The sequence below is a fragment of the Mesorhizobium sp. M0060 genome (assembly GCF_040323155.1).
Taxonomy (GTDB): Bacteria; Pseudomonadota; Alphaproteobacteria; order Rhizobiales; family Rhizobiaceae; genus Mesorhizobium.
The window spans coordinates 115,344-173,014 of the sequence record NZ_JAMYUP010000008.1 but is presented as its reverse complement, the minus strand read 5'-3'; the positions used below and the strand labels follow the sequence as shown (position 1 = coordinate 173,014).

At 61.8% G+C, this 57,671-nt stretch carries 46 protein-coding genes (2 of these 46 cut by a window edge); 22 read left to right on the top strand and 24 right to left on the bottom strand.

From position 1 onward, the window contains the following. Positions 1-795 carry the 5' portion of a MocR-like ectoine utilization transcription factor EhuR gene (gene ehuR, locus NKJ94_RS11005; RefSeq protein ID WP_352524910.1) on the bottom strand. It extends 591 nt beyond the left edge of the window, so only the first 795 of its 1,386 coding nucleotides appear in the window; the start codon lies at positions 793-795; its stop codon lies off the left edge, out of view. 82 nt (positions 796-877) lie between these two features. On the opposite strand from ehuR, the gene NKJ94_RS11000 reads away from it, so the two are divergent. The 4 genes from NKJ94_RS11000 to NKJ94_RS10985 all read left to right on the top strand — a co-directional run bounded on the left by NKJ94_RS11000 (position 878) and on the right by NKJ94_RS10985 (position 5,529). After that, positions 878-1,369, top strand: coding sequence for an Lrp/AsnC family transcriptional regulator (locus NKJ94_RS11000; protein ID WP_352524909.1), 492 nt, complete (start codon positions 878-880; stop codon positions 1,367-1,369). Positions 1,370-1,514: 145 nt separating this feature from the next. Further along, entirely contained in the window at positions 1,515-3,008 is a 1,494-nt protein-coding gene (locus tag NKJ94_RS10995; protein ID WP_352524975.1) for an NAD-dependent succinate-semialdehyde dehydrogenase, read from the top strand. Positions 3,009-3,039: 31 nt separating this feature from the next. Continuing rightward, on the top strand, positions 3,040-4,419 hold the full coding sequence (locus NKJ94_RS10990) for an aspartate aminotransferase family protein (protein WP_352524908.1): 1,380 nt from the start codon (positions 3,040-3,042) through the stop codon (positions 4,417-4,419). Positions 4,420-4,428: 9 nt separating this feature from the next. Further along, entirely contained in the window at positions 4,429-5,529 is a 1,101-nt protein-coding gene (locus tag NKJ94_RS10985; protein WP_352524907.1) for an alcohol dehydrogenase family protein, read from the top strand. 12 nt (positions 5,530-5,541) lie between these two features. Here NKJ94_RS10985 and NKJ94_RS10980 read toward each other — a convergent pair whose 3' ends face one another. Continuing rightward, positions 5,542-6,915, bottom strand: coding sequence for an aspartate aminotransferase family protein (locus NKJ94_RS10980; RefSeq protein WP_352524906.1), 1,374 nt, complete (start codon positions 6,913-6,915; stop codon positions 5,542-5,544). A gap of 166 nt (positions 6,916-7,081) precedes the next feature. Here NKJ94_RS10980 and NKJ94_RS10975 point away from each other — a divergent pair, with 166 nt between their 5' ends. Then, complete coding sequence (locus NKJ94_RS10975) at positions 7,082-8,200, top strand: NAD(P)/FAD-dependent oxidoreductase (RefSeq protein ID WP_352524905.1); 1,119 nt, start codon at positions 7,082-7,084, stop codon at positions 8,198-8,200. Positions 8,201-8,437: 237 nt separating this feature from the next. Then, positions 8,438-9,445 carry a cell division protein FtsZ gene (gene ftsZ / locus NKJ94_RS10970; protein WP_352524904.1) on the top strand — a complete coding sequence of 336 codons (1,008 nt, stop codon included), beginning with the start codon at positions 8,438-8,440 and terminating at the stop codon, positions 9,443-9,445. A 6-nt stretch (positions 9,446-9,451) separates the two neighbouring features. Here ftsZ and NKJ94_RS10965 read toward each other — a convergent pair whose 3' ends face one another. The 7 genes from NKJ94_RS10965 to NKJ94_RS10935 form a co-directional block, all read right to left on the bottom strand. Then, entirely contained in the window at positions 9,452-10,507 is a 1,056-nt protein-coding gene (locus tag NKJ94_RS10965; RefSeq protein WP_352524903.1) for a phosphotransferase family protein, read from the bottom strand. 6 nt (positions 10,508-10,513) lie between these two features. Next, positions 10,514-11,755 (bottom strand): acyl-CoA dehydrogenase family protein, encoded by a 1,242-nt coding sequence (locus tag NKJ94_RS10960; protein ID WP_352524973.1) that lies wholly within the window; start codon positions 11,753-11,755, stop codon positions 10,514-10,516. Positions 11,756-11,948: 193 nt separating this feature from the next. Then, entirely contained in the window at positions 11,949-14,090 is a 2,142-nt protein-coding gene (locus tag NKJ94_RS10955) for a beta-galactosidase (protein ID WP_352524901.1), read from the bottom strand. An 18-nt stretch (positions 14,091-14,108) separates the two neighbouring features. Beyond that, positions 14,109-15,248, bottom strand: coding sequence for an ABC transporter ATP-binding protein (locus NKJ94_RS10950; protein ID WP_352524900.1), 1,140 nt, complete (start codon positions 15,246-15,248; stop codon positions 14,109-14,111). A 57-nt stretch (positions 15,249-15,305) separates the two neighbouring features. Further along, positions 15,306-16,157, bottom strand: a complete 852-nt coding sequence (locus tag NKJ94_RS10945) for a carbohydrate ABC transporter permease (protein WP_352524899.1) — start codon at positions 16,155-16,157, stop codon at positions 15,306-15,308. After that, entirely contained in the window at positions 16,157-17,041 is an 885-nt protein-coding gene (locus tag NKJ94_RS10940) for a carbohydrate ABC transporter permease (RefSeq protein ID WP_352524898.1), read from the bottom strand. Before NKJ94_RS10940 ends, NKJ94_RS10945 begins: the two co-directional genes overlap by 1 nt. 71 nt (positions 17,042-17,112) lie before the next feature. Next, on the bottom strand, positions 17,113-18,384 hold the full coding sequence (locus NKJ94_RS10935) for an ABC transporter substrate-binding protein (RefSeq protein WP_352524897.1): 1,272 nt from the start codon (positions 18,382-18,384) through the stop codon (positions 17,113-17,115). A 263-nt stretch (positions 18,385-18,647) separates the two neighbouring features. Here NKJ94_RS10935 and NKJ94_RS10930 point away from each other — a divergent pair, with 263 nt between their 5' ends. Next, complete coding sequence (locus NKJ94_RS10930; RefSeq protein WP_352524896.1) at positions 18,648-19,850, top strand: ROK family transcriptional regulator; 1,203 nt, start codon at positions 18,648-18,650, stop codon at positions 19,848-19,850. Between the two features lie 61 nt (positions 19,851-19,911). Here the strand turns inward: NKJ94_RS10930 and NKJ94_RS10925 are convergent, their stop codons facing one another. From NKJ94_RS10925 to NKJ94_RS10900, 6 genes are all read right to left on the bottom strand, one after another. Then, on the bottom strand, positions 19,912-21,282 hold the full coding sequence (locus tag NKJ94_RS10925; protein ID WP_352524895.1) for an alpha-glucosidase/alpha-galactosidase: 1,371 nt from the start codon (positions 21,280-21,282) through the stop codon (positions 19,912-19,914). 21 nt (positions 21,283-21,303) lie between these two features. Further along, positions 21,304-22,971, bottom strand: a complete 1,668-nt coding sequence (locus NKJ94_RS10920; protein WP_352524971.1) for an ABC transporter ATP-binding protein — start codon at positions 22,969-22,971, stop codon at positions 21,304-21,306. Positions 22,972-22,980: 9 nt separating this feature from the next. Then, entirely contained in the window at positions 22,981-24,114 is a 1,134-nt protein-coding gene (locus NKJ94_RS10915) for an ABC transporter permease (RefSeq protein WP_352524894.1), read from the bottom strand. A 1-nt stretch (position 24,115) separates the two neighbouring features. Then, positions 24,116-25,123: an ABC transporter permease gene (locus tag NKJ94_RS10910; protein WP_352524893.1), complete on the bottom strand. Its 1,008-nt coding sequence runs from the start codon at positions 25,121-25,123 to the stop codon at positions 24,116-24,118. A 106-nt stretch (positions 25,124-25,229) separates the two neighbouring features. Then, positions 25,230-27,314: an ABC transporter substrate-binding protein gene (locus tag NKJ94_RS10905; protein ID WP_352524892.1), complete on the bottom strand. Its 2,085-nt coding sequence runs from the start codon at positions 27,312-27,314 to the stop codon at positions 25,230-25,232. Positions 27,315-27,432: 118 nt separating this feature from the next. Further along, positions 27,433-28,899: an alpha-glucosidase/alpha-galactosidase gene (locus NKJ94_RS10900; protein WP_352524891.1), complete on the bottom strand. Its 1,467-nt coding sequence runs from the start codon at positions 28,897-28,899 to the stop codon at positions 27,433-27,435. A 277-nt stretch (positions 28,900-29,176) separates the two neighbouring features. Between NKJ94_RS10900 and NKJ94_RS10895 the strand changes: the two genes are divergently transcribed. The 6 genes from NKJ94_RS10895 (at position 29,177) to rhaM (ending at position 34,968) form a co-directional block, all read left to right on the top strand. Next, positions 29,177-29,974, top strand: coding sequence for an AraC family transcriptional regulator (locus tag NKJ94_RS10895; RefSeq protein WP_352524969.1), 798 nt, complete (start codon positions 29,177-29,179; stop codon positions 29,972-29,974). Positions 29,975-30,501: 527 nt separating this feature from the next. Beyond that, positions 30,502-30,939, top strand: coding sequence for a CBS domain-containing protein (locus NKJ94_RS10890; RefSeq protein WP_352524889.1), 438 nt, complete (start codon positions 30,502-30,504; stop codon positions 30,937-30,939). Positions 30,940-31,084: 145 nt separating this feature from the next. Further along, positions 31,085-32,011, top strand: a complete 927-nt coding sequence (locus NKJ94_RS10885) for an NADP-dependent oxidoreductase (protein WP_352524888.1) — start codon at positions 31,085-31,087, stop codon at positions 32,009-32,011. Between the two features lie 384 nt (positions 32,012-32,395). Next, positions 32,396-34,087: an FAD-dependent oxidoreductase gene (locus NKJ94_RS10880; protein ID WP_352524887.1), complete on the top strand. Its 1,692-nt coding sequence runs from the start codon at positions 32,396-32,398 to the stop codon at positions 34,085-34,087. Then, positions 34,084-34,395: a UBP-type zinc finger domain-containing protein gene (locus NKJ94_RS10875; protein WP_352524886.1), complete on the top strand. Its 312-nt coding sequence runs from the start codon at positions 34,084-34,086 to the stop codon at positions 34,393-34,395. The genes NKJ94_RS10880 and NKJ94_RS10875 overlap by 4 nt, the downstream gene beginning before the upstream one ends. 255 nt (positions 34,396-34,650) lie before the next feature. Continuing rightward, positions 34,651-34,968 (top strand): L-rhamnose mutarotase, encoded by a 318-nt coding sequence (gene rhaM / locus NKJ94_RS10870; protein ID WP_352524885.1) that lies wholly within the window; start codon positions 34,651-34,653, stop codon positions 34,966-34,968. Positions 34,969-35,001: 33 nt separating this feature from the next. Here the strand turns inward: rhaM and NKJ94_RS10865 are convergent, their stop codons facing one another. The 3 genes from NKJ94_RS10865 to NKJ94_RS10855 all read right to left on the bottom strand — a co-directional run bounded on the left by NKJ94_RS10865 (position 35,002) and on the right by NKJ94_RS10855 (position 39,329). After that, the gene (locus tag NKJ94_RS10865) at positions 35,002-35,835 is read right to left on the bottom strand and encodes a GNAT family N-acetyltransferase (RefSeq protein WP_352524884.1); all 834 of its coding nucleotides are present in this window, start codon (positions 35,833-35,835) and stop codon (positions 35,002-35,004) included. Between the two features lie 332 nt (positions 35,836-36,167). Further along, on the bottom strand, positions 36,168-37,163 hold the full coding sequence (locus NKJ94_RS10860) for a sterol desaturase family protein (RefSeq protein WP_352524883.1): 996 nt from the start codon (positions 37,161-37,163) through the stop codon (positions 36,168-36,170). A 237-nt stretch (positions 37,164-37,400) separates the two neighbouring features. Then, positions 37,401-39,329, bottom strand: a complete 1,929-nt coding sequence (locus NKJ94_RS10855; protein WP_352524882.1) for a heparinase II/III family protein — start codon at positions 39,327-39,329, stop codon at positions 37,401-37,403. A 116-nt stretch (positions 39,330-39,445) separates the two neighbouring features. Between NKJ94_RS10855 and NKJ94_RS10850 the strand changes: the two genes are divergently transcribed. Together NKJ94_RS10850 and asnB are read left to right on the top strand one after the other, a co-directional pair. Then, complete coding sequence (locus NKJ94_RS10850) at positions 39,446-40,687, top strand: glycoside hydrolase family 5 protein (RefSeq protein ID WP_352524881.1); 1,242 nt, start codon at positions 39,446-39,448, stop codon at positions 40,685-40,687. Between the two features lie 174 nt (positions 40,688-40,861). Continuing rightward, the gene (gene asnB / locus NKJ94_RS10845; RefSeq protein ID WP_352524880.1) at positions 40,862-42,787 is read left to right on the top strand and encodes an asparagine synthase (glutamine-hydrolyzing); all 1,926 of its coding nucleotides are present in this window, start codon (positions 40,862-40,864) and stop codon (positions 42,785-42,787) included. Here the strand turns inward: asnB and NKJ94_RS10840 are convergent. Beyond that, positions 42,761-43,879 carry a glycosyltransferase family 4 protein gene (locus tag NKJ94_RS10840; protein WP_352524879.1) on the bottom strand — a complete coding sequence of 373 codons (1,119 nt, stop codon included), beginning with the start codon at positions 43,877-43,879 and terminating at the stop codon, positions 42,761-42,763. The genes asnB and NKJ94_RS10840 overlap by 27 nt on opposite strands. A gap of 169 nt (positions 43,880-44,048) precedes the next feature. Here NKJ94_RS10840 and NKJ94_RS10835 point away from each other — a divergent pair, with 169 nt between their 5' ends. Together NKJ94_RS10835 and NKJ94_RS10830 are read left to right on the top strand one after the other, a co-directional pair. Beyond that, positions 44,049-45,488, top strand: coding sequence for a lipopolysaccharide biosynthesis protein (locus NKJ94_RS10835; protein WP_352524878.1), 1,440 nt, complete (start codon positions 44,049-44,051; stop codon positions 45,486-45,488). A gap of 269 nt (positions 45,489-45,757) precedes the next feature. Continuing rightward, positions 45,758-46,576 carry an isocitrate lyase/PEP mutase family protein gene (locus NKJ94_RS10830; protein WP_352524877.1) on the top strand — a complete coding sequence of 273 codons (819 nt, stop codon included), beginning with the start codon at positions 45,758-45,760 and terminating at the stop codon, positions 46,574-46,576. 71 nt (positions 46,577-46,647) lie between these two features. Here NKJ94_RS10830 and NKJ94_RS10825 read toward each other — a convergent pair whose 3' ends face one another. From NKJ94_RS10825 to wecB, 3 genes are read right to left on the bottom strand one after another with little or no spacing between them, the layout of a single operon-like run. Continuing rightward, a complete protein-coding gene (locus NKJ94_RS10825) occupies positions 46,648-47,451 on the bottom strand; it encodes a WecB/TagA/CpsF family glycosyltransferase (protein ID WP_352524875.1) in 804 nt (267 codons plus the stop codon). Further along, entirely contained in the window at positions 47,448-48,779 is a 1,332-nt protein-coding gene (wecC, locus tag NKJ94_RS10820) for a UDP-N-acetyl-D-mannosamine dehydrogenase (RefSeq protein WP_352524873.1), read from the bottom strand. The genes NKJ94_RS10825 and wecC overlap by 4 nt, the downstream gene beginning before the upstream one ends. Continuing rightward, a complete protein-coding gene (gene wecB, locus NKJ94_RS10815) occupies positions 48,772-49,926 on the bottom strand; it encodes a non-hydrolyzing UDP-N-acetylglucosamine 2-epimerase (RefSeq protein WP_352524871.1) in 1,155 nt (384 codons plus the stop codon). The genes wecC and wecB overlap by 8 nt, the downstream gene beginning before the upstream one ends. A 201-nt stretch (positions 49,927-50,127) precedes the next feature. Here wecB and NKJ94_RS10810 point away from each other — a divergent pair, with 201 nt between their 5' ends. Continuing rightward, positions 50,128-51,570, top strand: coding sequence for a glucosamine inositolphosphorylceramide transferase family protein (locus NKJ94_RS10810; protein WP_352524869.1), 1,443 nt, complete (start codon positions 50,128-50,130; stop codon positions 51,568-51,570). Between the two features lie 18 nt (positions 51,571-51,588). Here the strand turns inward: NKJ94_RS10810 and NKJ94_RS10805 are convergent, their stop codons facing one another. Next, positions 51,589-52,902, bottom strand: coding sequence for a VpsF family polysaccharide biosynthesis protein (locus NKJ94_RS10805; protein WP_352524867.1), 1,314 nt, complete (start codon positions 52,900-52,902; stop codon positions 51,589-51,591). A gap of 167 nt (positions 52,903-53,069) precedes the next feature. On the opposite strand from NKJ94_RS10805, the gene NKJ94_RS10800 reads away from it, so the two are divergent. Then, a complete protein-coding gene (locus NKJ94_RS10800) occupies positions 53,070-54,629 on the top strand; it encodes a GumC family protein (RefSeq protein WP_352524865.1) in 1,560 nt (519 codons plus the stop codon). A gap of 8 nt (positions 54,630-54,637) precedes the next feature. After that, positions 54,638-55,744: a glycosyltransferase gene (locus NKJ94_RS10795; protein WP_352524864.1), complete on the top strand. Its 1,107-nt coding sequence runs from the start codon at positions 54,638-54,640 to the stop codon at positions 55,742-55,744. A 133-nt stretch (positions 55,745-55,877) separates the two neighbouring features. Here NKJ94_RS10795 and NKJ94_RS10790 read toward each other — a convergent pair whose 3' ends face one another. Then, on the bottom strand, positions 55,878-55,955 hold the full coding sequence (locus NKJ94_RS10790; RefSeq protein ID WP_352524967.1) for a hypothetical protein: 78 nt from the start codon (positions 55,953-55,955) through the stop codon (positions 55,878-55,880). A gap of 218 nt (positions 55,956-56,173) precedes the next feature. Here NKJ94_RS10790 and NKJ94_RS10785 point away from each other — a divergent pair, with 218 nt between their 5' ends. Further along, on the top strand, positions 56,174-57,172 hold the full coding sequence (locus tag NKJ94_RS10785; RefSeq protein WP_352524965.1) for a LacI family DNA-binding transcriptional regulator: 999 nt from the start codon (positions 56,174-56,176) through the stop codon (positions 57,170-57,172). Continuing rightward, a protein-coding gene (locus NKJ94_RS10780; protein ID WP_352524863.1) for a sugar ABC transporter ATP-binding protein crosses the window boundary here: on the top strand, positions 57,169-57,671 show its 5' end (the start). The gene runs 1,015 nt beyond the window's last position; only the first 503 of its 1,518 coding nucleotides appear in the window; its start codon is at positions 57,169-57,171; the stop codon falls past the right edge of the window. Before NKJ94_RS10785 ends, NKJ94_RS10780 begins: the two co-directional genes overlap by 4 nt.

The following is a 57,671-nucleotide window of genomic DNA, read 5'->3' as shown; positions in this document are numbered from 1 at the left end:
GTCATGCCTGCGCGCCACGGCGGCAATCTGTTCGCGCCGGGCGGCGTCCATCAGCGTCGCCGTCGGGTTGATTACCGAGGGCTGCACGAACACCGCGCGGATGTCGGAAAGCCGGCAGGCCTCGTCCAGCGCTTCCGGGATCAGGCCATTGTCGTCGATCGGCAAACCCTCGAGGTTGAAGCCGAGATAGCGGGCGAGCGGGATCAGCGTGTGATGGCCGATCGCTTCGGTGGCGACCGTCGAACCGGGCGGCGCTACGCTCATCAGCGCCACCGTCATCCCGGCCGTGGCGCCGTTGGTCAGGCTGATGTTCTGCGACGACACGTCGAGGCCGCAGAGCCGCAGCCATTCGACACCCACCACGCGGTGGCGCGGGAACACCATGTTCGGCCTGAACGACAGCGCCGAGCTCGACGGCAGGTTTTCGGCGAGCCAGCCCAGCGCCTGCCTCAGCCGCTCCAGATGCATCGGTTCGCAGACCGGCTTCAGGATGGAGAGGTCGATGAGCTCGCCCAGCCGCTCCGGCAGATAGGGTGGCTCCGGCTCCCGGCGCTGCGTCTGCACGAAGCTGCCGCGGCCGACCTCGCCGGACACCAGCCCGCGGCGGATCAGCTCCTCGTAGGCACGGCTGACCGTCTGCACGGAAAGTTTCAGATCGTCGGCCAGCTGCCGGTGCGTCGGCAACCGCACGCCATTGGCCAGGCGCCCGTCATGGATGGCGCGCGCGAACTGGTCGGCGAGCGATTGATAGGCCGGCCGCCGGATAAGAGCGGGATCTGGTCGCCAAAATGTCATGACTTATTAGAGATCGAAATCAGTGCAATTGACAATCGAAATAATGCGCCGTCATGGTGTCCGGAACTAGAAGTGGACGATCATGGCTGCAGCGAAACTCGATCCGATCGATCTGAAAATCCTCGACGCTATCCAGCGCGACGGCCGCATCACCAAGCTGGCGCTGGCCGAGAAAGTCGGCCTGTCGCCGACGCCTTGCTGGACGCGGCTGCGCAAGCTGGAAAAGGCCGGCATTGTCTCCGGCTATCACGCCAGGATCGCCATGCGTGCCATTGCTCCAGTCGCCACCGTGCTGATGGAAGTGACGCTGGCCAGCCACCGCCAGGCCGATTTCGACCGTTTCGAGCGGGTCATCCGCGATGTTCCCGAGATCGTCGCCTGCTGGTCTGTCGGCGGCGGTGTCGACTACCTGCTGAAGGTGATGGCGCGCGACATCGACGCCTATCAGCGGTTGGTCGACACTCTGCTCGAACGCGAGATCGGCATCGACCGCTATTTCACCTACATCGTCACCAAGACGGTGAAGGAGGAGAGTGCCCTGCCGGTCGCCGATCTGCTGCCGGCGTCTTCCTGATACCGAAGCGTCCTCCTGATACCGGAGAGATCGTCTGGCTGGGCAGGGCGATAGAGACAATCTCTCTACGTGCAGGCGCCGAAACAGCCTCTCTGTTTGCGGCGCAGAGCTAGTCTTGCGGCATCACCCGAACCGGGAGCCGATGATGTCCGCACATTTTGCCCGCTCGCAGCGCCATGAAGCGCTTGATCGCCTCGCCGACCGACGGCTGCTGCGTGAGCTCGCCTATGTCGATGGCCACTGGACGGCGAGCGAGACCGCTGAGAGTTTCGAGGTGACCGATCCGGCCACCGGATCCACCGTCGCTTTCGTTGCCGCGCTCGACGTCCGGCAGACGACATCGGCGATTGATGCGGCATCGCGCGCCTTTCCCGCCTGGCGCTCATTGCTGCCGCAGGAACGGTCGAAAATATTGCGCAAATGGTTCGATCTGATTGTCGCCGCCAAAAATGACCTAGCCCTGCTGATGACGCTCGAACAGGGCAAGCCGCTGAAGGAATCACTAGGCGAAATCGACTACGCCGCTTCCTTCGTCGAGTGGTATGCCGAGGAGGCCAAACGCCTCAACGCCGAAAGCGTCACCAGCCATTTGCCGGGCGCCGAGATGATGGTGCGGCGCGAACCGCTCGGCGTCGTCGGCGTCGTCACGCCGTGGAATTTTCCCGCGGCCATGCTGACCCGCAAGGCGGCGGCCGCGCTTGCAGCGGGCTGCACCATCGTCGCGCATCCTTCCTCGGAAACGCCGCTCTCGGCACTGGCGCTGGCCGAACTCGGCGAACGTGCCGGCCTTCCGTCAGGCGTGTTCAACGTCCTCACCGGCAAGGCTTCGAGCATCGTCGGGCGGATGTGCGAAGACCCGCGCGTCCGCGCCATGAGCTTCACCGGCTCGACCGAGATCGGCAGGCTGATTGCCGCGCAGAGTGCGCCGACGATGAAGCGTCTGGTGATGGAGCTTGGCGGCCATGCGCCGCTGATCGTCTTTGCCGATGCCGACCTCGACAAGGCTGTGACCATAGCCATTGACGCCAAATTCGCCACTTCCGGCCAGGACTGTCTCGCCGCCAACCGCATCTATGTCCAGCGCCCGATATATGATCGGTTCTGTGCCGCTTTCGCCAAACGCATCGAGGCGCTGCGGACAGGCAATGGCCTGGTTGATGAAACCGACATCGGACCCTTGATGCACGAACGCGCCGTCAAGAAGGTTGAGGAGCAGGTCGCCGATGCGCTTGCCAAAGGCGCGCGCTGCCTGACAGGCGGCAAGCGCCATTCTACCGGGCCGCTGTTCTATCAGCCGACCCTGCTTGCCGACGTTGGAGACGACGCCCTGATCATGCGTGAGGAAACCTTTGGTCCGGTCGCCGCGGTGACGCCTTTCGACGGCGAAGACGAAGTCGCCGCCCGCGCCAATGCCACCGAATACGGCCTCGTCGCCTATGTCGTGACTGAGAATGGCGGCCGCCAATTGCGCATGGGCCGCGCGCTCGACTACGGCATGGTCGCCATCAACCGCGTCAAGATCACCGGCGCGCCGATCCCCTTCGGCGGCGTCAAGCAGTCCGGCATCGGCCGCGAGGGCTCGCGTCACGGGCTCGAAGCCTTTACCGATCTCAAATATCTCTGCCTCGACGTGGCGTGACGCGCCCGACCTTTTCCTTAGGAGTAAAAAAATGCTCGACCAGTCCAACGAACTCGCCGCCTGGGATCGCGATCACTTCTTCCATCCCTCGACCCATATGGGCACCCACGCGCGGGGTGAATCACCGACCCGCGTGATCGCCGGTGGCGAAGGCGTCACCATCTGGGACAGTAATGGGCGCAAGAGCATCGATGCTTTCGCCGGCCTCTATTGCGTCAATGTCGGCTATGGCCGCCAGAAGATCGCTGACGCCATCGCCGCGCAGGCCAAGAACCTCGCCTATTATCACGCCTATGTCGGGCACGGCACCGAGGCGTCGATCACGCTTTCCAAGATGATCATCGACCGCGCCCCGCAAGGCATGTCGAGGGTTTATTTCGGCCTCTCCGGTTCCGACGCCAACGAAACCAACATCAAGCTGATCTGGTACTACAACAACGTGCTTGGCCGGCCGGAGAAGAAGAAGATCATCTCGCGCTGGCGCGGCTATCACGGCTCCGGCATCATGACCGGATCGCTGACCGGCCTCGACCTGTTCCACAACGCCTTCGACCTGCCGCGTGCGCCGGTCCTGCACACCGAGGCACCTTACCATTTCCGCCGCGCCGACCGCTCGCTGAGCGAAGAGCAGTTTTCGCAATACTGCGCCGACAAGCTCGAGGAGATGATCCTCGCCGAAGGGCCGGAAACGGTCGCCGCCTTCATCGGCGAGCCGATCCTCGGCACCGGCGGCATCGTGCCGCCGCCGGCCGGCTACTGGGAAAAGATCCAGGCGGTGCTGAAGAAATACGACGTGCTGCTGGTCGCCGACGAGGTCGTCACCGGCTTTGGCCGGCTTGGCACTATGTTCGGCTCCGACCATTACGGCATCAGGCCCGACCTGATCACGATCGCCAAGGGCTTGACCTCGGCCTATGCGCCGCTGTCGGGCGTCATCGTCTCCGACAAGGTCTGGCAGGTGCTGGTGCAGGGTTCAGACAAGCTCGGCTCGCTCGGCCATGGCTGGACCTATTCGGCGCATCCGATCTGCGTGGCCGCCGGCGTCGCCAACCTGGAACTGATCGACGAGATGGACCTGGTGCGGAACGCCGGCGAGACCGGCGCCTATTTCCGCGCCGAGCTGACGAAAGCCGTCGGTGGTCACAAAAATGTCGGCGAGGTGCGCGGCGACGGCATGCTGGCGGCAATCGAGTTCGTAGCCGACAAGGACGACCGCGTGTTCTTCGACGCCTCGCAAAAGATCGGACCGCAGATCGCAACCGCCCTTGCGGCAAGCGGCGTCATCGGCCGGGCCATGCCGCAGGGCGACATTCTCGGTTTCGCGCCGCCGCTCTGCCTGACGCGGGAAGAGGCCGATATCGTCGTGTCGAAGACGGCCGACGCGGTGAAGAGCGTGTTTGCAAACATCTGAAGAACCGACATGAATGCCATGACCAAAACCCTCCCCGCCACCATGGCCGCCGTGCTGCTGACCGGCCATGGCGGACCGGAAAAGCTCGTCTACCGCACCGACGTCAAAGTACCCTCGCCCGCCCCGGGCGAAGTGCTGGTCAAGGTCACCGCTTGCGGCATGAACAACACCGACGTCTGGGTGCGCCAGGGCGCCTATGGCACGGAGGAAGATGCCGCCGCGGTGTCGACCTGGCGTCGTCAGGGCAACACGCTGACTTTCCCACGCATCCAGGGTACCGACACGGTCGGCAACATCGTTGCCGTCGGCGACGGCGTTTCGCCGGCTCGCATCGGCGAGCGGGTGATGGTCGACTTCTCTATCTACAACCGCGACGACGATTCACTCGCCGACATCGACTATATGGGCCACGGCCGTGACGGCGGCTATGCCGAATACCAAACCGTGCCGACGGAGAACGCCCATTTCGTCGACACCGATCTGAGCGACGTCGAACTCGCCACCTTCTGCTGCGCCTATCTCACCGGTGAACAGATGCTGGAACGCGCCGCATTGAAAGCCGGCGAGCGGGTGCTGGTCACCGGCGCCTCGGGCGGCGTCGGCTCCGGCATCGTGCAACTGGCGCGGGCGCGCGGCGCCATTCCCTATGCGGTCGTCGGCAAGGGGAAGGAACAGGCCGTGCGAGACATCGGCGCCGAGGCGGTGATCACCCGTGGCGTTGCCGATCTGCCGGCCGCAGTCAACCAGGCGACCGGCGGCCAGCCGATCGACGTCGTCGCCGACCTCGTCGGCGGCGCGATCTTCAACGACCTGCTGCGCATCTTGAGGCCCGAAGGCCGCTACACAACGGCCGGCGCGATTGCCGGCCCGGTCGTGCAGCTCGATCTGCGCACGATGTACCTCAAGCAGTTGCAGCTGCATGGGTCCAGCCAGGGAACGCGGGCGGACTTCCGCCGCATCGTGCGCTACATCGAGGAGCAAAAGATCCGGCCGCTGGTCGGCGGCGTCTACAAGCTCTCCGATTTCCATCGCGCCCAAGCGGATTTCATCGCCAAGGACTTCGTCGGCAAGCTGGTTGTCGTGCCGGATTCGGTAGAGATCGCTGAATAGCCGTTGACCTGATCAGCTCTGTGATCGGACCTGCTTGGCGGCGGCCTCGAGCGATCGTTCAAATGCGTCGATCATTTGGTCGACCTGCGGCTCGGTGATGATCAGCGGCGGGCAGAAAGCCAGCGCGTCGCCCATGTTGCGCGAGATGACGCCGTTCTGCTGCATGAAGGCGTTGACGAGCCCGCCCAGCGCCCCGGCCGTCCCCGGCGCCTTGCTCGCCTTGTCGCCGACCAGTTCGACCGCTGCGACCAGGCCGACACCACGCACCTCGCCGACAAGCGGGTGCGACGCGAGCGTGCGCAGCCGCTTCTGCATATGCGCACCGACCGTGCGCGCGTTGCCGACAAGGTCGCGCTCCTCGATCAGCTTCAGGTTCTCGAGCGCGACCGCTGCCGCAACGGGATGACCGCCGCCGGTGAAGCCGTGGCCGAAGGTGCCGATACGATTGCTTTCGTCGGCGATCGGCTCGAATACCTTCTCGTTGATCAGCAAGGCCGAGATCGGCAAATAGGACGAAGAAATCTGCTTCGACAGCACCATGATGTCGGGCCTGATGCCGAAGGTCTGCGAGCCGAACATCTCACCTGTTCTGCCAAAGCCGCAGATCACCTCGTCGGCGACGAGCAGGATATCGTATTTCGACAGCACCGCCTGGATCTTCTCCCAGTAGCCGGAAGGCGGAACAATGACGCCGCCAGCACCCATGATTGGTTCGCCGAAGAAGGCGGCGATGGTTTCCGGTCCTTCGGCGAGGATCAGCTTTTCCAGCTCGTCGGCAAGCCGCGTCGAAAACAGCTCTTCGCTTTCACCCGGCAGCGCCTCGCGCCAATGGTGCGGCGTCGAGGTGTGCAGCACATTGGCAATCGGCAGGTCAAAGGAAGTGTGGTTGTTGGGCAGTCCGGTCAGGCTTGCCGAGGCGATGGTGACGCCGTGATAGCCCTTCTTGCGGCTGATGATCTTCTTGCGCGCCGGCTGGCCGAGCGCATTCGACCGGTACCAGATCATCTTCATGGCCGTATCGTTGGCCTCGGAGCCGGAATTGGTGAAATACGCCTTGCTCATCGGCACCGGCGCCATCTGCACCAGTCTCTCGGCGAGATCGATCAGCGGCGAATGCGATTTGGAGCCGAAATCGTGATAGTAAGGCAGCTTCGACATTTGCCGTACTGCCGCATCGACCAGCCGCTTCTCCGAAAAACCGACCGCAACGCTCCAGAGCCCCGCCATCGCCTCGATATAGCGGTTGCCGGCACGGTCCTCGACATAGATGCCGTCGCCCTTCTCGATGACGAGCGGCCCCGACTCCTGATGCTTGCGCGCATTCGTATAGCCATGCATGTGAAAGCTTATGTCGCGGGCTTCGGGTGAATTCGGTCTTGCGTCCATGACGGCTCCTGTGCTGCACGCGGAACAGTCCTGCCGCCGGTCCGGCTCAGCAGGTCCCCGTGCGTTATGCCGTTTGATGCATCTTTCTCGAACGGTATAGTGTCAAGCGCTTTCGACAGGGCCAGCGGATGGATGGACGCATGCAGAACTTCGGCTTGACCTAACCGTGGACCATGTCGACTGCATTGTCGCCGGCGCCGGCGTTGTTGGCCTGGCGATCGCGCGAGAGATGGCGCAGCGCGGCATCGACACGCTGGTCCTGGAAGCCGAGAGCGCCATCGGCACCGGAACGAGTTCGCGCAATTCCGAGGTCATCCATGCCGGCATCCACTATCCAGTTGGATCGCTGAAGACCCGGTTCTGCGTGGCCGGCCGGGAAAAGCTCTATCGCTACTGCGACGAGCGGGCGATTCCGCATTCGCGCTGCGGCAAGCTCATCGTCGCCACGAATGCCGAACAGGAGCCGGTGCTCGCCTCAATCCGGGCCAATGCACGCGCTTGCGGCGCCGGCGACCTGGTGCGCTTGCGCGAAGCCGAGGCGCATGCGCTGGAGCCCAGCCTTAAGTGCACGGCGGCGCTGCTGTCGCCCGCCACCGGGATCATCGACAGCCACGCTCTGATGCTCGCCTTGCTGGCTGATGCCGAAGCGCACGGGGCGGGACTCAGCCTCAACACCCGCGTCGCCTCCGGACGCATCGAAGCGGGCCGCGTCGTGCTCGACACGGTGGACGCTACCGGCGGCGAGCGCTTCGAGATCGCCACCACGCGCTTCGTCAATGCCGCCGGGCTTGGCGCCACCGCACTTGCCCGCTCGCTTGAAGGGCTAGATCAGCAATTCGTGCCAAGGCTGCGTTACGCCAAGGGCAACTATTTTTCCGTGGCTGGCCAGGCGCCTTTTTCGCGGTTGGTCTATCCGGTGCCCGAACCCGGCGGGCTCGGTGTTCATCTGACGCTCGACCTCGATGGCGTCACCCGCTTCGGGCCGGACGTCGAATGGACCGATCAACTCGACTATCGCGTCGATCCAGCTCGTGGCGAGCGGTTCTATAGCGAGATCCGCAAATACTGGCCGGATCTGGCCGATGACAGCCTGCAGCCCGCCTATAGCGGTATCCGGCCAAAGCTGTCCGGTCCGGGCGAAGCCAATGCCGACTTCGTCATTCAGGACGTGGCGGTGCACGGCGTGGATAGCCTGGTCAATTTGTTCGGCATCGAAAGCCCCGGCCTGACCTCCTGCCTGGCGATTGCCGATCATGTCGCGCAGCGCCTCGCGCCGAAGTTGTAGCGCGTGCCGGCGACACGCGCCATACGGCAACGATCTGCATTAACGAGTATCAAGACGCATTGCGTGAACTTTCAGGCGCAAGTCGCCTATGAGGCACATCGCGCACTTGCAGCCCGCTCCGCGCTCTGATTCCCTGCATTCTGGGCTGTCCTGATTCGCACTGCCCGGTTCAAAGTTTTCGCAGTGCGCCCGGGACAAGCTTCCAGCGACCACTCGGCGTATCCAGGGAGAACGGCAATGAACACCGCGACGAAGCCGGTAATCTCGGAGATGAGGCCCAAGATCACCGTCGTTGGGGTCGGCGGCGGCGGCGGCAACGCCGTCAACAACATGATCGCCGAAGGCCTGCAGGGCGCGGAGTTCATCGTCGCCAACACCGATGCCCAGGCCCTTGCCATGTCGAAGGCAACGAGGCTGATCCAGTTGGGCGCTCATATCACCGAAGGTCTGGGCGCCGGCTCCCTGCCCGAGGTCGGCCGTGCCGCGGCCGTGGAATCCATCGACGAGATCATGGACCACCTTGCTGGAACGCATATGTGCTTCGTGACCGCCGGCATGGGAGGTGGAACCGGAACAGGTGCCGCGCCGGTCATAGCGCAGGCAGCGCGGGCCGCCGGAATACTGACTGTCGCCGTTGTCACCAAGCCATTCGTCTTCGAAGGCAGGCGCCGCATGTACGCTGCCGATGAGGGCATCGAGCGCCTGCGCGAAAGCGCCGATACCGTCATCGTCATTCCCAACCAGAACCTGTTCAGGATCGCCGACGCCAGAACCACGTTCGCCGACGCCTTCGCCATGGCCGACCGGGTCCTCTATGCGGGTGTCGGCTGCATCACCGATCTGATCGTCAAGGAAGGCCTGATCAATCTCGACTTCGCCGATGTAAAGTCGGTGATGCGCGACATGGGCCGCGCCATGATGGGGACCGGCGAGGCCGCCGGAGAAGGCCGCGCCAAGAAGGCGGCGGAAGCGGCAATCGCCAACCCGCTGCTCGACGAAGCTTCGATGATGGGCGCCAAGGGCGTCCTTGTCTCGATATCGGGCGGCATGGACATGACGCTGTTCGAGGTCGACGAGGCGGCTACCCGCATCCGCGAGGAGGTCGACAGCGATGCCGACATCATCGTCGGCGCCATCTTCGACAAGGCACTCGCCGGAAAATTCAGGGTGTCGGTCGTGGCGACCGGCTTGCGGCGTGGCCTAGAGATTCCACTGCTCGCGGAACCGGAAGTTCGCATGAACTAAACCGCGTTATCGCTGCAACTCGCTCGGCTGATTGCCAGCCTCGCGCCACCACGGCCGCGCGCCGTCGATGACTTCCATGGCGCGTGCAGCAAAACGGCGGGCGAGAGGCGCCACATCTGCCGCATTGGTCGCAACCGCGCTGCCGGCCAGCACCCGGTCGGCAATGCCGACGAAAATCACGGCAAAGCGGAACATGGCAAACACCAGATGGAAGCGCTGCAGCGGCGCCGTGGGAACGGCGTGGGCGAAGTAGTGATCGAGGAATTCGCGCTGTGTCGGAATCCCGAGCGCTGCCTGATCGAGACCGAGGATGCCGCCATATTCATCTGCTGAGGAGTGCCAGGGCATCGAGCAGAAGCCGAGATCGGCAAGCGGATGGCCGAGCGTCGACAATTCCCAGTCGAGTATGCCGATTACCTCGGGCCGCTCGGGATGAAAGATGAGATTGCCGAGACGGAAGTCGCCATGCGCGATCGAGACGCGGCCGTCGTCTGGGGGAAGATTTCGCGGCAGCCATTCGGCTACGGCTTCGAGCGCGGCGATGCGGTCGCTCGGCGATTCCCGCAACTGCCTGGTCCAGCGCGCGATCTGCCGTTCAAAATAGTTCCCGGGACGGCCATAGTCGCCCAGCCCGATCTCTTCCGGCCGGACGGCGTGCAGTTTTGCCAGCGCCTCGGCCATGCCGAAATAGATGCCGCGCCGCTCGTCCCGCGCCAGTCCCGGCAACGCGCCATCGTGGAACACCCTGCCGTCGAGCCGCTGCATCAGATAGAACGGCGTGCCGAGCGGCTCGTCGCCGTCATGAAAGAGCACCGGCCGCGGCACCGGCACGTCTGTCGCCGCTAGCGCTTCGATCACCCGGTATTCGCGATCGATGGCATGAGCGCCGCGCAGGATCGGTCCCGAAGGTTTCTTGCGCAGCACCATGCGGCGGCCGCCGTAGTCGACGAAGTAGGTCGGGTTGGATTGGCCGCCGACGATCCGCTCAAGCGCCATCTGACCATCGCCAAAATGCGCTCTCAGAAAATCCTCCAGGCGCGTTGGATCGAAATCCGTTCTCATGCCGGCTCAGCCGTTCTCGCCGCGACCTGTTTCGTCTTGCGTGCCGGCTTCGACATGCCAGCGCCAGAAGCCTGCACCTTCCTCGTTGAGGAAGCGGTTGAGTACCATCTTGTGGACCTCGTCGGCGCCGTCGACCAGGCGAGCCTGGCGGGCATAGCGGTAGATCCATTCAAGCACCGTGTCTTTCGAATAGCCGCGGGCGCCATTGATCTGGATCGCCACGTCGGCGGCATCGTGCAGCACATTGGCGACCTGGATCTTGGCCATCGAAACCTCCTTGCGGGCAAAGCCGCCGCGATCGAGTTCCCAGGCCGCCTTCATCACCAGCAAGCGGCCGATCTCGATGCGCATGGCAAGGTCGCCGAGCATCAGCTGGATGCTCTCCCTGTCGGCCAGAAGCTGCCCGAAACCGGTGCGCTCGGCGGCATAGGCGCGCGCGATCTCGATACAGCGCTTGGCAAGTCCGAGCCAACGCATGCAATGGGTGAGCCGCGCCGGACCGAGCCGGACTTGGGTAACCCTGAGGCCGCTGCCTTCGCCGGCAAGCACGTCCTCGACCGGGACTTCCAGGCCGTCGAATTCCAGCTCGCAATGGCCGCCATGTTCTTCCGGTCCCATGATCTCGATACGCCGCAGGATCCGCCAGCCCGGCTGGTCCTTGTGAAACAGCAAGGCCGAAAGCCCGCGACGCGGATCGTCCGAGGTGCGCGCAACGAGGATGAAATGGCTCGCCTCTTCCGCCCCGGTGATGAACCATTTGCGGCCTTTGACGACATATTTGTCGCCGCGCCGCTCGGCTCTGGTCACGATCATCGACGGATCCGAGCCGCCGCCCGGATGCGGTTCCGTCATTGCGAATGCCGAGCGCACCTTGCCCTCGACGATCGGCTTCAGCCATCTTTGTTTCTGCTCCGGCGTCCCCAGCCTTTCCAGCACCATCATGTTGCCGTCGTCGGGGGCCGCGGAATTGAACACGACCGGACCGAAGATCGAGCGGTTCATCTCTTCGTAGCAGACGGCCATATCCATCTTGGAAAGCCCGGCCCCGCCGGTCTCGGCTTTCAGCTGCAGGCACCACAGGCCGGCCGCTTTCGCCTTGCCCCGCAGCGTTTCGAGCAGCGGCAGCGCGATGTTGCCATGGCCATCATAGGAAGCCTTGTCTGCTTCGAGCGGCAGGATTTCGCGCTCGATGAAGTCGGCGATCCGGCTGCGAAAGGCCTCGGTGCGGACGGGAATGTCGAAATTCATGGCGCTCACAAGGATGAAACGGGGGCCATCGGCTCCGATGGTCAAACCAGCAGTGTAGCCGCCGGCATCGGATGCGAGCAACAGCAGCGCGTCGAACCGTGTCTAGCGCGGTCCAAAGCGCCCGGTTCGATATGGATCGATCCCGGCCGGCGTGCTGCCGATGCCGGTCGAATTGCTACGTCCGCGACAATGCTCAGATCAATTCGATGATAGCGCAACCATAGCCGTCCAGCGTCAGCACTCCGGAGACAGGCCTTTCGCCGTCGAGCAGGTTGCCGCCCGCGGGAACGCCAGTTACCGCAACCGGCGTGTCCTTGATGTTTTGCACGAACAGCAGCCGGCGCTCGTCATTCTCGCGCATCGTGACCTCGACGCCGTCCGGCAGATCCGGAACCAGAGGCTCCACATTCGCGTCCGCGAAAGTGCGGGTCGCGAGCTGAGCTGTCAGTTCCGGAGTCAAGTAGGTGCCGACATAGAGCACACGGCCCTTGCCGACCGCGCGGGAGGTAATTGCAGGCATTCCCTCCGCGTAGCGGTTCGACCAAACCCCGATAATTTCGACATCCGGTTCGACTGCGAGGTTCTCATAGAAATAACCGGCATCGAACTCGTGATTGCCGACGGAAAAACGACGGATACGGCGGCTGGATTCGGCCGGTCTGTCGGGGGGAATGACGAGCCCCCCGGAGCGCGACATGGTGTTGAACAGGCCGTTGGCCCCAGGTGCCGCCAAACGTCCGAAATCCTCGACGCGAACGCCGGTCAGCTTCGACAACGACCGACCTGGCGCCGTTTCGCGGATGACGTGGTTGTTTTCGTCGCGGGTTCCGGTGCGCGCGCCGATGATGACGGTGCCACCATTTTCGGCAAAGACTTGCAGCCGCTCGGTCCAGCGGTCCTTCCAGATCACCCAGTGCGGCACGTAGAACACCCTGAGCTTCGACAGATCGTCTTCCGGGTGGATGAAGCCGCAGGCGATGCCGCGGTCATAGCAATACTGATGCAGTAAGGTTGCGTCGTCCTGCGGACTCGGCAGGCCGATGGGGAAGGTCTTGTGGGCTTCCTGATTATCGAAGTCCGAGCCGGCGATGCCGACATCCATCCGCACATAGGTGCCCAGGATCTTGTCTTTCAGCGCCGTCATCTCGGTGGCGAACTGCCTGGCTTCGTCATAGCGCTGGCGAGCGACATCATCGTGGTCGATGATGCCCATCCAGTATATCTCGGCGCCGAAATGCGCGGGACGCCAGCGGAAGAACATGATGCCATCGGCGCCACGCGCAACCGACGACATCGCCATGCGTCGCATTTCGCCCGGCTCCGGCGTCAGCGTGCAGAAGCCCGGCTGGGCGCCAAAACCCGACTGTTGTTCCGGCACTATGTAGTTGCCGGAAAATCCCCGGCAGATGTCGAGATGCAGCGCCTGGATCTTGGCGTGATTGCCGAGGCGAAAGAACTCGTCATAGAGGAACGGATAGATGTCGTAGCCGACGAAGTCGAGATCGGTGGAGAATTGGCCGCGAAAGTCGATGTCGCGCAATCCGCCAAGATTGTGGAAGATGAACCAACCGGCATTCGCGGCTCTCAGGATCTCGACCTGGTCGTGCTGGAACCGTGCCGTCGAGAAGGCGAGAAAACGGTGGTAGTCCTGGAGGTGACCGGGACCCGGAAAGGACGGTGAGAATTCCAGCGGGAAGACAATTTCGCTGAAATCGCCGTAAGCCGTTGCCCAGAAGTCGCCACCCCAGACGAAGTTCAGCCTTTCTATCGTCTTGTAAGTTTCTCGCAGATAAGCCTGGAATTCCTTCAATGCCGACGGCGAATAGGATTCCGGCATGCTGGTGTTGAGTTCGTTGTCGGTCTGCCAGCCAATGACATTTGCATTGTCGCGGTAGTGGTCCGCCATCGCCTTGGTGATCTTGCGGCTATAGTCGCGAAACACCGGGCTGCTGGTGTCGGCATACTGGCGCGAGCCGTGGCTCATCGACCGGCCATTTCCATCAAGTCGCAGGATTTCCGGGTGCTTTGCGGTCAGCCAGCGCGGCGGGGTGGCGGTCGGCGTGCACAAGATCGTCTTGACGCCGTGACGCGCGAGGCCCTCGATTGCCCGGTCGAACAGGTCGAAATCGAAGGTGCCTTCACGCGGTTCGAAAATGTGCCAGGCGAATTCGCCGAGGCGGGCGACGTTGAAGCCGGCCTCGGCCATGCGCCTGGCGTCATTGTCCCAGTAACTCTCGTCCACATGCTCGGGGTAATGCGGCACGCCGACCAGAAAACGGTCGGTCTGGATCGTGCGCCAGACCGATAGGGGGCGGCCGTTTGAAGTCTTGTTCACGAAGGATGCTCCTGCAGATCAGTCGGCGATGGTGGGTTTGCGGGCGCTGATGGCCCGCTCATCGACAGAGGAAAAGAGATAGACGTCACGCGGCTCGACCTTGAAGCCGACGCTCGCATCGGCAGAGACGGCGCTCGCATGGCCGATCTGGACGGTGACGTTGCCGCTGCCGCTTTCGGAACTGACGCATTGCAGCGGGCCGGCGTCGGCATAGAGGATGGTCTCGCGGCCGAGATGCTCGACCAGCCGCACCCGTCCTGCAAAGCTCGCTGTCTCTTTCGTGACCAAACTGATGCTCTCCGGCCGGATCCCCATCGTCACCCTGTCGCCGACTTGTACGGATGCCGCTTCCGTCAGTTCGACAGTCAAGGGAGAGAGACCGGCGGTCGACAGCGTGGCGCCGCCGCTGGAGACAGCGGCGACGGTCACTTCGAAAAAATTCATCCGGGGTGCGCCGAGGAAGCCCGCGACGAAAAGATTGGCCGGATTGCGGTAGAGTTCGAGCGGAGCGCCCACCTGCTCGACCGAGCCGCGATTGAGCACGACGATACGGCTCGCCATTGTCATCGCCTCGGTCTGATCGTGCGTGACATAGACCATGGTGGCGCCGAGCCTGGCGTGAAGATCGGAAAGCTCGACGCGCATCTGCGTGCGCAGCGCGGCGTCGAGATTGGAAAGTGGTTCGTCGAACAGGAACACGTCGGGCGAGCGGGTGATGGCGCGGCCGATGGCGACACGCTGACGCTGGCCGCCGGAAAGCTGTTTCGGCCGCTTGTCGAGTTGGTCGGTGATGCGAAGGATCTTGGCGGCTCGCAGCACGGCGGCGTCGATCTCGGCCTTGGGGCGATGCGCCATGCGCAGCCCGAAACCCATGTTCTCGGCGACCGTCATATGCGGATAAAGCGCATAGGACTGGAAGACCATGGCAATGCCGCGCTCACCCGGCTCGGTGCAGGTGACATCGCGGCCGTTGATGAGAATTTCACCGGACGAGACGGTTTCAAGCCCGGCAATGATCTTCAACAGCGTTGACTTGCCACAGCCGGAGGGCCCGACGGTGACGATGAACTCGCCCTGTTCGACACTGAGATCGATGCGGCGCAGCGCGTGATAGGTTCCATAGTTCTTTTGTATCTGCCGGAGTTCAAGACTGGTCATGGAGCCCTGCTTGCGAAATCGGTTTCAGATCGGGCGATGCCCTAAAGCCATGGCTGTTCATCCCTTGACCGCTCCCATGGTGAGGCCGGTGATGAAGTGCTTCTGCATGAGGAAGAACATGACGACCGGTGGCAAAGCCACGACGATGGTTCCAGCCGAGATCAGGTTCCAGGCCGAGACCCATTCGCCGCGCAGATTGGCGAGGCCGGCGGTGACCGGCTTGACGGTATCGCTGATGGTGAGCACCACCGCCCAGAAATAATCGTTCCAGATGAAGGTGAAGAGCAGGATGGCCAGCGCCGCGAGAGCCGGCCGCACCAGCGGGACCACGACATGTACTAATGTCTGAAACGGTGTCGCACCTTCCGCCCTGGCGGCCTGAAACAGTTCTCCCGGCAGGGCAGCAATGAAGTTGCGCATGAACAGTGTCGCAAACCCGGTCTGGAAGGCGATGTGGAAGATGATCAGGGCCGCCATCGTGTCATAGAGATTGAGCCGCACCATGAGATCGCGAACCGGGATCATCATGATCTGGTGCGGCAGGAAGTTTCCGCCGACGAACAGGGCGAAGACGAGCATGTTGCCGCGAAATCGGTAGCGGGCGAGCACGAAGCCGGCGAGCGTGCTCAAGATGAGAACGCCGATCACCGAGGGGATGGTGATGGTCAGGCTGTTAAGGAAGTAGCGGGCCATCGGCGTCTGGGTGAAGACCGCTGTATAGTTGTCGACCAGGCCGAATTGCGTCGGCCAGCCCCACAGATTGCCGCCCATGACATCCTGCGTAGAGCGGAACGAGGTGAGAATGATGGCAAAAAGCGGTGCCAACCAGACAATCAGGATGCCGATCACCAGCACGACATAGAGGCGACGCTGCCAAATAGCAGTTTCGGGAATCGGGCGAGGAAACATCAGCCGCCCCTTTCATCGGCACGGATCATCCGCGTCAGGTACCAGGCGATGAAGGCTGCCATGATCACGAACAGCACCGAGGCAATGGCCGCGCCATAGCCGAAGCGGTAGGAAAAGATCGATTGCTCGAACATCTGGTAGGCAAGCACCTCGGACGAACCGAAGGGGCCGCCGCTGGTCATCACCGAGACCATGTCGAAGGAACGCAGTGCGCCGACGACGGTGACGGCGATGGCGATAAAGGTGACCTGCGTCAGCTGCGGCAACACGATGTGGCGCAGCATGTTCCAGCCCCTGGCGCCGTCGACCCGCCCGGCGCCGATCAGGTCTTCGCTGAGATTGTTGAGGCCGGCGAGATAGAGCACCATGCAGAAGGCGATCTGCGGCCATAACGCTGCGATCACGACGGCGAAGGTGACGAAATTTTCATCCGACAGCACTGCCGGGGCGGTCGCGCCGAAGGTACGGAAGATCAGGGCGAGAAGCCCGAATTCCGGCGTATAGACCCAGGTGAAGACAACGCCGACGGCAACCGAAGCCAGCACCAACGGAATGAAGAACAGCGATTTGAGGAGGCGCATGCCGCGGATTTTCTGGTTGACGAGCAGCGCGATGGCGAGGCCGAGCGGCGGCGCCAGCATGAACATCACCAACCAGATCAGATTGTTCTTCAGCGAAACATAGAACTGTGGATCGGCGAACAATTCGCGGTAGTTGCCAAGGCCGATCCAGACCATCGGGCTGAAGCCGTCCCATTCGTGCAGACTGATCCATAGGCTCTCGACCGCAGAGGCCAGAATGACGACGGAAAACAGCACAGCGGCTGGCAGTATCAGAAGTGTCGGTGTCAGCCACCAGCGATGGCGGCGCCAAAGCTTCGTCATTTTGGGAGACCTCATTCACCGGAAGCATCGGGGAGCGGGGGCACGAACCCCGCTCCCCTCCGCTGGGAGCGCTAGATCTTGAAGATCCGGCGACGAGTTCCCTCGAGACGCTGAAGAATGGCATCCCGGCGCTCCGGCTTGGCCATGAATTCCTGGAAACCGACCAGACCCGCCTGGGCCATGTCGGGATCGGTATCGCGGTCGTAATATTGCGACGTGCCGGCCACCGTCTTCAGGCTTTCCACAGCCGCGTTGACCAGCGGGTCCTTGCTGGCTGGAAGGTCGTTGCGCGGCGGAACGTTGCCGCCAGGTTCCAGATAGAGGCCGAAATTTTCCGGCTGGTAGAAGAAGGCGAGGAACTCGCGGGCACCCGCCTTGTTCTTGGCGTTGGCCGGGATGTGGACCGAATTGACCGAGAATTCTTCGTAGCGGTCGAGGGCGCCGTCAATTTTCGGGAAAGGGGCGAATGTCAGCTGCTCGAGATCCTGCTCAGGGAAAGTAGCCTTCACGAAGGCGCCGAGGTTCATCATGCCGGCCTTCTTCTGGGCGAGGAAGGCGCCGGCCTCCTGCCAGCCGAACGACGTTTGATCCGGCGTGAAGAAACCCTGCTTGATCAGCTCTTCCCAGTGGTCGAAAACAGGCTTCAGCGCCGGGTCGGTATAGGCCATCTTGCCGTTCATCAAGGCAAAGTGCTTGTCGAGACCATTGATACGCAGGTTCATCTGGTCGAACCATCCGGCCGCCGGCCAGAGTTCCTTGGTGCCGATGCTGACGGGGATTAGGCCTGCGGCCTTGGACTTCTGGCCGTAAGCCAGGAATTCGTCCCAGGTCGCCGGTACCGTAAGTCCGTGCTCGGCAAAGACGTCCTTGCGATAGAACATGCCCCACATCGTGCCGCCGGTCGGCAGTCCATACTGCTTGCCGTCGACCGTGACGGCACCGGTGGTAGCACCCAGCACGTCCTTGTACTTTTCCTTCTCGAACAGATCCGAAATGTCGTCGAACAGGCCGCGGTTGACGAAGGCACGCATGCGGTTTCCGGAGAACCAGAAGCAGACATCCGGCGCGCCGGCCACAAGGTAGTTGCGGATCGCGGTCTTGTGGGCCTCGTGATCCATGTTGTTGATCACAACCTTAGTGCCGGACTGCTTCTCGAAATCGGCCGCGATGCGCCGCAGAATCTGCAGCGCATCGGCATTGTTTTCGTCTGAAATGATGGTGACTTCGCTCGACTGGCTGAGTGCCGGCATCGGGAAGTCCGCAAGCGCTGCGGCAGAAATGCCGCCGGCTCCCTTCAGGAAATTGCGCCGCGTCGACGGCTTTTCAATCCACTTGAACGTCATTGTCACTCCTCCCTTTTGTCAATTCTCGGCCGGCACTCCGGCAGGCGCGGTCGTTCTCCTCAACGGCGCTTTGCGAACCCGACAACTCATCTCCCGGGCAAGACAACATGCTTGCCCGCTCCTTCAGAGCGCGATGACGTTGCCGGGGTATGAACCGGATTAATTTCGCTGACCCCGGTTCGGGTGTTGAACAGTTGGGCAAAGTTATGCATATGTTTGATCGAGAGGCAATAATTAATTTACAAAATTAAGAAAGCAAATTTGTGAAGCTCAAGGGTGACCCGAGCACGACCCGGGCGATGAACCGCAGACTGATCCTCAATCTCTTGCGGCAGGAGGGTGCGCGCAGCCGGGCCGACATAGCGTCCGTTACCGGCCTCAGTCCGGCGGCCGTTACCTTCGTCGTGGCGGACCTCATCGAGGAAGGCCTGTTGATCGAGGGCAAGACAGTCGTGGGCTCGGCCGGGCGCCGCCCTATCCCGGTGGATATCAACTATGCCAACGGCCTCGCCATAGGCTTCAAGCTGATGGTCGGGTCGGTCGAATGCGTGGTCACCGATCTTGCGACCAATCCGCTGGGCTCCATGCGCGTCAAGCTCTCGGACAGCGATCCAGACCATATCATAAAGACCTTGGCCAAGGCGGTGCCGGAGCTGATTTCGATTGTCGATCGGCCCGGCGCCAAGCTTGCCGGGATCGGCGTTTCAATGCCTGGCGTCATAGACAACCAGAAGGCCGTGTGTGTCCGCAGCAATCGCTACAACTGGGACAACGTCCCCCTTGGCCCGATGCTGGCCGAACGAGTGGACGTCCCCGTGTGGCTTGAGGACGACACCAACGCCTATGCCATTGCCCAGCAACTCTTCGGCCTCGGACGCCAGCACCGCAACATGGCGGTGCTGGCGATCGGCGTCGGGATAGGCTGCGCGCTCGTGTTCGAAGGCAAACTCTATCGCGGCGCGAACGGTGCCGCCGGCAAGTTCGGCCACACCTCCTATGAGGAAAACGGCCGCCTTTGCGAGTGCGGAAAACGCGGCTGCCTGATGGCCTATTACGCCGAGCCGGCGATCCTGCGCACCTGGCGCGAAGCCACCGGGCACGGCGAAGCGGATAGCAAAGCCACCCTTATGGCAGCCTTGGCAAGCCGCGAACCGCGAGCCGTCGCCATTCTCGAAGAAGCCGGACATGGGATCGGCCGGCATCTCGCTAATCTTGTCAACATCACCGACCCGGAGGTCATTGTCGTCGGCGGTGAAGCGGTGTCGTTTGGCGATGCGCTGTTTGGCCCGATGCGGGTGACGCTCGGAAAAAACACCTTTCGCCAAGCGCCGCCAATGCTGCTGGACTGGGAGGACAATTCCTGGGCAAGAGGAGCGGCTGCACTCGTGACGCAGAAGCTCTTTGATTTCGAAACATCGGCCGGCAACGCCGCGCCGCTTTCAAAGCAGGCTCTATGGTCAGCATAGAGCGATGAACTGGGCAGCCCTGCTCCTGCTCGACAATGAACAGCCAAGTGGAATTGGCGCCTCAGGCCGCCCGAACGCTGCGCGCTCCGCGCGCCCAGGCCGGCAGCCAATCGCTATGCGCAACCAGCAAATCATCGACCAGCGACCATATCTGGTCGAGGTCGAGTTCAGCCGCCGTATGCGGGTCCATCATCGCCGCGTGATAGATGTGCTCGCGGTTCTCGGTCATCAGCGCCTGAACCGTCAGTTCCTGCACGTTGATATTGGTGCGGATCAATGCGGTGAGTTGCACCGGCAGGTCGCCGATGAAGGTGGGCTGAATGCCGGAGGCGTCGACGAGGCATGGCACCTCGGCCGCACAATTATACGGCAATGACATAATGCAGCCATTGTTGCGGACGTTGCCGTAGATCACCGAAGGTTCCCCGGTCCAGACCGAGTTCATGATCGAGGAGGCATATTCCTTCGACTGCTCGACCTCGATCTTGTCAGCCGAGCGATAGGCTTCCGCTTGCCCTTTCCAGCGTTCGATCTGCTCGATGCAGCGCTTCGGGTATTCGTCCAGCGGGATACCGAATTTCTCGATCAGATCCTCGCGCCCTTCCTTGATGAAATAGGGCGTGTATTCCGCGAAATGCTCCGAACTCTCGGTGACGAAATAACCGAGGCGCTTCAGCATCTCGTAGCGGACCTTGTTCGGGCAGCGCGGGTTCCATCCCGGCTTCGGCGCCCGCCCTTCGCTGTAGGCGCGCAGCAGATCCGGATAGAGGTTGCGGTAGGAGCCATCCGGCTGGCGATGCTCGAAGCTGAGATAGAAGGCCATGTGGTTGATGCCGGCCGAGCGGTAGCGAATCTCCTCGTAGGGAAGGTCGAGATCATGCGCCAGCTCCATCGCCGTGCCTTGCACCGAATGGCAAAGCCCGACCTGCTTGATGTCTGGGTATTTTTCCGCGATCGCCCAGGTGTTGATCGCCATCGGGTTTACATATTGCAGCATGATCGCCTGCGGGCAGACCGCGAGCATGTCTTCGCAGATGTTCCAGAGATGCGGTACGGTTCTCAAACCCCGCATGATGCCGCCGACGCCGAGCGTATCGGCGATGGTCTGGCGCAGCCCGTATTTCTTCGGGATTTCGAAGTCGGTGACCGTGCAGGGCTCGTAGCCGCCGATCTGGAAGGCGACGACGACAAAATCGGCGCCCGCCAGCGCCTTGCGCTGATCCGAATAGGTTTCGGCCTTTGCCTTTACGCCGAGCGTCGAGATCAGCTTGCCGACGACGATTGCGCTTTCTTCGAGCCTCTGCGGATTGATGTCCATCAGCGCGATCGTCGCGCCGGATAAAGCCGGACGCTGCAATATGTCGCCGACGATGTTCCTCATGAACACGGTCGAGCCAGCTCCGATGAAAGCGACCTTGGGATTTCTTGCCACGACAACCTCCGGAATATGCAATCAGGCTACCTCGAACGCGGCTTTGACCAGCCGTTCGGTGTAAGCGGTTTTGGGATTGGACAGGACTTCGCCGACGGGTCCCTCTTCCACGATCTTGCCGTGCTGCATGACGATGACGCGGTGGCACAGCGCCCGCACGACCTTGAGATCGTGCGAGATGAAGATGTAGCTCAGGCCCCGTTCCCGCTGCAGCTTGCGCAGCAATTCTATGATCTGCGCCTGGACTGAGAGATCCAGCGCCGATGTCGGTTCATCGAGCACGATGAATTCCGGTTCGAGCGCGACAGCGCGGGCAATCGCAATACGCTGGCGCTGGCCGCCGGAAAACTCGTGCGGGAAGCGCGACAGGATATCGCCGGGCATGCCGGCGCTGATCAGTGCCTCGCGCACCCGCTCGATCCGATCGTTCTTCGTGGCGCCGATGCGGTTGACGACCAGCCCTTCCTCGATGATCTGGCCGATCGTCATGCGCGGATTGAGCGACGAAAACGGATCCTGGAAGACGACCTGCATGCGCGACCGCAACGGCCGCATCTGCGCCCGCGAATGGCCATGGATCGGCTGCCCATCGAAATAGATCTCGCCGCTATCCGTGGTGTTGAGCCTGAGCAACGCTTCGCCGAACGTCGTCTTGCCCGATCCGGATTCGCCGACGAGGCCCAGTGTCTCGTGCCGCCGAAGGGTCAGGCTGAGGCTGTCGACGGCGACAAGCTCGCGCAGGTCCGGCTTCATGAACGTGCCATGCCGCAGCATGAAGGAGACGCGGACATCCTTGGCTTCAAGAATGACGTCGGCGCCTTCCGGCAACGGATTTGCCTGGCCGCGCGGTTCGGAGGCAAGCAGATGGCGTGTGTAGGCATGCTGCGGATCGGCGAACAGCCTCTCCGTCACATTGTGCTCGCACATTCTCCCATGCTGCATGACATAGACATAGTCCGAGAACTGCCGCACCACGGTCAGGTCGTGCGTGATCAGGATCACTGCCATCCGCAGTTTCTTCTGCAGGTTGCGGATGAGATTGAGGATCTGCGCCTGAACCGTCACGTCGAGTGCCGTCGTCGGCTCATCGGCGATCAGCACATCCGGATCGTTGGCCAGCGCCATAGCGATCATCACACGCTGGCGCTGACCGCCGGAAAGCTGGTGCGGATACTGCTTCAGCCGCGCCTGCGGCTCAGGAATTTGCACCTGCTGCAGCAGTTCGAGCGCTCTTGCTTCGGCCTGCCTGCGGCTCATCTTGCGATGCACCCGTATTGCCTCGACGATCTGGCTGCCGATCGTGTAGATCGGGTTGAGCGAACTCATCGGCTCCTGGAAGATCATCGAGATGCGGTCGCCGCGCAGTTTGCGCCGGGCACGCTCGGAAAATTTCAGGATGTTCGACCCATTGTATTCGACGGTCGATTTCGGCGACACGACCGCGCGCTTCGACAATAGGCCCATGACGGTGCGCGCCGTCACCGACTTGCCCGATCCGGATTCGCCGACGATGGCGATCGTCTCGCCGCGATAGAGCTGGAAGGAGATGTCCTTGACGGCCTCGACCATGCCGTCCTCGACCTTGAAATCGACGGCGATGTTGCGGGCATCGATGACCGGGTTTTCCGAACGCCCGTCATGGTCGAGCCGGACAGGCGGTGCGAAGGAATTAACGAGCGCGTGTTGCATCATGTCACGTCAATACGGATCGACCGCATCGCGCAGTCCATCGCCAAGCGCGTTGAACGCGAAGACGGTGATAAGCACGAAGCCGACGGGCGAGAGGATCCAGGGATAGGTGCCGATGACCGAATAGGTCGCAGTGTCTTGCAGCATCAGGCCCCAGGAGATTAGCGGCGGTTTCACGGCGAACCCGAGAAAACCGAGGAAGGATTCGAGCAGGACGACACTGGGAATCGCCAATGTGACGGCAACGATCACGTGGCTCATCACGTTCGGAAAAATATGCTGCATGATGATGCGGCCGTCCGTGGCGCCGACCGCCATTGCGGCACGGACGTAGTCGATCCGCGCCAGCGCCAGGGTCTTGCCGCGCACTTCGCGCGACATCTGCGCCCAGCCGAGTGCCGACATGACGACGATCACGAAAGCCAGGAAGACATTGGTTGGTGCCGTCACCGGAACGAGCGAGGTCAGCGCCAGGTAAAGCGGCAATTGCGGAAATGCGAGCACCAGTTCGACGAAGCGCTGGACCCAGACATCGAATGTGCCGCCGAAATAGCCCGACACCATGCCGACGGTCGTGCCGATCACGGTGACGATGAAGACCACGGTCAATGCAATCATCAACGAGATGCGCGAACCATAGATGGCTCGAGCCAGCACATCGCGGCCGAATTTGTCGGTGCCAAGGAAGTGCACGGGCTGGCCGTCGGTCGAGCCGAAGAAGTGCCGGTTCGCGGGAAGCAGGCCAAGCAGTCTGTACTCCGCTCCCTTGACGAAGAAGCCGAGCAGCCGCGGATGGTCGTAGTCCGGCCCGACGACGGGTTGGAAGGTGACCGGGTCGAGGTCTTCCGAATCCGCCAAGGCATAGACGCGTGGCTGGAAGACGAAATTGCCGTCCTTGTCATGGAAGCTCATCATCTGCGGCGGGGCAAAGCCGACATCGGTCACCTTGGGATCCATCGGCGCGAAAAAGTCGGCAAACACGGCCAGCAGCACCAGAAGCGCGATCAGGATGAGCCCGGCCATGCCGGTCCAGGACCGTTTCAGGCGGCGCCAGACGAGCGCGATGTGGCTCTCATTGCCGCGCGCCTTGATCTTGGCCGGTTCCTCGGCAAGCGGCGGCAGCGAGGGCTCGAAAGCAAGCATCTCAGGCCCCTGCATATTGACGCACACGCGGATCGAGCATGACGAGCAGCATGTCGGCGATGATGTTGCCGACGATCAGCGTCGCCGACAGCACCATCATGAAGGTCGCCGTGACATAGACGTCGCCGACCGCCATCGAGCCGACGATCGCCGGGCCAACGGTCGGCAGGGCAAAGATGATCGCCGTCTCGATCTCGCCGGTCAGCATGTAAGGCAGCACCACGCCCTGATACATGACCAGCGGATGCAGCGCATTGGGCACCGCATGGCGCATCACGACCGCACCACCGCTGAGACCTTTGGCGCGAGCGGTTTCGACATATTGCGCGTTCAGCGTGTCGAGCAAATTGCCGCGCATCACGCGCATGTTGTAGGCGAGCCCGCCGAAGGTGGCGATCGCGACAACCGGCCAGACGTGCGTGACGAGATCGAAGAACTTCGCCCAGGACCACGGCGCGCCGCCATATTGCGGCGAAAAGAAGCTGCCGATCTCGGACACGTTGAACTGGAAGACCAGCAGATAGACGATGATCAGCGCCATGAGGAAGCGCGGCACCGTCATTCCGAGGAACGATATCGCCGACAGCGTGCTATCGATCCAGCTGTACTGCCGGGTCGCCGCCCAGATGCCGAAGCCGATGCCCAGCACAGAAGCCAAGAGGTGGCAGACAAGCGCAAGCAGCAATGTGCGCGGCAGCCGCTCGCCCACCACGTCGGCGACGGGCTTGTTGTAATAGAGGCTGTAGCCGAAATCGCCGCGGGTGACGATGCCGGCGATCCAGTTCAGGTATTGCAGCGGAACCGGCTTATCGAGGCCATGCTCCACGCTATAAGCCTTCGCCTGGGCATCGGCCTCGGCAAAGGAGGCTCCGCCCTGGTTGATGAGCTGTGAGCGGATGTAGTCGGCATAGTCGCCCGGCGGTGCCTGGATGATAGCAAAGGTGACCAGGCTCAAAATGGCGAGAACCGGTATTGCGGATGCTATGCGCATAAGCAGAAATCGCAGCATCGGCCGTTTCTCTCCTCGCTCAGGTTTTCAATTATGCCTCACCCCCTGGCTTTGTCCCGGCCACGCCCGCAGCGCGGCCGGGAATTTTCAAGTCAGGGGAGGAAACTCAGTTCGTCGGACCCTTGTCCCCGGGTTTTCCGGGAAGCTGCTCGGGAAAGAGTTCATATTTCTGCTGCTTGTCGGCGGCCACCCAGACCCGCTCGCGGACGATCGAGTCCTCGGCCCAGTTGAACATGAAGATCGGCGTTCCCTGCGGGATGTTGGAGAAGCGTTTGTTGATGATCAGCGCGCCGGGATATTCGGTCAGCCCGACGGTGTAGACGTGTTCCGTCGAGATCTTCTGGAATTGCTTCATCAGGCTGGCGCGCTGGTCATTGGCCTGCGTCGAGACGAACTTGTTGACGATGTCGACAAGGTCCTTCTCGAACGGCATCAGATCGACTTGGCCATTTTCCGGAGCACGGTGATTCCAGCTGGTGCGTGGGCCGACGGGCGCGAGTTGCTCGGTGTTCTGCACGACCGAGGTGAGCTCCTGATCATTGCGCCTGACCATCCAGTCGAAACGGCCGGAATACATAGACGCGTCGCGCTGGATGCCGTTCAAGCCGTTCAGGACAACGCGAAGACCTAGCCTCTCCATCTGGCCGACGACGCCCTCCGCCAGGCTTTTGTCGGTTGTGTAGTCGTTGTTGACGAGCATCACGATCTCGACGTTCTTGCCGCCGGCGGTGCCGGCCGGAAAATTGACGAAGCCGTCGCCGTCGGTGTCCTTCAGACCTGCCTTGGCGAGTTCCGCTTTGGCGCCTTCGAGATCGAAGGGGTAGTATACGGTCGAGTTGCGGTCATAGAAGCTCGTGCCCGAGGAGAAGCCGCCCGGATAGATGGCGGTGAACGGGCCCTTGACCAGCGAGTCGCCGAGCGCCTTGCGGTCGAGCGCCATGGTGACGCCCTTGCGGAAGTCCTCGTTGCGGTTCAGCTCGCGAACCGCCTGCCCGCGCTCGTCGGGATTGCCCCAGCCATTGGCGGAGAAATTCATCCGCAGATTATAGCCGATCAGGCGTGGGCCGAAGGCAAGTCGTGCCGGCGCGTCCGGCTGCGCCGCACGTTTCAGCGAAGCAACGAAGTTTTCGGGCTGCTCCAGGTTGGAGATGTCAGCCGACCCTGCCACCGCCTGAACGTCGCGGTCGGCCCAGGTCGACAGCTTGTAGTGCAATTCGTTGAGATAAGGCAGCTGATTGCCCTTCTCGTCGACCTTCCAGTAGTAGGGATTGCGGCGCATGACGATGATGTCGTCCGGACGGTAGTCGACCGGCACCCAGGCGCCCATCACCGGCAGATTCATATACTCCGGCGGGAAGGCATTCTTGAACTGCTCGTAGGTGTTCTTCGAATATTTCGGATGTTGCGGCTTGAGGATATGCGAGGGGCCGGGGCAGAACGTGCCGTAAGCCATGGCGTAGAGGTATTGCTTCGGAAAGGCGTCCTTGAACGTCCACTCGACAGTGTAGTCATCGACCTTCTTCAGCGTCGTGCCGACGCCGAAGGTTTCCTGGGTCGCGCCGTTGAGAGGCGAAACGTTCGGATCCATGACCTCGTCGTCCCAGTAGAACATGACGTCATCGGCGTTGAACGGAACACCGTCAGACCATTTGGCGCCCTCGACCAGATGCATCGTCAGCGTGTGTCCGTCCTTCGACCAGTCCCAGCTCCTGGCGAGGTTCGGCAACGGCTCCGTGTCCTTGGCCTCGACCTGGAAAAGCGGCGCGGTGCGCGTCAGGCACTCGGAAAGGCCGATGTCGATGCCGCCCCAGCCTTGCGTCTGGCCCGCGCCGTAGTTCCAGCCCTCCGGTCGGCCGCCGATGACATGGCGCATCGTATCGCCGTAGACGCCGACGCCGTCCGGCATGTTGCCCGTCTTGAAGACCAGCGGCTCCTTCGGCAGCCGGTCCTTGACCGGCGGCAGCTTGCCTGCCTTGACGTATTTGTCGGTGACCCAATCGGGTTCGTGGTATTCTGGAAGTGCCTTGAACTCCAGGATGGAGTCGCGCGCGACGTATTTGATCTTTCCCTCGGCGGGAAATTGCGCGGGCACGGGCGGCACGGTCGGCTCGGATGCATATGCGCTCAGCGCCGAGGCCGAGACGCTAAGCGCCAGCCCGGCGAGAATGCCAATATCTCGAAAATTCCTCATCGTCTCTCCTCCCTGTTGTTCAGAAGCGCGTTGACGCCGCTCCGTTTCTCCTCGAACGATATGCAGACGGTGCGGCGCTGAATCCTCCGAAAATTGGCCGCCATCCGCTTGATGAAATTCAGACGGCCTGCTTGAGAGCCGCTTTTTCGGCACGCAACTCCTCGATCGAACGGACGTCGCGTCGTGCCGCACCGGCCCATTCGCGGGTCTTGACCCTGGATTTCGAAAGCCGCTCCTTCGCAGCCGGCACCGCGCCGGCATATTGCGGCAGCCAGCGGGCCTGGGCGACAACCATCTCGTCCACCATCTGCCAAACCTCTTCCGGCGTCGAAACGGCGCCGACCAGCGGGTCGTGCAGGACGGCGAGCTTCAGCAGGTCGATATCGCCGGAGATCGCAGCGTGGACCGACATGCGCTGGACGTTGATCGAGGAAATGCATGTGGCGGCGCAGGCCTCCGGCAGCGCGATGCCGGCGGCCATGTTGATGCCGAAGCGGTCGACGAAGCCGGGCGACTCGATGATCGCATCCTGCGGCAGGTTGGTGATGATGCCATTGTTCTTGACGTTGAAATGGCCGCGATAAACGCGATTCGTCTCCAGCGCCTCGAGAATGTGGCTGGCGTGCTCGTTGGAGCGCTTCGCGGGGTCGATCGGCCTCGCGGCGGATTCCAGAAATTGCGGGAACTCGGTTTCGAACCAGTTGCGCGTTTCGGTCGAATAACGAAGGTAGCCGCCGGTCTCGCCGTGGATCCAGTCGGACATGTCGATCCAGCGGGTGATTTCGTCCGGCCGCTTGCGGTACCAGGGCAGGTATTCGGAAAGATGGCCGTTGCTTTCGGTCGAATAGACGCCGAAGCGCTTCAGGACGTCGATGCGCAGCTTTTCCTGCTGCGAATAGACCGGATGCGCCTCGAAGGCGGCTACCAGCTCGTCGTTGCCGATCTTGCGGCCGTTGAGACGCAGGTCGATGAACCAGGTCTGGTGATTGATGCCGGAGCAGATGTAGTCGAGCTCGGTGCGCGACTTGGCGCCGAGCACCTCGGCGATCTGGTCGGCGCCGTGCTGGACACCGTGGCAGAGGCCGACAGTATCGACCTTGCCGTATTCGATCGCCGCCCAGGTGTTCATGGCCATCGGGTTGGCGTAGTTCAGGAATTTCGCGCCGGGCTCGGCGACTTCGAGGATATCCTTGCAGAAATCGAGGATTACCGGGATATTGCGCTGGCCGTAAAGAATGCCGCCGGCGCAGATTGTGTCGCCGACACACTGGTCGATGCCATATTTCAACGGAATGCGTATGTCGTCGGCATAGGCTTCGAGACCGCCGACGCGAACGCAGCTGATGACGTAGCGGGCACCCTCGAGGGCAGCACGACGGTCGGTCGTTGCCGTAACCTTGGTCGGCAGCCTGTTGAATTCGACGACCCTGTCGAGGATCGACTTGATCATCTGGAGGTTGTGCTCGCTGAGATCGGTCAGCGCGAATTCGACATCCCTGAATTCAGGAACGCATAGAATGTCTGTGAACAGCTTCTTGGTGAACCCGACGCTTCCCGCACCGATGATAGCGATCTTGAAACTCATCAGTCTCACCTCGACCTGATCGAATGTAAGGGCAAAGGCGGTGAAAAGAGGCCTGGCCCACCTGCCCTGGCATGCAGGCTGGAATCCGGCACTTCCTCCCGTCCGCTCTTTGACCGCAGTTTCTTTTGCTTTTCTCAGGGGATTATGCGCCTAATTCAGCAAGGGACCAGAGAAGGATTATGCTTTCAGGGGTAATTTTGTGCTGCGGAACTTGATCGACACCGGGCCGGCGGGCAGGACGGTATCGCTGCCGCGCGGCCGCCAGCGCCTGCACACCATGCCGACAAGCACCGGCTATGAAGTGCGCGAAAACGAGGTCTACGACTGGGATGGGCGCAAGCGCGGCCAGACGCCGTTTACGGTACTCCAGCATACGATCAGCGGTACCGGCCAATTGCGCTATGAGAACCGCAACTACCGCCTGCAAAAGGGCGATACGTTGCTGGTTCTCGTGCCGCACAACCATCGTTACTGGCTGGCCAAGGGGGACCGCTGGGAATATTTCTGGATATCAATGAACGGCGAGGAGGCGCTGCGCATCCACAAGTCGATCCTTGCCGCCGTCGGTCCGGTGCTACGGCTGCAGCCATCGACGATCGATCATCTCGCCGATTGCAGCGTGCGCCTGATCACGGGAGCGGTCTCGCCTGGAGCCGCCTCGGCCGTCGCCTATGAAGCAGCCATGGCGCTCTACGACGATGTCTTCGGCTCGCATGCCGTCACCGACGAAAAGAGCGCCATGCAACCGGTCATCGACCACGTCAAGGCCAATCTCGACAGGCCGCTCCGTGTTGCCGATCTGGCCGAAATCAGCGGGCTGAGCCGTGCGCATTTCTCGCGCTGCTTCGCCGAGAGTGAGGGTCTTCCACCTGCCGAATTCGTGCTGCAGCAGCGACTGCAGCGCGCGGCGAAGTTGCTGACGAAAGCCGATTTCCTGCCGGTGAAGGAGGTCGCCATCATGTGCGGCTTTGAGGATGCCAATTATTTTTCGAAGGTCTTCCGCCGCCTCTACGGCATCAACCCGACGCAATTCCGCACCAACGGAATGTACGCCAGCATGGGACCGCCCCGATAGCTTTGGCGCCGCGCTTGGCGTCGGGTGCGGGAACGCTTTTGCTTCCCCTTGGTTTAAGACAGGAGTGCCTGTTCGCCGCCGCTGGCAACGCCATGATCGGCGCTCGCCGCGGAGATCAAGCCGTAACTCTCGGGTAAGAACAGACTTCAGGGAGTGATCGATGAACAATCCCGATCCGAACGACCCGAATCCGCTGCCGGACAATCCCAATCCGGAGCCAGCTCGGCCGCCCACCCCGCCGGAGACTCCGCCGGGTGAACCTCCAGGCGTACCGCCGCCTTCGCCTGATCCTGTTCCGTCGCCGGACCAGGAGCCGATTGGGATTCCTCCCGGCACCCCGTCCGAAATTCCTTCGGAACCGACCTTTCCCGGGCCGACCGCCTGAAGGGCGGTCGGGGTGGAGGATGGCAGGGTGATCTCGGCGAAGCGCTCGAAACGGGTCTTGCCATGGAACGTTTTGCGCTGGCGCTCATTCACCCTTCCATCATGCAATTCGGCGGCGGACCCTGCAACCAAAGGAGGTTAAAGTGAAAGTTGGCAACTGCATGACAAAGGACGTCGAGATCGCCAATCCGCAGCAAACCCTGCGCGATGCGGCAGAAATGATGGCGCGCCTCGATGCCGGCGCGATGCCGGTGGGCGAGAACGACCGGCTCGTCGGCATGATAACCGATCGCGACATCGCAATCCGCGGCGTCGCCCAAGGCAAGACACCTGACGCCAAGGTGCGGGAAGTGATGAGTACCGAGGTCAGGTATTGCTTCGATGACGAAGACGCGGAGGATGTTCTGCGCCACATGGCTGACCTGAAAGTGCGCCGGTTGCCGGTGCTTAATCGCGACAAGCGCCTGGTCGGCATCGTTTCGCTGGGCGACCTCGCCACTAACAGCGAGACGGCGACAGCAGGTGAAGCGCTAAGCGGCATATCGCAACCCGGCGGCGAGCATTCGCAAACGATACACTGACGGCGCACCATCGGCCGAACCGGGCGGCATCTTCCGGCCTATGGCCCGTGACCGAGCTGCCGCCCCGGAAGACCGGATGGACACCGGCCTGCCGGCGAAACTGTTCAGAGGCTGAACTGGACGGCAAACCGACGAGGAGCAAGTCATGATTACCATGAAGGCAGTCCGTATCCACGATTTTGGTGGGCCGGAGGTTCTTTCGCTGGACGACGTTCCGTTGCCTCAGCCGCGCGACGATGAGGTCACGCTCAAGGTCTGCGCGGCAAGCGTCAATCCAGTCGACTACAAGGTTCGCGAAGGCTCGTCAGGCGCAGATCTGCCCGTCACGCTCGGCCGCGACGTATCCGGCGTGGTGGAACTGTGCGGCACGCGGGCCTATACGCTGAAGAAGGGCGATCCGCTTTATGCCATGCTCGGCCACGACCGCGGCGGCAACGCCGAATATGTCGTCGTCAAGGCGACGGAGGCGGCGGCGAAGCCGCAACGTCTAAGCCACGTCGAAGCCGCTGCCGTGCCGCTTGCGGGCCTTGCCGCGTGGCAGGGCCTTTTCGTCCACGGCGGCCTCAAATCCGGGCAGCGGATCCTCATCCATGGCGGCGCCGGCGGCGTCGGCCATCTGGCGGTGCAGTTTGCAAAGGCTGCGGGTGCCTTCGTCGCGACGACGGTGTCCGCGCAAGATTTCGATTTCGTCCGCGCGCTTGGCGCCGACCAGGCGGTCGACTACAAGAACCAGCGTTTCGAGGAGGTCGTCGAAGACGTCGACCTGGTCTTCGACCTGATAGCGGGCGAAACGCAGGACCGCTCCTGGGACGTGCTCAAGCCCGGTGGGACGCTCGTCTCAACCCTTTCTGAACCGTCGGCGGAAAAGGCCCGCCTGCATCGGGCCAGCGGCGTTTCCTATATGACCAAGCCGAACGCAGCGCAGCTTGCCGAGATCAGCCGCCTCATCGACGCCGGGAAGGTCAGGCCATTCGTGCAGGCAATCTATCCTCTCGAGGAAGTCGCCAAGGCCGAGGAACGGCTTGAGAGGCAGCATACGCGCGGCAAGATCGTGCTTCAGGTAGCCGCCTGAGCAGAGAAGTTGGCTTTGTCGAGCTTTGGCACCTCGCCGAAGAACCGGCTGCAGGCAAATTTGCGGAGTGCTCGGACCCGGTCCGTTTCCTGCTGCTCAGCTGCCCGGCGGCCGAGAGTTTGACACAGGACGGCGCGCCGGGCCTGGCCGGCTTAGGCAGGCGCCGGCCGAAGCAGCATGAGCTGGGTTTGCCGGGATACGCAAATCAAACAAATCAAGGAGATGCAACGGAGTGTGAGGCACGTCGCGATACCGCCGCACGGGCCGCCGTCGTGGAATCCCGAAGCGAAGGGCACAATTTGCCGACAGCGGGCTCGGTTTGTACCGGCCCGTGAGCCACAAAAACCGCTTCAAACCGGTGGATGCCGGCGTTAGGTTCGAACCATGTCTAAATCCGCCAATCCGATCTCCATTGCCCGTCGCGATCAGATGTTTCCCGCGCTGGCTGAGGCCGACCTGGACCGCATGGGCCGTTTCGGCGAAGCCGTATCCTATGCTGCAGGCGAACAGATCGTCAAAGCCGGCGAGCTGGCACCCGGCCTGATCGTGGTCCTGTCCGGCAAGGTGGACATTATCCAGGGCGGCAGCTTCGGCCGGCGCGAAACGATCGTCACGCATGGTGCGGGCAATTTCGTCGGCGAGTTGGCGCAGCTGTCAGCCCGGCCCTCGCTGGTGGATGTGCAGGCGGTCGAGCCGGTCGAGGCGCTCGTCATCCCCTCGCAAAGGCTGCGCGACCTGATGGTGCAGGAGGCAAACCTCGGCGAGCGCATCATGCGGGCGCTGATCCTGCGCCGTGTCGGCCTGCTCGAGAGTGGCACAGCCGGACCGATCATTATCGGACCGGTCGACAGCGGCGACGTATTGCGGCTGCAAGGTTTTCTGGCCCGCAGCGGTCAGCCGCACCGGGTTCTCGATTCCGCTACCGATCCCTGCGCCAGGACCCTGATCGAACGCTTCCATGTCGATATCCACCATTTGCCGATCGTGCTCTGTCCGAACGGCAAGCTGCTGCTCAATCCCGGAGAGAACGAGCTTGCCCGCTGCATCGGGCTGGTACGGCCCATCGACGCCGACAAGCTGTACGACGTGGCCATTGTCGGCGCCGGACCGGCCGGCCTCGCAGCTGCCGTCTATGCGGCTTCCGAAGGGCTGTCGACGATCGTGCTCGATTGCCGTGCCTTTGGCGGACAGGCGGGTGCCTCCTCGCGCATCGAGAACTATCTCGGTTTCCCCACCGGCATTTCGGGGATGGCGCTGATGGCGCGCGCTTACAATCAGGCGCAGAAATTCGGCGTCGAGATGGTGATACCGGACGAGGCGAAGCTGCTGGGCAGTGCAAGCGACACGTCCGGCGCCCATTACACGCTCGCCGTCGGCGACGGGGAGACCGTGCGGGCGCGGTCGGTGGTGATAGCCAGCGGAGCGCGCTATCGCCGCCTCGATATGGCCAACCTTGCGCAATTCGAGGGAACGTCCGTGCATTATTGGGCTTCGCCGATCGAAGCGCGGCTTTGCGCCGGGCAAGAGGTAGCCTTGGTCGGCGCCGGCAATTCGGCTGGGCAGGCCGCTGTCTATCTGGCGGCGCATGTGAGGAAGGTATGGCTACTGGCGCGCGGCGGGAGCCTCGATGCGAGCATGTCGCGTTATCTAGTGGAGCGCGTCAGGGCACAGCCGAACATCGAGGTGCTGGCTGAGACGCAAATCACGGGGCTGGACGGCGACGACGGCAATCTTGGCAATGTGCGCTGGCGCAACCGCGACACGGAGACAACACGTCCGGTCCGCCACCTCTTCCTGTTCATCGGCGCCGATCCGAACACCAACTGGCTGGCGCAATGCGGCTTGGCGTTGGACGCGAAGGGCTTCGTTCGCACCGGGCCGGAAATTGGCCAGGAACGTGGTGCGCTGGAGACGAACCGCAGCGGCGTGTTCGCCATCGGCGACGTGCGCTCCGGCTCGATCAAGCGCGTCGCCGCTGCCGTCGGCGAAGGCGCCCAGGTGGTTGCGGCGCTGCATGCATATCTCGCGCAAAACGGCAGTCTCGCCGTGGCACCTCAACTGGTCAGGAGCGTATGATGGCAGAGGAATGCAAGCATGCCGGAGACATTCGCGACGTCACACCGAGCGCGCTCGGCTGCGAGGAATGCCTGAAGAGCGGTACGCAGTGGGTGCATTTGCGGCTTTGCCGCACATGCGGTCATGTCGGCTGCTGCGACGACTCGCCCAACCGTCATGCCACCAAGCATTTTCGGGCAACCGGCCATCCTGTCATCGAAGGCTACGATCCGCCGGAAGGCTGGGGATGGTGCTACATCGACGAGATCTTCCTCGACCTTGGCGACCGCACCACGCCGCAGAACGGTCCGATACCGCGCTTTCTTTGAGCCTGGCGCGGCCGGGGTCAGTTGCGCAGGCCGGTCCGTAGGTACCAGCCTTTTCGGCGGACGCGACTCGGTACGGGGAACTCTGCTGGCGGTGATGATCCTGGGCACAATAACGGCCTGACCTTGCTCAACGTATCGAGCTTCTGGCAGGACGTAACCAAGGGTGCGGTGCTGCTGCTCGCCGTTGGCCTTGACCAACTGCGCATTCGTTCGCAACGCTGAAACCGACCAAGCCTTCGTTCAAGGAGCGTTACCATGCCCGAGCGCATCGCCTTCCGCATGAACCTCAATCCCGGTCAGGCAGCCGAATACAAGAAGCGGCACGACGAGATCTGGCCGGAGCTCACACAGGCGCTGCGCGATGCTGGCGTATCCGACTATTCGATCTGGCTCGACGAGGAAACAAACCATCTGTTCGGCACGCTTGTTCGCACCGAAGATCACACCATGGATCGGCTGCCGCAGACTGAAGTCAACCGGCGCTGGTGGGATTTCATGGCCGATCTGATGGAGTACGACGCCAACAACGAGCCCGTTGTGGTGCCGCTGCGTAATGTCTTCCACATGGACTAGCCGGCTTGCCGCTCCAAGAACCGAATAAGTCCGCTAATCCAGGGCTGCTTCGGCTTGAGCGGGCGTACCGTGACCCTCAGGCGGTGCCAATGAGCGCTCGCGCATATGCCTGACCGTCTGACGGATACGATCGGCAAGAGATGCAATCGCGCCCTGTGCCGTGCGCGTCCCGATGACGGAGTCCAGGGTAACCGCCTGCGTTGAGAATTTGTGTTTGAACGACTCTGCGCCACAGAGGAAATCGACCATGCTCAAGCCGTGATCGATCGACCACTGTACGTAATCCATCAACAGGATCACACCCGGCGACGCCCGGCTGAAATCCGGATCGAAGGTGGTCACGAAAGCCATCATCACGCCGCGCTGGACGAAGTTGATCGACACCGCGACCATCACGCCATTGCATTCCAGGATGAAGATATGCAGCACGCCGGCGCGCGCCAGCGCATCGACGAGCGCGGCGAGTACCGGCACGCCCTCCTCGAAGAGATCGGACTCACGCATGCGCTCCGTCAGCCATTTGCGCTTCAGGGTCGCGAGGCGCTCCAGTACCGGTTGCAGCGGCTCGTCGGGCGCAAGCAGGCGAAATTTCACCTCTCCGGTTTCTTCCAGCGTTTTGATGCCGCGCCGATAGTTCTGGCGCGTCTTTTTCGACTGGTCCGCAAACCATACCGCTCCGCTTTCCCATTGTCCGGCAACGCGATAGCTGACTTCCGTTCGGTGAAAGGGACGAAGCCTGATGCCGCTGGAAGCTCCCGGCGTGAAAATTTTGCGGGCCGCCGCATCCGGCGAAAGACGACTGATCAAGGCAAGATCGAAGCCACCGGCATCGCAAAGTTGGGTCCATAGCTCCTGCAACGCCGACAACGAGCATTCCGGGGCAACGAGAATGTCCCCATAGTCGGTATAGCTGCCGGCCGCCCATTCGAGAAACCGCAGCCCCCTGCGTCTACCGATCGCCAGCGGAACGACGGCAACGAGTTTCTCGCCCTTCCAGATCAGGCCGATCCGCAACGCGCGCTGGTCACGGCGTTGTACGGTATTCCACCACGCCGAAATCCAGGCATGGCTTTGAAAGATGAGCCCATCGGTGCGATGCCAAAGCTCCGTCCAAGCGGCTTCGACCGTGGCCAGGCGATCCGCCGAACGGACGATTTCCAGGCGCTCCGCGCCCACAGCGTCGATGGAAACAACGGTGTTCATGAAGGGGAACTGTCCTGTGGCTGGGCGACCCCATTGGGCCGCCTGTGAAACAGTCGCATGACATGCCTTGCCATTTTCTTGAGCGGCATGATGTAGAGCCCAAACAGCGATTGATAATCGCGTACATCGCGGTCTATCAGACCAAATTTCAGGTCTTCATCCAGCTCCGGGACAAATTGCGTTCCGAACAGACGATCCCAGAACGAAAAAAGCAGGCCGAAATTCTTGTCATAGTGACGAGGGTCGATGCTGTGATGCACCTGGTGCCAGTGCGGACACAGGATGATGTTGTTCAACGGGCCGAACGAGATCTTGAGATGTGTGTGGCGGACAAAGTCCATCATCAGGATGTTGCGGATGACGTAGACGTTGATGCCGAAGATAGCGACCTCTACCGGATCGAGTGCGATCAGGCTCCAGATGCCGAAGCAGATGCCCGGGATGACGCCGTCCCACATACGGTTCATCAGATCGTCCAGCGGATGCACCCGGTCCTTGGTGATCCCGACCATCACCTCGGCCGAATGATGCACCTTGTGCAATTCCCACAAGAACGGGAAGCGGTGCTGGGCGACGTGGTAGAGGTAGTATGAAATATCGTAAGCGACCAGCATGGTTGCGGTGAAGATGACAATCGTCACCGGTCCGGCCGGGCCGCCGAGAAGCGGCGCGTGGATATTAAAGATCCAGCCGATTGCCTCGCGTGTGCCATAGCCGACCGCGACAACGAAGGTGACGCCGGCAGGAATGAGCAGGAAAGGCATTATCGCCCGTTTCGTGATCCAGAACAGGGCGTCGGCTCGCGCCGACGGGTGCAGGATGACTTCCGGCGGGAAGGCAAAGTCGAAAAAGTCCCTGAGCGATTTCTGTTCGGCAGTTCGCCAGTAGGCGATCACAGCGCTGCCCAGTGCGGTGAGGAAAAGCAGGCCGAGCGTGGTCAGATTGACGTTCGAAAGCTTTTCCACAATCGCTCTGACAAATTCGGAAAACATCGTTGCAGCGGCTCCTGAGTCGGAAGAAGGCAGTCCGGGGTCGTAAGAAGGCAATCGGCGAATTGCAAAGCATGAAATTCTCGCCAAACCCGCTGCGTCGCCTGCAACCAGTGGCTGTTGCGGGCGCAGCAGGCAAAGCAGGCTGGATGGCGCGAGACTAGCAGATCAACGGTAACGAAACCGCTAAATGTCCAAACGTAATTAATGTCGAATGCGGCCGGAACTCGCTCGGCAACTCTACGTTGGCGCCGGTCTTTGCCGTTGCGGCGGGTGAATTGGGTCAAGATGGATATCGATTCCGGCCTCGCCCACTTGACCATGCCAGGCGAGGCGTTCGGCTTGCTGCCTGGTGCCAAAACGCAGTGAAACCCAACCGCCCTGCCCCGGCATGTCACCGCCGGCGCGGATGTCGAGCGCAGCATCAGGAAAGCGGATGGCCAACAGCGGCTCGTCGCCGCGCAACACCGTAACCGTGTTTTCGTGCCGGTCGGCATGGAGGCCGGCCGCCAGTTGGAAGACGATCTCGGACTCTCGCCTGTCGCCGAGCAGTTGGTCGGTGATGAGGATGCCATCGGCCTGGTGCGCCAAAGTGCGCTGATGCACAACGCCGAAGCGGCTTTTATAGCCGTCATGCCGGGCGCTCAGCCTCCAGTGCGTTCCCGGCTCGCTCTCCACCAGCGCCGCGACGGCCTTGTGCGACCAGTTGAAATTCCCAGCGATAGTGCTTTGGCTCTTACCCTCGACATTCAGCGTGTTGTGCGCCGGCGTGGAGCGGAACCAGTCACGCCAGACGCCTCCCGAACCGTAGAGCCAGGTGCCAGGATCGACCAGCACCGGCTCGCCGTCGATGCACAGGGTGAGCGACAGCGCGTCGGCATGGCCGTGCGCCGCTATCGAGAGATAGCCGAGCGGTCCATGGTCGAACGTCAGTTCGACGCTGCGGCCATTCATTGCTCCGCGCCAGACGGAGAGCCCGCCTTGCGCGAATGTCTGCAAGCCATGCACCGCTGGCGCCGGGCCCGACGGCGCACCAAAGAAAAGCGAGCGAAAATCGTCAGGTTCCGGCGCATTGTCCGGCATTCCCAGCAAGCCATGGATGGCGGCCGCGACGGACCGGATGTAGTCCGGCTCGTCCCCCAGCTTCAGCGCGCGGCCCTCATCGTCGTCGCCGAAGCGGGCAGCTTTCTTAGGCAGCCAGCCCACGAAATTCGCGAAGGCCCCCAGACGCGCTTCGACAGCCGAGGGAAACGGCGTTCCTGCCTGGCGTGCCGCGGCGGCGCACAGCAAGATGAGTTCGGCGGTGAAGGCTGCATAGGTCGGCGTTTGCTCGGCACCGGCGCCATCGGCAAGTATCTGCTTGTGTGCCTCATTCAGGAGGGCGCTACGGGCAATTTCGGATTCGGCCCCAAGCGCCAGGCCAACCAGATATTCGCCGGCCAATTCTGCGACGAGATGGTTGTTGGCGGAGGAATATCGCGATGGAAACCGCGGCAGCCAATAGGCGCTTGCCGCGAGTATTTCACCAGCTTTCCGCAGTGTCGCCGGGTCAAGCCGGTCGCCGACGAGGTCCAGGGTGACGATCAGGCTGATGGCTCGCAGCGCTACTTCGATGCCGGAAGCCCAGCCAATGCCTCGGAACGGCGGATTCGCGGAATGCCAACTGCCGATCGCCGCCTCGATGGAAATCCGGGACCGATTGTCCTCGCTGAGGAGCAGGTGCGCGGCCAGTACCGGCAATTGCTGCAGCCGGTTGATCTCCCAGACATATTTTATATCGCCAAGGTCGCCGCCATGGCGAAAATCGATGTCGAAAGTATGAGCCTCGGGGCCAGGCCAAAGCCTGCCGGTCACTGGATCGAGACGCCAAAGCTCGGCAGGAAACAAAAGATCGGGCTCGCGCTTTGGCCATGTCCGCCCGAGTGCCGAAAACCGGCCCAGAAGCGTCTCTTGCGCGGCCGCCGCTATGGCTTCACGTTGAGCGTCGGTCGCGGCCAGCGCAGCATCGCGAAATCCAGGCAGCACCGGGTGCAACTGCGGCGATGGATAGCGCTCCCACCCGTCATCGCGACGGCGCGATGCGATCCTTCGACGTTGCTCGCCCAGCCGGTGCAACACCTCGGCCGGTCCCATGCTGCGCAATCGGTTGATGTACCAGCCGATTCTCATGCAGGCTCCGTCCGGGTTTCGGTCCTTGTATACCATGCCGCCGAAAAGCTGCGCGCCGGCAATCTTTTTTCCCGTTCGTTGCGGTTAATATCTCCGGCGACCATGCGGAGAGAGCGATGAGAAAAGCGATGTGTGTTGTTGCCTGGGTGCTCGCCTTGGTTATGGCGGCCGAGGCAGCGCCGATCTCTCTCAAGCGCGGCGTTGGCGTGCATGAGTGGCTGAACTGGTCGCCGGTGGAGAAAGACGGAACCTACGTTTGGCCGCCCTATCGCAGCGAGCAGGAATGGCTTGCGGGAAGCAGGCCGCTCACCGATTGGCCGGCCGGGGAGGTGTTTGCCCACATCCGATCGATGGGCCTCGACTTCGTCCGGCTGAGCGTCGATCCCGGTCCTCTGCTTGCCAGCGAGGGCGCCAAGCGGCAGCAGGCGCTGGACATACTTGCCGCCGCCGTCGAGCGGATCACGTCGACCGGCCTCAAGGTGGTTTTCGATCTGCATGGCGTCACCCAGGTTCCGGCCTACAGCATGGAGATTATCTATGGCGGCGCCGATAGCGACGGCGTTGCCCGCTATCGTGAAATGGTTGTGGCGGTCGCCGCCATGCTGGTCAAGATCGGCACCGACAAGGTCGTCCTCGAACCTTACAACGAGCCGGCATACTATCCTTGCGATGCGAGCGGCAGCGATGACTGGCAGCGCATCATGGCAGGCACGATCCGCGACATTCGAGCGGTCAGCAACGACCTCACCATCGTTGCAACCGGCGCCTGTGGCGGCAGCATTGCCGGACTGGTCAATCTCGGCCCCGGCTTCGATGATCCAAAAATTTATTACAGCTTCCATATGTACGAGCCGCACAGTTTCACCCACCAGCGGCCCGATGACCCAAACAGCTTTGCTTCGGGACTTCCCTGGCCGGCTGACAGCAGTACACCCGAAGTGGTGACCGAAACCCTTAAGGCGCGGATGGAAGCTGCCGGCTTGAGCAGGGTCGAGCAGGTGATGAACATGGCCACCGCGCGCGATGCAATCGCGAGTTATTTCGAGCAGAACTGGGGCCAGAGCCAACTCGAGGCGAGCTTTCGTCAGGCCGTCGACTGGGCTGAAGGCCATGGCATTCCAAGCCGGCGGCTCTTCATGGGCGAATTCGGCGTTATCCTCATGTCCGCGGACGGCCGCATCGGCGCCTTCGAGGCCGACCGTTCGCGCTATCTCAAGGCGGTGCGCCGAGAGGCCGAACGCTTCGCGATCCCATGGTCTGTCTGGGAGTTCTCCAATCGCTATGGGATGAGCCTCATCCGGGCCGATGGCCCCGGCGTACCCGACCCGGAGATGCTGCAGGCATTGGGCCTGCCATAATTGCCGTCACTCCTCTTCGCCGGTGAGCAGCCGGCGGCAACGTCAACCCCTGACCGCCAGGCTTGATCGAGAACGGCCCGTGGCAGCTTTCCTCGCGGTTGGGTTGTGTTGGCCACGAAGTGTTTAATACATTTAGCGTAATGGAGCGAGGAATACGCGCGCTCAGGGGGAACAATGTGTGGAATTGCCGGATGGATCGGGCGAAGGGCCGAGAATCCACAAGAGCGGGCCGCCAGAATGTCAAACGCATTGCGGCACCGCGGTCCCGATGCCGAAGGCACCGAGATATTGGACTTGAATACCGGCGAGGAACAATTGGCATTGGTCCATCGCCGCCTGGCGATTATTGACTTAGCGCCCGAGTCAAATCAGCCGATGCATATTGGTGACGGTCGTCTCAGAATAATTTTCAACGGCGAGATATATAACTATATCGAGCTGCGCCAGGAACTGATCGGTCTTGGCCATCATTTTCGAACACGCTCCGATACCGAGGTGCTGCTCAGAGCTTACGATCAGTGGCACTTGTCGGTGTTCGACCGGCTGAGCGGCATGTTCGCCTTTGCACTCTGGGATGCTCAGAGGCAGGAATTGATCCTCGGCCGGGATCCCTTCGGCAAAAAGCCCCTTTACCTCATGCAAAGCGAAAAATTGCTGTCCTTTGCCTCAGAGATCAACGCGTTGTTGTCATCGCAGCCAAATGCGCAGCAACTCGATCTGGACGCTGTGCACGACTACCTGCGCTGGCGTTACGTGCCTGGACCGCGCACGCTTTTTAAACAGATCCGCAAACTCAACCCCGGAAGCTATGCCGTTTGGTCGCAAGGGACTGTGAGGGAAACGCGCTATTATACGCCTCCGGATCAAACGGACCTGACCGAGGACATCGACGACGAAACCGCCAAGCGACGATTTCTGGAACTGCTCGACCATTCCGTCGAGATCAGAATGCGCAGCGATGCACCTTTCGGCGCCTTTCTCTCCGGAGGCCTCGACTCGTCAGCAATCGTCGCCCTGATGACCAAGCACAGCGACAAACCCATTCGTACATTTTCGGTCGGTTTCAGCGAACCGGCCTATAGTGAACTTCCATTCGCCCGACGCGTCGCCGATCATTTCAAGACTGATCATTGCGAACTGGTCATTGAAGCGGACGACCTGATTGACCACCTGCCGAAGTTGATTCGCCATCTGGGGGCGCCTGTTTCACAAAGTTCGGACATTCCAATTTACCTGATGTCGGAGCGAGCCTCGCAGGACGTCAAGATGGTGCTCACAGGGGAAGGGGCAGACGAGGTTCTCGGCGGGTATCCCAAACATCGCGCAGAGTCACTGGCTGGAATCTACCGGTCCCTCGTTCCAGCCTTGCTCCACAACAACCTCTTCGCCCCTTTGATACGCGCCATGCCTGGCGCGTCGGCCAAGTTCGATACATTTGCCCGAAGCGCGGGTGAAAGGGACTTTGCCACCCGGATGATCTCCTGGTTTGGTGCCATGACAGCGCGGGAACACGGTCGCCTCATCGGTGCGCCGGCCAATTGCCGCAATGAACGTAACAACTTCCCGTTTTCCTCAAACGCGACGGCGTCCCATCTTCGCCGCGCGCTGTTTTTCGATCAGACATCGTGGTTGCCTGACAATCTCCTGGAACGAGGCGACCGGATGATGATGGCCGGTTCAATCGAAGGAAGAATGCCGTTCCTCGATCGCGATCTGGTTGCGTTCGTCAGCAAATTGCCCGATCGCTACAAGGTGGGTTGGCGTAAGGGTAAGCTGATCTTGCGCAAGAGCATGGCCAACATGCTTCCTGAGGAAATTCTCAACCGCCGCAAGATCGGGTTCAAGGTGCCGATCGCCGAATGGTTTCGGGGGTCGATGAGGAACTACGTGCATGACCATCTTTGCTCGCCTCACTCCGTCATTCGCAGCTATTTGAGCCCGAAACAGCTTGATCAAATCGTCTCGGAACACACCACGCGTGCCGCAGACCACGAAAAGCTGATATGGGCGCTGTTGAATTTGGAGATATTCCACCGCGAATTCAGGCTTGAAGCGCCGCCGCCATCATCGGCGTCAGCGCTTGACCGGTTGATGGCTTGACGCGGCCGACCTCCAGACATCGCAGATTGCGCCGACAAACGGGGCGAGCTCAAGCCGTTCCCGATGCACGGCTATGGCACCAGCACCAAGCCTTGCCCTCAATGCCGGGTCCTCCACGAGGCGGCTCAGTGCCTCGGTCAATGCGGTAACCTCGCCTGGCGGCACCAGCAGCCCGGATTGCCCGTCGGTGATGATGTCTTCGACCGCACCCACCGGGGTTGCCACCACCGCCAGACCGGCTGCCATGCCTTCGATCACCGACATCGGCAGGTTTTCGGCGAAGGAGGGAAGAACCAGAATATCGGCCGAAGAGATCAGCGATGCGACATCGTCAGGTCCCACCCAACCGGGAAGGGCGATCCGGTCTGCAATCCCCAGCACGGCCGATTTTGCCCCTGCCGCCGCCACTTCGCCATCGCCGGCAATCGTAGCGCGCCAGTTATTGATAGCGTTCATGCGGTGCAGCGCGTCCAACAATTGCGGTACGCCCTTGCGGTCGCCGATACGACCCAGGAACAGGATATGCACATGGTCGCCGCCGCCGATATGCGCCAGCGACGGGACTTCGGTCGCATTGGGCACAATCACGATATTGCCGGCAGCGCCCGGCGCCCGGCTGGCGACGAAATCGCGCCAAAGCCTGCCCAAAACGATCACCCGATCTGCATGCTCGAACAGAGCTTTGATACGGCGGCTTATGAACCCGCGATCGTCTTTCCAGAATGTCTGATACTGCGCCCCGTGCAAATGCAGGACATAGGGTATCGACAGCAGCCGTGCGCAGGCGGCGATCACCATCTTGCGGTAGGTGCTGCCGGAAACTGAGATGTTGATATGAATGACATCGGCGCGTCCAGCCAGACGCGCTTTAAGCATCCGTAAGCAAAAGCCGAGCATATAGAAGATCGAAAGTCCGACATGCCCCGGGCCACGACTGGCAAGGAAGCGCACATCGATGTCGGTGATTTCTTGCCGTTCGAACTCCTGCTTCAGCGCCCCCATGATGCGGTCGATGCCGCCCTGCCCCGAAACGCCCGACGGCGTCGCGACCAGGACATGTATTTTTCGATCGGATATGAGGCGCTGCAACATGATGGTACTCTAAATAACACAGACCGGGTAACTGCAAAGCAAACGTTCGCGATAAGGTTTACGGCAAATCTTTTAGTTCAAACTGAATCTGTTCACCCTTCGCTGTCATAGCGCTGGATTTTCCGCCAGTCGGCGGCTAGTCGAAGGTGAATTTTCCAGGGACACGCCTTTGCTGCTCCGTTCCACGCTCATTTATGCTCCGGCGATCCTGCTGACGCGAATTTCGGCGCTGCTCCTGCTGGTCGTGGTGACGCGTCTGATCGACCAGACCGAGTATGGCCTGCTCACGCTGGTGGTGACCGTCGGCGAAATGACCGACATTGCCGTCACAAACTGGCTGCGCATCGCCTTGCTCAGGCTTGGCGGCAAGGGCGAGGTCAGCCGCGGCAGCCTGATGCTGGCCGGGCAGGTGTTGCTTGCCACCACGGCACTGGCGCTGGTCATATCGGTAGGCGCGTCGGCGGTGGTCGTGCCGGAACGCTGGGTCGAGTTCGCGATCGCGGTCTGCGGCTATTTGGTCGCGGGATCCATCAGCCGCTTCGCGTTGACGGTGCTGCAGATGCAGCAGCGTCATTCGGTCTATTCGATGCTCGAAGCCTTGCGCGCCCTGCTGCAACTCGCGCTGCCGATCGGCGCCATCCTTATCTTCCAGGATACCTTTCTGACGGTATCGCTCGGCTCGAGCCTCGGCGCCTTAATTGCCGGCATCGTGGCGGGAATCATGGCATCCCGGCGGGTCGTTGCCGGTCCGCCGCGCTTCACCCACAGGGACTTCTTCGCGCTCGGTGTGCCGCTGATCATCATGGCGCTGGTAGGCTTCGGGCTCAACAGCGCGGAGCGTGTGTTCCTCAAGATCTATTACGATGCCAGCGCTGTGGCGATCTTCGCCGCCGCCTATGCACTGGCCCGCCAACCGATCGACATGGTCGCCAACGCCATCAACATGGGCGCCTTTCCCGAGGTGGTCAGCCGGTTTGACGAGGACGGGCCCGCGGCATCGGGTCGGCTGCTGTCACAGCTGATGGCATTGATGATGCGGCTTTGCCTGCCGATTGCAGCGATGCTGGTCGCGCTCAGCAGCGATATCACTGAGCTCATGCTGCCCTCGCAATATCACGGCCGCTTCGGCCTGCTGTTTCCGATCATTGCCTTCAGCGTGCTTTGTGCCAATCTCACGAGCTTCGTCTATGGCGTCGTGGTGCACGCACACAAGCGGCCGTGGCTGCTGATCATCGCCAATCTCTTCGGCTCGGTGGCGACAATCGCATTGTCCCTGCTGTTGATCCCTCCGATGGCGGAGATCGGCGCCGCTTTGGCGCTGGCGGGCGGATCGGTGGTGGGCTCCATAACCTGCATCATCATCAGCGAGCGGCTCACGCCGGTGCCGGTGCCGTGGCGCGACATCGGCGTTTCGGTGGTCATCTCGCTCAGCGCGGGGGTGGCCGCCAAGCTTGCCAGCATGGTGGTCGGCGACGTGCCGGCAATCTTCTCGCTTGTCGCTGGCGGCACCGCCGGCGCTGCGGTTTTCTTCGGGCTGACCTCATTGTTCCACCCTGTGGCAGCAATGCAATTCGTCGCCCAGCTGCGGGCGCGGCTACGGATCGCATAATTCGCAAGCGATCTGTAAGCAGGCCTTTCCTAGGCTTGCAAATACATGCCGCAGCTTGCGGAAATGGGCTCTTTGCGCATCGGACAGTCGTTCTCCGCGTGTTCGGGCCATAAGAGGGAGGCGCACGAGCGGTCTGCCAGCTGTCGCGCACCAGCGCAAAAGACCCGACGAATCCGCAGATCGCAGTTGGGTCAGGGACGGACGATTGAAAAGCTGCATCAACAAGGATTAGTTAGGTCCAGCTTTGTCGTCCAAATCTGAGGGGCAGCGTGATCTCCCGATCCAAGAAGGTTGAACAATTTCGCGCTCTTCATAAATCCGGCTGCTTCCTGATCCCCAACCCCTGGGACGTAGCCGGCGCGCGAATGATGGCTAGTCTGGGTTTTAGGGCGCTGGCGACCACATCTTCGGGCTACGCCTTTTCGAAGGGCAAGAAGGACGGGGCAAAGGAAGTCGGCCGCGACGAAAGCTTGGCATACGCTGCCGAGATCGCAGCCTCGACGATCATGCCAGTCACTGCCGATTTGGAAGATTGTTATGAAGACACACCAGAAGGCGTGGCTGAAACCGTCCGGCTTGCCGCCGAAGCGGGATTGGCTGGACTTTCGATCGAAGATCGACAACCAAACCCCGGCCAGCCAATACGCGATTTTGATACGGCAGTGGCACGTGTAGCGGCGGCGGTTGAAGCTGCTCGAAAATACGACGTCGTACTCACCGCCCGCGCCGATGGGATGGGTAAAGGCGTATATGGTCTCGACGAGGCAATTCGCCGCCTGAAGGCCTTCGAAGCTCTTGGCGCTGAGGTGCTGTATGCGCCGGGCGTCCCGGACCTGGCGTCCCTCGAGCAGATTTGCAGCTCTGTCAGTGCACCAGTGAATCATGTCCTTGGCCAAGGTGTTTCCGGCCTCACATTCGAGCAGATTGCCGAGGCCGGTGTACGGCGGATAAGCGTGGGCGGCTCACTTGCGCGCGCGGCTGGCGGAGCACTAATGAAAATATGCCAGGAGATCGCAACGGGGAAATATACGGCGTTGGAAAGCGCTCCGGCGTGGAACAGCCTTCGCGATCCTAAGCCTGTGGTCTAAGTTCGAAAGGGGGTCGAAGCCAGCGTTCCGGGCATTAGGCGCCGCGCACCTGGAACACGCCGTAGGCGAATCTATAAACCGGCGTTTCGGCGCCAGCGACGCTCCCAGAACTCCCGGCAGAGCAGCCCTGCATAGGCAGTGTTGGTGTCGTAGTAGCGGCGCCACAAGCGTCGCGGCTCCTGGACGACACGGAACAGCCACTCCAGGCCGGCCGCTTGTATCAGCCTCGGCGCACGGGCAACCTTGCCGCCATAGACGTCGAAACTGCCGCCCACGCCCATCACGAAGCTTGGGGCGAGTTCGTCGCGGTAGCGCTTGAGAAATCGCTCCTTGCGCGGTGTCGGCATGGCCACCAACAGGCAGTCGGCGCCCGAGGCGTTGATCGCCGCGACGATCCCGGCCTCGTCCTCCGGCTTGAAATAGCCGTTGCGCATCCCCGCTATGACCAGGCTCGGATGGTCCTTGGCAAGTCTCGTTCTAACCGCTTCGAGAACGTGCTGTTCGGCCCCCAGTAGATAGGGCCTGAACCCACGCTTCGCGCAGAGGCTCAGCAGATTGATCATGATGTCGACGCCCGCCACCCTCTCGGGCAGCGCGACGCCGCACAGACGTGCGCCCCAAAGCACGCCGATGCCGTCGACGTTGACCACGTCCGCCCCTGCAACGTCCTCGCGCAGTTCGGCATTCTGGCGCATGGTCACCAGCTTGGCGACATTCACGACCACATGATGCAGCGGCCGCCGCAGGGTCATCGCCTCGTCGGCGATGGCCAGCGTCTCGGCCATGGTCAGCGCATGGATCGGTGCGCCAAGGAACTCCCGGCGCCGTGATGCCAACAGGGAATGCTGCGCCCAAGCCGCGTCGTGCACGTTCATGCAGCCTGCTCCCTTGCAAGCGCCACTTGAGCGACCTCTGGTTTCTTGCCTTCGATACGGGCGTCGGGCTTGCGTGCCTTGCGCCAGGTCCACAGACCCCTTGTATCGACAAGCTTCTTGTCCTTGAGCGCTTCGGGGTCGACCAGATTGAACTGCCGATGGTCGACCAGGAGGACGACGATATCGCACTTGTCGATGGCCGAAAGTGCGTCGGTGAACACGATGCCTCTGCCCTCGAGCTCATGCGGCAGCGCATTTGTGTTGGGTTCAGCCGCAATGATCTTCACATTGGGGATATCGGACAGAAGCTTCACCACCTCGACGGCCGGGCTCTCGCGCAAATCGTCGATATTGGCTTTGAAGCTGAGGCCAAGACAGGCGATCGTCTGCTTGCGGGAGGGATCGAGCAAGGCCTCGATATCCCTGACCACCGACATCGGCCGCTCGGAATTGATCCGGCGTGCCGAAGCCATCAGCCGTGTGCTGTTGGGTGCGGCGTCGATGATAAAATATGGATCGACCGCAATGCAGTGACCGCCAACGCCCGGGCTCGGCTGGAGGATGTTCACGCGGGGGTGACGGTTGGCGAGATCGATCACCTCCCAGACATTGAGCGACAGATCCTGGCACACCGCTGCAAGCTCGTTGGCGAAGGCGATGTTGACGTCGCGGAACGCGTTCTCGGTCAGTTTCACCAGCTCAGCACTTTCGGCCGTCGTCATGAACAGGTCGCCGGTGACGAAGGTTGAATAGAGTACCGCGGTCCGTTCCGACGATTTGCGGGACAATCCGCCGATCGAACGATCATTGTTGATCAGCTCGGTCAGCACCTTTCCCGGCAGCACGCGCTCGGGCGAATAGGCAACCAGCACATCGGCGTCTTCGCCATGCAGGACAGGAAATTTGAGATCGGGCCGCAACTCGGCAAGCAGCCCGTTCATAATGCGTGTCGTGCCGACCGGCGATGTCGATTCCAACACCACAAGGTCTCCTCGCTTCAGCACCGCGGCGATGCTTCGTGCCGCCGCGAGCACGTAGGTCACGTCCGGCTTATGGTCGTGGGTCATCGGGGTCGGCACGGCGATGATATAGGCGTCCGCCGGCTGCGGCGTGCTGTAGGCCTTGAGCTTGCCGTTCGCCACGACCTTCTGGATCAAGCCATCGAGGTCCGGTTCGACGATGTGGATTTCGCCGCGGTTGACCTTCTCGACCACCGCTCCGTTGACATCGACGCCAATGACGTCGAGCCCGCGGCTGGCGAAAATCGCACAGGTCGGCAGGCCGATATAGCCCATGCCGATTACGGAAACGGTTTTGATTTCAGCCATGATGCAGCAGTTCCTCAACAATCCGGTTACTGGCCCGGCCATCGCCATATGGGTTGTGTCGTTCCGCCATGCCGCGATAGGCGGCCGGATCGTCGAGCAGACGATTGGCGTTGAACAGGATTTTCTCGACATCGGTGCCGACGAGACGGGCGGTGCCGGCCACGATCCCCTCGGGTCGCTCGGTATTTTCGCGCATCACCAGCACCGGCTTGCCGAGCGAAGGCGCTTCTTCCTGCACGCCGCCGCTATCGGTAAGCACCAGATAGCTCTGCTTCTGCAGGTACAGAAACGGCAGATAGTCCTGCGGCTCGACCAGATAGATATTCGGCACGCCTTCCAGCTCTGCGTTGACCACCGAGCGCACATTGGGGTTTGGATGGACAGGGTAGACGATCTGCACGTCTCCGCGCGCCGCCAATCCCTTCAATGCCGTACAGATGCGCTGGATGCCGCCGTCGAAATTCTCGCGGCGATGGCCGGTGACGAGGATCATTTTCTTGGAAGGGTCGAGGAAGGGGAAGCGGGCGGCGAGCTTCGCGTTCATCAGCCTGTCGGCATCGATCGCGCCTGAAAAATGCAACAGCGTGTCGATCACCGTGTTACCGGTCACGAAGATGGTGCTTTCGGCTTTTCCTTCGGCGATGAGGTTGTCGCGCGCCTGAACGGTCGGCGCAAAATGCCAGGTGGCGATGTCGCCGGCAATCTTGCGGTTCAGTTCTTCAGGAAACGGCGAGTTGATGTTGTGGCTGCGCAATCCTGCCTCGACATGAGCGACCGGAATGCGCTTGTAGAACGCAGCCAGAGCCGCGGCCATCGCGGTGGTGGTGTCGCCCTGTACCATGACGATATCGGGCTTCGCCTTGTCCAGCACCTCGGCCATGCCCAGGAGCACGCGCGAGGTCACGTCGAACAGCGACTGGCCGGGTTGCATGATGTCGAGGTCGTGATGCACCGGCAGGCCGGTCAGCTCGACAACCTGGTCGACCATCTCGCGATGCTGGGCGGTGATGCATATTTCGGTGATAAAACCTGGATGAGCAAGAGCGGCACGCGCCACCGGAAAGCATTTGAGCGCCTCCGGCCTCGTGCCGAACACGATCAGCAGTTTCTGCCTCGACGGCAGTTTTGGACGTGAAAGGACGTTCATCGCTGATCCTGGTCGCCTGCAGCCCTCGGGACATGCCGACTATTGCCCGCAAGAGCCATAATAGCGCCGGAAAACGCCTTCGTGATCTCAATTCTTAATATATGATTAACAACCAAGGCCGTGTTCTCCCGGGTTAACTCTTGTGAAAGGTTGGGCTGACAAGTAGTCTATAGTGATAGTCTTGAAAAAGAATATATTGGATTGACTAATATTTTAATCATCGGCCACGCCGACGCATCCCGGCGCTGGGAAAACGAGCTTCTGGCGCGGTTGAGTGCGGCTGGACACGCGGTTTCGAGTTGCCGCGCGCCGGCGCCTGCACCCAATGCACGCGGGATGGATAATGTGCTGGCGCTCGAGGGCCGGCGCTTCGGTCCCTCAATGGCAAGCCGTTCCGAGCCGTTGCCGTCCGGCGATACCGGCCCCACCGACCTTATAATCGATCTCACCGCTACCGCCGCACGACGGGACACGCCGGTCCTGACGCTCGAATTTTGTGGCCACAGCAGCTTTGCCGCGGGCATGACCGAGATGCTGGCGAGCGGGCAATCGCCCGAACTCACCACCCGCCTCGACGGCGTTGCGGTCGCCAGGGCGCGGCCGATGGTCAGCGATCGGCTCTGGCTGTCCCGCAGCAGCAACGACCTGCTCGCCGGGGCGATCTCCCTGGTTGCCCAATGTGTCGCCCGCTTTTCCGCGGGCAAACTTGTGCCGATCGCCGAGAGCCCGGCGCCGACCCTGAAGAAAGGCGGCTTTATCAGGCACTATCTGCCTTTTTTCGGCAGGGGGCTGGTCGACCGCGCCGTGCAAAAACTGCGACGCGGCCGGCGCCCCTTCTATTGGCAGGTTGCCTACCGGCTGATCGACGGGCCAGGCGTCGCCGAGACCGGACAACTCGACGGTAAGCCGTTCACCGTGCTTGCCGATGACGGGCAGCGATTCTACGCCGATCCATTCGTTCTCGATCGCGACGGCCGCCATTTTCTGTTTGTCGAGGAATTTCCCTACGCCACGGGCCGCGGGGTGATTTCCGTCGCCGAACTTGGCACCGACGGCACTTTCGGCGTACCGAGGGTGGTGCTGGAGGAAGCGCATCACCTGTCATATCCGCAGGTGTTCGCTCGCTCTGGCGAGATTTTCATGATCGCGGAAAGTGCTGCGGCGCGCGAAGTGGTACTCTACCGTGCCATGCAGTTTCCGGATCGCTGGGTACGCGACACGGTGCTGATGACGGACAGGGATTTCAACGACGCCACGCTGCTCGAATCCGACGGTCGCTTTTGGCTGTTGGGGACGGAGCGGTTCGGTCACGGCAGCGCGTCGGACACGATGGCCGTCTATTCTGCCCCGGCGCTTCGCGGGCCCTGGGTCGCGCATGCGCTCAATCCGGTCGCCGTCGACCACTCGGCCACTCGGCCGGGCGGCGCTTTCATCCGCCAGGGGGACGCTTTGCTGCTGCCGGTGCAAAACGGGTCTAGAGCCTATGGCGGCGGCCTGGGGTTGATGCGGCTGGATCGGCTTGACGACTTCGATGTCCTGTTTGCACCGCCCCGCCCAATCGATCCGGGGCCGGCATGGGCGCGGGCGGGCATTCACACGCTCAATCGCGCAGGCAATGTCGAGGTTGTGGATAGCGCCGGCTGACGCGTCTGGAGCCTGCGCTTATCCAAGCCGATCCAGTTTCGGCTCGGATGCGACAGCGGTCGAGGATGTGCTCTTCGGCTGGTTTCTATACGGCACGTTTCTATAGGCAAGCAGCAACACCACGATAGTCGTGATATCCGGCGCTTTTGACGAGAGCGCGTTGTTCGACAGCGCAGCAAGCAGGAATGTCATGGTGCCGATCCATGCCGGCAGCGGCGCCGCGCGCAGCAGCCGAAAAATGAACCAGAATACCAGCACTATAAAGAGCACGGCTATCGGCAAGCCGAAGAGCATGATGATGACCACCGGCGCGCTCTCGATGAAGGGCAGATGCAGCTTCTCGTTGACGATCGCCAGGAGGTCGTCGACGTTCATGCCAAACAGGATGTCTTTCCAGCTAACAAGTCCGAATATCTGGTAGATCGTCACCCGCGCCATGAAATTCTCGTCAAAGATCGTGTTGCCGAATCGATTCAGCAGCCCGCCCGAAAACAGTATGGCCACCAGCACTGCGCCGCCCACCAGGGCGAACAGCAGCACGACGGACTTGGCCTGCCGCTGGTGCTTGAGAGTCAGGCGCGGCCAAGGCACGAACAGCAGCAGAATGAGGGTTTCTCCGGCAGCGAGCATCAGGGCGGCGCGGGCACCTGACGCAGCACAACCGACGAGCAACACGAGAATCGATGCCACCCGCACCCATATGCGCCAGCGCGTCAGCGGCACGAATCCGATGGCTGTGGCGCAGAGCGCGCCTAGTGCCAGTGGGTGCGCCGATAGGCCGATTGGCCTGAACTGCAGTTCGTTGAGACCGTAAGGCATAAATCGATGTTGAGTCACCGCCTCGATCGTGCCGAGCACAGCGCTAAGGATCACCATTCCAAGCACGACGTCGCCCAACGCCCGCCGCACTTCCGCGTTCAAGGCCAGCATCAACAGGCCTGCGGCGCCCGCCACCAGATAAGTATCGATGATGAACCCGGAGGAGCCCGCACGGCCGGTGACGAACAGATAGGGCACCAGCGCGAACATCAGCACCGAATAGCGGATCAACGCTTTGAATATTCCAATTTCGTCGCCCTGCAGCAGAAACGGTCGGCTGAAAAGAACGACGGCAAGCACCAGGAAGATCGCGTAGGTGCCGAAATGCAGCTTCTCGTAGAACGAGCCCCCCTGGGCCGTATAGTTTACGACCATGTTCATCACCTGCGGTGACACCGTAAAGCGAAGCAGGAGCGCGAAGGCCGCGCATAGGAAAAACAGCAGCGACAGCGCGTTCTGACGGCGCGCTCGACTGGACAACAATCGTTCCGATGCGGCAGCGGGATAGCTCATGGCCCATCCAGGTGAAGGTATTCAAACGGCATTCCGGGCAACGAGATCCCTTCAACGTCCGCCGGACGGACAGCGTGAGCGGTAAAATGGGGCAACTTGGAAAATAAGATGTTAACGATGTTTCTGTAGAGCAGGCCAAGCGTAATGATTTAACTAGGGTTGTCACCATGTCTGCCGGTTCCGGCACACCCCCCATCTCCGCGACGGCTTCCAACAACAGTGCATTCGAGCGAATCGCCAACGCGCGGCGCAGGGCAATGTTGCAACAGCATGGCCCAGCCGCGGCGCACAACTCCGCACCTGTGACGCCGCAACCACCCGAGCCCGTCGCGACGGTGACCCTGGACAAGATCGGCGATTTCCTCGAGCTCGATTTTCGACGCCTGTTCGTCTGGCTGCGGGCCGGCCTCGCTCTGGCGTGCATGCTGGCGGTAATCGGCGGCATTGTCGGCGGCGCCTATGCATTGCTGAGCAAGCAGCGTTACACCGTCACGACGGAGGTACTCATCAACCCTTCCAATTTGCAGGTTGTGGAAAACGACCTCTACTCGCAACCGGGCCAGGTCGATAGCCAGCTGCTCAGCACGCGCAGCAAGCAGCGCATCTTGACCTCGGGCAACGTGCTTTCCCGTGTGGTGGACGAACTGAATCTGACTCACGATCCAGAGTTTTTCGATCCAGACCGGAGCACACCCCCGTCTGGCGCTGTGGCGAGTGGCAGCAAGCCCGACCCGAGGCTTGTCGCCTTGAAGAACCTAGCGGACCGGGTAGACGCCACCGCGGACCCAACCTCGTTTGTCACAACCCTCTCGGTATCTGCGGAAACCACCGCCAAGGCGATCCTGATCTCGCAGGCCATAGTCAAAACCTTCCAGGAAGAACTCGCCAAGGCCGAAGCTGCCGGTGCCAGCCGTGCCGCGGCTGCCCTCGACAGCCGCCTTGGCCAACTCAAGAGCGACGTGCAGGCTGCCGAAGAGAAGGTCGAGAGCTACAGGCGCAGCCACAACCTGTCCTCCAGCAATGGCCAGCTCGTCAGTTCGCAGACGATGACGCAGCTCAACGGCGAAATCGTCGATGCGCAATCGCGCGTCATCGCTGCGCAGTCAAGTTACGACGCCTTGATTGCATCCGGCATCAATGGGGCCAATCCCGACCCCACGGTTTCGGAAGCGCTCGCGGCGCTGCGCGACAGGTCAAACAGCCTGCGGCAGCAGATCGATTCACAGTCCATGACCTTCGGTCCGCGCCACCCGACGATTGTCAGGCTCAGGACGGAACTCGAGACCGTCAACTCGCAACTCCGGGCGGAGTTCTCGCGCACCGTCGGCACGGCAAAGGCCAACCTTGACAAGGCCAAGGCTTCATTGGCTTCTCTCAACGTCAGGATGAACGATCTGAAGGGCAACGTTTTCACCGACAGCGAGTCCGAAGTCGCCCTGCGTGAGCTTGAACGCGATGCCGCCTCGAAGAGAGCGGTCTATGAGAGCTTCCTGTCGCGTGCGCGCCAAATCAGCGAGCGCGAGCAGATCGACACCACAAACGTACAGGTGATTTCGACCGCGGTGCCGCCACCAGGGCGCTCATGGCCCCCGCGCACTCCCCTGGTGGCAGGCGTGGGAGCGTTCGCAGGCTTTGCCCTGGGCATGCTGCTGGCCATTGGCATGGGCATCGTCCGCGACATGCGCCGGCCGCCGAACCGATCAGGTCTTGCCGCCAGCCGAGCCTGAAGCGGGGCATGGCGAAGCGCATCGTTTTCCACATTGCCAGCCTGAGGGGCGGCGGCGCCGAGCGTGTATTCGTCCTGATGGCAAATGAACTGGCGTCGCGTGGCCACGAGGTCACGCTTTTTACCTGGAACGCGGAAGGGCCTAACGCCGCGCTGCGCTCCGCTGCCGTGCATCTGGTCGACTTCGGCCTTCCCTTGCGCGGCGAGGGTTACGCCAAGTCGGCGACGCTGAAAGGCATCGTGCGAAGCGCAAATTTGTTCCGCCGCCTTGATCCCGATGCGGTCTATAGCGCCCCGGAATTCGCCAATCTGGTGATGGCGCTGGCGCTTATGTTGGCCAGAAGCCGAGCAAAATTCTTTCCAAGCTTCCACGCCGCTGCCTCGCTGCCTGCCAGCGGCCTCGGCGCGAGGATGGCGATCTGGCTTTCCGCGCTGGTTGCAGCGCGCGCGACCAAAGCCATCGCCGTTTCGGTGGGTGTCGGCCGTGACATTGTCACCCGCGGCTTTCCCAAGTCCAAGGTCGTGGTCATCAACAACCCGCTGCCGCCGGCTGAAGCACCGCAGGGGAATTCCTATGCCTGGCAGGCAAAATTGGCAGCGATGGGCGATGGCCCGGTCATCGCCACCGCCGGGCGCCTGGTGCCGGTCAAGGATCACCGGACTTTGCTGCGGGCCTTCGCTGCCGTGCGCGCCGGCCGCCCTGCCCGGCTTGTCATCTTCGGCGAAGGCCCGCTGGCTGCCGAATTGTACGCCTATGCCGAACAGACCGGCATAGGCGCGGACGTGCTCTTTGCCGGCTACGTCAACGATCCTGCAGCCTGTTATGCCGCAGCCGATCTGTTCGTCCTTACATCCACCAGCGAAGGCTTTGGCAATGTGTTGGTCGAGGCGATGGCTGCCGGTGTCCCCGTAATCTCCACCGATGCGCCGCATGGACCGCGCGAGATTCTCGGTGACGGCCGTTTCGGTGCGCTGGTCCCGGTTGGAGACGCCGCAGCCCTGGCGAAGGCGATGACCGAAATGCTGGACCACCCCACCCCTGCTGCCGTCCTGAAAAGCAGGGCGGCGGATTTCACAGTCGACAAGATCGGCGATCGGTACAAAGCCTTGCTCTAATTGTCGCGCACGGCCAGCAGATCGCGGTGGCATGTGATCGGAGTGGTCGCGCTTTCATTTATGCGAATCTCTCGACGATCAGCCGCAACGGCCGTGCTCTTTCAAGAAAAGCCTTTTGCGCACCCGCTGTCGGTTACCGTCCAGGTCGGCGCGCTGGTATTCGGATGACACCGACCTTCGGAAAATTGCTCGAGGAGATGTCCAGGCGCAGCCGATGGCCGGCACGGAAGTCCTGGCTGATTTCGGCGGCAAGCGAGTCATCTCAAGACAGAAAACCGGTTGCGCAAACGTTTCGATGGCACTAGCTTTGGGAAAGTCACAACGGCCGCCCCAGGCGGATTCAAAGATTGTGAGACTGGGAAACGCAAGATTTCGAGGAGGAGCGTGCGTGCGCTTGCCCGTCACCACGTCGAGGACGACAGCTCCGCGATGACGACGATCGTTGAGGTCGCTCGCAGGGCAGGCGTGTCGGTGTCGACCGTTTCGCACGTCGTCAATCGAACCCGCTATGTCTCCCCGGCCACCGCCCGATCGGTGAGTGAGGCGATCGCTGCTCTCGGCTATCTGCCCAACAATGTCGCGCGCTCGCTGAAGCGAGCCTCGACGAGCAGCGTCGGCCTGGCGATTTCGGCGATTTCAAATCCCTATTTCAGCGACATCATCTGCGCCGTCGAGACCGAGTGTGCGCGCCTTGGGCTCATGGTGTTCCTGTCGGATACGCAGGATGATCCGGACAAGGAGCTGGCTGTCGTCCAGGCACTGCACCAGCGGCGCGTCGACGGGATCATCCTGGCGCCCTCTGCCGCGCCGCAAGCCGTATTGCGATATCTCTCGGAACGGTCCCTGCCCTGCGTCTTGATCGACCGACTGCCCGACGATCGCTTTGATCAGGTCGGTGTCGAGAATTTCAAGGCCATCCGCGCGCTGATCGATCACGTCGTGTCCTTCGGGCATCGCCACATCGGTTTCGTTGCCGGACAGCGGGGATTTGCCACCACGTTGGAGCGCATCGATGGATTTCGCGCCGCACTGGCGGCCAACGGCCTGGAGTTTGTGCCAGACTACGTCGTGACGGGAAACGCGACCACCGCCAGTGCGAGCGCCGCCGCCCATGCCCTGCTGTCGCTGCCGCTGCCGCCGACTGCCCTGGTGACCGGCAACAATCTGTCGACGATCGGCGTGATGCGCGCTGTCCGTGAGCGAGGGCTCGCTGTCCCCAAGGACATATCGCTGGTCGGCTTCGACGATTTCGAATGGGCCGACTACTTCGAGCCGCGACTGACGCTGGTCGAACAACCCTGCGACGATTTGGGCAGGCAGGCAGCCGCGTTGCTGATTGAGCGGATTGGACTTCCGGATGGCCAGCGACGCACGGTTCGCCTTGAGCCGACGCTGCGCCTGCGCGCATCCTGCGGGAGACCGGCATGACTTCGCCACTCCTGACCATGAATGGCGTCGTCAAACGCTTCGGTGGTGTTCATGCTTTGCGCGGCGTCGATTTCGAACTGCGGGCGGGCGAGATCCATGCGCTGCTGGGCGAGAACGGCGCCGGCAAGTCGACACTGATGAACATCCTATCCGGTGTGCACGCCCCTGACGAAGGAACGGTCACGATCGATGGCGCACCAGTGCATTTTGCCAATCCGCGCGAAGCCCAGGCCGCCGGCATCGCCACGATCTTCCAGGAACTCGATCTCGTGCCTGGCCTCGATGTTGCGGCCAATCTTTTCCTCGGCCGCGAGTTGGTCAACCCCGGCGGTTTTCTCGATGTTGCAAGCATGCGCGAAGAAGCCCGCACCCGGCTGACCGCCATCGAGTTGGACATCGATGTCGAACGGCCCGTCGGCGAACTGTCGATCGGGCATCGTCAGGTCGTGGCAATCGTCAAGGCTCTGTCCTATGCATCGCGTGTCCTGATCATGGACGA

Excerpts from the sequence above, each read along its gene's own strand:
- NKJ94_RS10950 (WP_352524900.1), bottom strand. The coding sequence starts at position 15,248 with ATGACCAGTCTTGAACTCCGGCAGATACAAAAGAACTATGGAACCTAT.
- NKJ94_RS10940 (WP_352524898.1), bottom strand. The coding sequence starts at position 17,041 with ATGACGAAGCTTTGGCGCCGCCATCGCTGGTGGCTGACACCGACACTT.
- NKJ94_RS10915 (WP_352524894.1), bottom strand. The coding sequence starts at position 24,114 with ATGCTTGCTTTCGAGCCCTCGCTGCCGCCGCTTGCCGAGGAACCGGCC.
- NKJ94_RS10895 (WP_352524969.1), top strand. The coding sequence starts at position 29,177 with ATGCCGACAAGCACCGGCTATGAAGTGCGCGAAAACGAGGTCTACGAC.
- NKJ94_RS10960 (WP_352524973.1), bottom strand. The coding sequence starts at position 11,755 with ATGAATTTCGACATTCCCGTCCGCACCGAGGCCTTTCGCAGCCGGATC.
- NKJ94_RS10800 (WP_352524865.1), top strand. The coding sequence starts at position 53,070 with ATGTCTGCCGGTTCCGGCACACCCCCCATCTCCGCGACGGCTTCCAAC.
- NKJ94_RS10935 (WP_352524897.1), bottom strand. The coding sequence starts at position 18,384 with ATGACGTTCAAGTGGATTGAAAAGCCGTCGACGCGGCGCAATTTCCTG.
- NKJ94_RS10805 (WP_352524867.1), bottom strand. The coding sequence starts at position 52,902 with ATGAGCTATCCCGCTGCCGCATCGGAACGATTGTTGTCCAGTCGAGCG.
- NKJ94_RS10965 (WP_352524903.1), bottom strand. The coding sequence starts at position 10,507 with ATGAGAACGGATTTCGATCCAACGCGCCTGGAGGATTTTCTGAGAGCG.
- rhaM (WP_352524885.1), top strand. The coding sequence starts at position 34,651 with ATGCCCGAGCGCATCGCCTTCCGCATGAACCTCAATCCCGGTCAGGCA.
- wecC (WP_352524873.1), bottom strand. The coding sequence starts at position 48,779 with ATGGCTGAAATCAAAACCGTTTCCGTAATCGGCATGGGCTATATCGGC.
- NKJ94_RS10980 (WP_352524906.1), bottom strand. The coding sequence starts at position 6,915 with ATGGACGCAAGACCGAATTCACCCGAAGCCCGCGACATAAGCTTTCAC.
- NKJ94_RS10855 (WP_352524882.1), bottom strand. The coding sequence starts at position 39,329 with ATGAGAATCGGCTGGTACATCAACCGATTGCGCAGCATGGGACCGGCC.
- ftsZ (WP_352524904.1), top strand. The coding sequence starts at position 8,438 with ATGAACACCGCGACGAAGCCGGTAATCTCGGAGATGAGGCCCAAGATC.
- NKJ94_RS10840 (WP_352524879.1), bottom strand. The coding sequence starts at position 43,879 with ATGTTGCAGCGCCTCATATCCGATCGAAAAATACATGTCCTGGTCGCG.
- NKJ94_RS10905 (WP_352524892.1), bottom strand. The coding sequence starts at position 27,314 with ATGAGGAATTTTCGAGATATTGGCATTCTCGCCGGGCTGGCGCTTAGC.
- NKJ94_RS11000 (WP_352524909.1), top strand. The coding sequence starts at position 878 with ATGGCTGCAGCGAAACTCGATCCGATCGATCTGAAAATCCTCGACGCT.
- NKJ94_RS10910 (WP_352524893.1), bottom strand. The coding sequence starts at position 25,123 with ATGCTGCGATTTCTGCTTATGCGCATAGCATCCGCAATACCGGTTCTC.
- wecB (WP_352524871.1), bottom strand. The coding sequence starts at position 49,926 with ATGAACGTCCTTTCACGTCCAAAACTGCCGTCGAGGCAGAAACTGCTG.
- NKJ94_RS10900 (WP_352524891.1), bottom strand. The coding sequence starts at position 28,899 with ATGAGTTTCAAGATCGCTATCATCGGTGCGGGAAGCGTCGGGTTCACC.
- NKJ94_RS10825 (WP_352524875.1), bottom strand. The coding sequence starts at position 47,451 with ATGAACGTGCACGACGCGGCTTGGGCGCAGCATTCCCTGTTGGCATCA.
- NKJ94_RS10875 (WP_352524886.1), top strand. The coding sequence starts at position 34,084 with ATGATGGCAGAGGAATGCAAGCATGCCGGAGACATTCGCGACGTCACA.
- NKJ94_RS10990 (WP_352524908.1), top strand. The coding sequence starts at position 3,040 with ATGCTCGACCAGTCCAACGAACTCGCCGCCTGGGATCGCGATCACTTC.
- asnB (WP_352524880.1), top strand. The coding sequence starts at position 40,862 with ATGTGTGGAATTGCCGGATGGATCGGGCGAAGGGCCGAGAATCCACAA.
- NKJ94_RS10850 (WP_352524881.1), top strand. The coding sequence starts at position 39,446 with ATGAGAAAAGCGATGTGTGTTGTTGCCTGGGTGCTCGCCTTGGTTATG.
- NKJ94_RS10985 (WP_352524907.1), top strand. The coding sequence starts at position 4,429 with ATGAATGCCATGACCAAAACCCTCCCCGCCACCATGGCCGCCGTGCTG.
- NKJ94_RS10785 (WP_352524965.1), top strand. The coding sequence starts at position 56,174 with ATGACGACGATCGTTGAGGTCGCTCGCAGGGCAGGCGTGTCGGTGTCG.
- NKJ94_RS10920 (WP_352524971.1), bottom strand. The coding sequence starts at position 22,971 with ATGCAACACGCGCTCGTTAATTCCTTCGCACCGCCTGTCCGGCTCGAC.
- NKJ94_RS10880 (WP_352524887.1), top strand. The coding sequence starts at position 32,396 with ATGTCTAAATCCGCCAATCCGATCTCCATTGCCCGTCGCGATCAGATG.
- NKJ94_RS10885 (WP_352524888.1), top strand. The coding sequence starts at position 31,085 with ATGATTACCATGAAGGCAGTCCGTATCCACGATTTTGGTGGGCCGGAG.
- NKJ94_RS10995 (WP_352524975.1), top strand. The coding sequence starts at position 1,515 with ATGTCCGCACATTTTGCCCGCTCGCAGCGCCATGAAGCGCTTGATCGC.
- NKJ94_RS10945 (WP_352524899.1), bottom strand. The coding sequence starts at position 16,157 with ATGTTTCCTCGCCCGATTCCCGAAACTGCTATTTGGCAGCGTCGCCTC.
- NKJ94_RS10795 (WP_352524864.1), top strand. The coding sequence starts at position 54,638 with ATGGCGAAGCGCATCGTTTTCCACATTGCCAGCCTGAGGGGCGGCGGC.
- NKJ94_RS10860 (WP_352524883.1), bottom strand. The coding sequence starts at position 37,163 with ATGTTTTCCGAATTTGTCAGAGCGATTGTGGAAAAGCTTTCGAACGTC.